We start from the raw sequence: 55,760 nt of genomic DNA, 5'->3' as shown, positions 1-55,760 counted from the left end.
GCCGGCTTTCATGATCAGATGTTCGAGCACCGCGTGCTCGCGCGGCGTCAGCGCCAGGGCCTCGCCGGCCAGAGAGAATTGCCGCGTGCCGCCATCGAATACCAGGTCGCCGACGGCGATCTCCGGAGCGGCGCGATCGTGGCCGCGGCGGACGGCCGCGCGTATGCGGGCTTCCAGCTCGGCAATCTCGAAAGGCTTGGCGAGGTAGTCGTCGGCGCCGCTGTCGAGGCCGGCGACCCGGCCGTCGAGACTGGCATTGGCTGTCAGGATGATGACCGGCACCTTGTTGCCGCTCTGGCGCAGCCGCTTGAGCAGCGTCAGCCCGTCCATTTTCGGCAGCGACAGATCGAGGATGACGATGGCATAGGCCGCCACTTTCAGCATGTGCTCGGCATCCTCGCCGTCATAGGCGATGTCGACGACATACTGTGCCTGACGCAGCGCCTTGCCGAGCCAGGACGCCAGTTCGCGGTTGTCTTCGACGATCAGGAGCCTCATGGGGCGACTATACAGCAAGCGTTGGATATGGCGAACATTTCCGGCGGTTTTCCAGCCGGTGGATCATCGGTTGGCGAGCCTTAGGCCCATCTCACGGACCTCCCTCAGATAGACCTTGCGCGCATAGGGCGGGGTCAGATTGTGGTCGGCTTCGGGAATGATGGTGAGGCGTATGTCCGGAAAATGCTTCAGACCCGCGCCGTTCTCGCCGAACTGGTCATGCAGATGATCGAGGCCGATATCATGGGCGCTGTAGATTAGGGACATGTCGACGCCGCGTTTGGCAAGCGTGCGGAAACCACCCAGCACAGGCCCCTGAGCCGCAGCGAAGATGGGGAACGCGCCGAGCAGGTGGCGAGCCGTTCGTATCGCCCGCCGTCCGAGCCCGGTCGCCATGTTGCATATGGCGCTCCTTGCATCGATCTGGCCGCCGAAGAGCCGCTTCAGCGTTTCCATCTGCAGGAGCTTGCGCCCATAAGTTTCGAGCGATCGGGGAGCGAAGCGCAGCGCTTCATCGACCGATCGGCTCTCGTCCCAATGGAAGCTGTAGGGATTGACCGTGATGAGGCCGCGGCAGCGCGCATCGCGTAACGCTGCCTGAAAGGCAAGATAGCCGCCGCTGCAACGCCCGACCACATAGGCCGGCAGCAGGCCCCGCTTCTCCAGAAAATCCAATGCCTCAATAACATCGAGATGCTGGTCGCGCGAATAGAGCACCTGCTGGGGTGCCCCGGAAAGCGGCGGGCTGTCGCCGACATTGGCGGTATCGAAACGCAGCGAGGCAATGCCGTCGCGGGCAAGCGCACGCGCCATGGTGACCGACATCCGGCCCCAGCCCGCATGTCGGTCATAGGCTGTCGTCAGGAGCAGTGCGGTCGCTCCCGTTCGGGCACCCTGCGGCTCGCAGAGAATGCCGAACAGTCGATTGTCCGCGCCGAAACGCAGCGGCGTCTCGCGGAAGCCTTCGCCGATGAGAGGTTCCGCGACCGGCGGCGTAAGGTCGGGCGATGCGATTTCAGTGGTGTTGCCGGCAATCGACCGCACCCATTCAGCTATTTTCCGGCGGGCCGCCGTCGGCATGGTGGCGATGGTCGGGTTCGAGACGAGATCGTCGTAACCGTCATAGGAGGCCTGCGTGACCCGGGGGCCGAGCGTTTCGAGATGACGCGCGAAATCGTCGTCTCCCGGGCGGCCCGGGCGTGTCAGTATCAAGCAATTCGGCGTGGCCAGTCGATCAAGCGTCATGAGGTTCAGCTTCCTGACCGCATCGGCGGCGCTATCGGGCATGCGCAGGCTGGCGACGGTGACGCCCTCGGTCTGACGCTGCGCTTCGGAAAGCCCCATGCTCTCATCGATCATCTTCGACCAGACGTTCAGTTCGCGAAGATAGGCGCGGCCCGAAATGACGGGTGCAAGAAAGGCGACGCCCTCAATGCCGTCAAGCCGTTCGGCGAGCGTGGCTGCAGTGGTTCCGCCAAGCCCCTGGCTGACGAGAATCAACCGCTCGCAGCCGGAAAGCGCCTTCAGCTTTGCCGCTGCCGCGAGAGCGGTTTCATGCCACGGCTCCAGACCTTCGCCTTCATCGGCCAAGTCAAGCGCATCACCCGTGCCGATATAATCGAAGCGGAGGCTGGCTATGCCGACATCGGCGAGATCTTCCGCCAGAATTCGCCAGAACTTGCGCACGCACATTTCCTCGAAGCCCCAGGGGCTGAGAAACAGGGCGGCGGTGTTGCATGAAGGTGCCATGGCCGATGTGAACAGGCCGACCGTTCCGGCGAAGGTTACCGGGGCTGCTGCCGATCTTGACTGCCTTCCTTTGTCTTTTTCCTCGGCGGCTCCCCAACCAGCCATGCTAATCTCCTCACATTCGGCGTGGGGCCAATAGGGCCAGAGCCTGAGTGGCAATCGGATTGATACGTGCAGGCAACCGCGTCGCGATCTTCTGCATGACCTCGATATCTTCGGCTGGAACGGCTTTCAGCATTCTGAGCGCAATGCCATAGGTCAGAGCGCCGGCGATGATGGCGCCCACGAGACCTGCGACACCGGTCAGCGCCTGAACGAAACCATAGGCTGCAACCGCGCACAGAATGGCAGCAACCGTGACTTTTGCAAGGTTGATGAGCATACTGCGCGTCGATCCTTCGAATTCCATGCGGCGTACCGTCATCAGACACAGGGCGACAAAGGCAAGCAGACGGACCAGCGCCGCACCCTCGCCTCCGAAAAAAGGTACGGCGATGACGCAGCCGATGACCATGATGACGCTGGCGATGACGCCGAGGACGGTGCGTTCGCGCACGCGATCCAGCGAATAAAGATATTGTGTGCAAATCTGCATGAAGACATAAGGCACCGCCGTCAGGGACAGCAGCGCCACCATGCCGCCGCTCGGCGCAAAGGCCGGGCCGAAGATCGTCACGACAAGCTCCGGCGAAATGGCGGCAAGTCCGAAGCTCATCGGCAGGGTGATATAGGCTATGCTGCGCGCCACGCCGGCAAAGACCTCGACCGGCAGCTTGTCCGATGCCCGGGCATGCATCTGTTCGGAATAATAGGGCAGAAGGCTGCCGCTTAACTGTACGGGCAGCTGCAGTGCGAGATTGGCGAGCGACAGGCCGACGGCATAAAAGCCGACCGCTTCGATGCCCCAGTAGCGCTGCAGGAAGACGAGTTCGATGCGATTGAGAAAAATCGAGCTGTTGATGAGTTCGATCGAGAGGATGAGCGACGAGCCGATGAGAGCGGAAAGGCCGACGCCGCAGCTGTTCTTGCGCGCGATTGCAATCCGGAGCGTCGCGATGAACATCGGCAGCTGCCCAATCGCATAGCCGGCGAGCGCGCCGCTGACGCCGAAGAAGATCGCTCCCGCAAGGACGGTAACAAGCTGCAGCGCCGAACTTATTATGGTGATGCGCAGGAACGCGCCGACTTGCTGCTCGCCGATCAGATAGTTCTTGCTGTAGGCGCCGAGCGACTGAAGAACGAAGAATACGCCAGTGATGACAACCACTTCAGATGCATCGCCCGCCCAATGCAGCCGCTCCGTATCCCAATAATAGGCGGCGTAGCCTGCAAGCAGGATCACGGTTGCGAGAATCGTCGGCTGCAGAAGATATGCGGCAAAACCAAGCCGTTCTTCGGTAGAATAGCCGTTCCCCTTCAGCTGGGGCAGAATGCGCAGCAGGGTAACGCCGGCGCCGAGCTCGGCGATCAGTGCTCCCGTCGTCGTCAGCCACAGGGAAAAGGCGATGATGCCGTTGGCCTCAGGCCCCAGCAGGCGCGCCGCTATGATCGAACATGCAAAGCCGGTCGCAAGCAGGGTCAATCCCGCCGCCGCGTTCAAAACCGAATTTGCCATTATGCTCTTCGTCATGAAGATAGACCGCTCCTCAAATTGCCGGAACCTACCGCACATGTCCGGCTTTTCGTGGGATAGCGTCAGCTCTATTTCATATGCCTTAATATTTAGGGTTTAATGCTGCGCTAAGTTCATTTTTTACTTCGGCTAATATTCTTTCTCTCTGATATTGGCCGCTCGAGGGCTTGTGCGGAGGGTTTCATTGTTCAGCCTTATCGTCTGCACGATCGATCGTTTCGATCAGCTGGAGCGGCTATTCCGTTCGCTGGTGGGGCAGAGTCATAAGGATTTCGAGGTCATCGTCGTCGATCAGAACCTCGACGACCGGCTGCACGAGCTTATCGACCGCTTTTCCCCCTCCTTCCTCATTCGTCACGTCCGTTCGCCGAAGGGACTTTCGCGGGCGCGCAACAAAGGCATGGCGGTTGCGGAGGGTGATTACGTCTGTTTTCCTGACGATGACTGCTGGTACGAGGCCGATACGCTTTCGACGGCCGCGACTTTGTTTGCCGAGCACCCCGACCTCGCGATCGTCACCGGCCGAACGCTTGATGCCCAAGGTCTTGCCTCCGTCAGCCCGACGGGTGAGACGCGGCTTGCCCTGACCCGCTGGAACTATCTGAAGTGCGGCAATTCCAACGGCATCTTCGTGCGCCGCGCGGCCCTGGTCGATATCGGAGGTTTCGACGAGGATCTCGGCGTCGGCTCGGAATCGCCGTTCCAGAGCGGCGAAGAGGCGGATTTCCTGCTGCGCGCGATTGGCGCCGGCAGACAAGCCGTGTTCTTTCCCGAGCTCATTGTCCATCACGATCAGGTCACGAGCGAATACGGGCCGCGGCAGGTGGAGCGTGCGCGCAAATATGGGCGCGGCTTCGGCGCGCTGATGCGCAAGCAGGCCTTTCCCTTGTATTATGTCAGCTATCGCCTGTTTCGTCCGGTCGCCGGCTGGCTGGCGGCGCTGGCGCGATTCAACCTTGATGCGGCCCGCTACAAGCGCGCCTGGCTGGTGGGTATTCTGGAAGGTTACGCCGCCTGGCCGCGCTGGCGCAGGAACTGAGGCGACTTGCCTTTCGGCGTCAGGGTTTCCGCATAGATATCCATATAGCGCTGGGCGACCTCGTCCCAGGCATAGGCGCGAGCATCGCGCAATAGCTCCTGTCGCAGGCTCAGGTCGTCGCCCTGTAGGCGCTCGAAGGCGGCGGTCAGCGCATCGGCGGCGGCTTCCGGATCGGAGAAATCCGAGAGCATGAGGGCCGGGTGGGTTTCGGCCATCGCCTTATAGGCCTCGTTGGCGTTCAGCACCGGCAGCAGGCCGGCGCTCATCGCTTCGATCGCCACCAGACCGAAGCCTTCGTACTCGGAGGCCGAGGCGAAGAGCGATGCGCGGGCGATGATGTTGCGAATCGAGCCTTCGTCGATCGAGACATGCAGCGCGACATTGCGCTCCAGATTGCGAACGGTAATTTCCTTTTCCAGCGTTGCCCGGTCGAGATCCGATTCGGCGCCGATAATGTCGAGATGCCAGTCCTCATGGCGGCCTGCCAGCACCTTCATGACGTCGAGCAGGTTATCGAGCCGCTTATTGACCGAGAAACGGCCTATGGTGACGATGCGGCGACGTGCTTCCAATGCGGCGCAATTGGAAAACTTGCCAACGTCGGCGCCGTTTTCGATCAAGTGGACGCGGCTGTTGGCGATCTGCGCAAAGAGCCGCGCGTCGGACTGGCTGCAGCAGATGAGAGAGGCATAACCGAGCGCGGAAAGCCGCGTTGCCGTGTTGAACCAGACCTTCTTGATGGCCGCATATTTCTGCGTGTGGAAGAAGCCGCCATGGGTGGTGGCGACCATGGGCCGTCCGTGCATCAGTTTGCCCCAGGCCAGCGCATCGAAGAAGAAATCGACGGCGTGGACATGAACGAGGTCGGCATCGGTCAGATGGCGAAAGACCTTGGGCGCCAGCGGGTATCGGCTAGAGCCGGACCAGGGAATGCGGACGATTTCGATGCCGTCGATGGTCTCGCTTTCGGCAAGTTCCCGGCCGGGATCGGAAAACAGGCTGTTGCAGGTGACGACGCGCACGCGATAGCCGCGGGAAACCAGCTGGCGGCACAGATTGGCAACGACGTCTTCAAGGCCTCCCTTGTTCGGCAGGAACTGGCGCACGACATGCACGATCAGTGGCCCGGCCTGCTTGTTTGCCTGAATATCCGCTACAGCCGATGTCATCGATCCACCCTCGACCCCTATGCCGCGCCATGCACCGGCAATCCGGCGCTGCAGGGCGCCGCCCGTTGATCAGTCGGCAAAAGCAGATCACCGGCCCGGTTAAAAAGGGTTTAATCGCTGCTGGGAAGCCAAGCGGTTTCGGACAAGAGGGTTAATGTCGGGCCGATTTGCGGAGTGGGAGGAGCTTGTCTGGTGGATGTGCGGTGGCGCGACACCATGATTGTCGGTTGCTCCTGTGACCTGCCCCTCATCCTAGCCCTCTCCCCGCAAGCGGCAGGGGTATCGCATGTGAGCGGAGATCGCCGCTGTCCTCTTTCTCCCCAGCGGGGAGAAGGAGCTTATGGTGCTCGTCCGCCTCCATATGCGATAGCCCTGCCTAAAAGGGGAGAGGGTGGGGGTGAGGGGCAATCCCGCGAATGTGACTTCAATTGCGACCCGAAATCCAAGCCTCTCAAAACGCTCGGAAGGTCAGCGTCGTCAGCGAACGGATGATGCCTGGGATGTTGGCGATGTGGTCGTTGATGAACTTGCCGATATCCTGCTCTTCGGCGATGTAGACCTTCATCAGCAGGTCGTAGTCGCCGCTGGTGGAATACAGTTCCGAAACCAGCTCCGTCTGGTAGATCGCATCGGCGACCTCATAGGTCTTGCCGGGGGCGCATTGGAGCTGAACGAAAATGGGCTTCATGAGAGTGTCCTGCTTCTGTCTGCCGCCGCCATAGCGGCCAGCTTTTCTCTATCATGGTCGAAAGCGCCTTCGCCATGCAAGTTTTTCTCCAGAGCCGATGATTTTTTGGCATCATGCCATGTCCATCGGATGTCGCTCTTGCCGCTTCCGCAATTTCGAGCATGGCGCTAGATTGGCGCCATTAGCTCTCTCGATGGATTGATTTCATGCTGAATGACCCGCGCTCCCACGGTCTTTGGGAAAAGACCGCTCCCCCACCGCCGGCAACGAAGCCGCTTTCGGGTGAAGTGTCCGCCGATGTCGTGGTGGTTGGCGGCGGCTATACCGGTCTTTCGACGGCGCTTCATCTGGCCGAGGCCGGCACCAGCGTCGTGCTGCTGGAAGCCAATGAGATCGGCTTCGGCGGCGCGGGGCGCAATGTCGGCCTCATCAATGCCGGCATGTGGGTGATGCCGGATGATCTGCCGGGTGAACTCGGCGCCGTCCATGGCGAACGGCTTCTCGATCTGCTCGGCAATGGCCCAAAGCTGGTCATGGAGCTGATCGACAAGCATGGCATCGCCTGCGAACTCGAGCGCAACGGCACGCTGCATTGCGCAGTCGGGCCGGAGGGGCTGAAGGAAATTGAGGAGCGGGCCCGGCAATGGGAAAAGCGCGGCGCGCCGGTCACGGTATTGGATGCGCGGGAGACGGAGCGCCGCGTCGGTAGTTCGGCCTACACCGGGGCGCTGCTCGACATGCGCGCCGGTACCCTGCAGCCGCTTGCCTATGCGCGCGGCCTTGCCCATGCCGTAGTGAAGGCTGGCGCTACCATTCACACCGGCAGCCGGGTGACATCAACCGAAAGAAGCGGCGCGAAATGGGTGGTTTCGACTGATGGCGGCAAGGTCAGCGCCGACTGGATCGTGGTGGCCACGGACGCCTATAGCACCGGCCCGTGGGAAAAGGTTCGGAACGAACAGGTGCATCTGCCCTATTTCAATTTCGCCACCGTCCCGCTTGGCGACAACTTGCGCAAATCCGTGCTGCCGGGGCGTGAAGGCGCCTGGGATACCAAGGAAGTGCTCTCGTCCTTCCGTATGGACCAGGCCGGACGGCTCGTATTCGGCAGCGTCGGCGCGCTGCGCAATACTGGCCTTGCCATTCACAAGAATTGGGCTCGGCGTTCGATCAGAAAACTCTTTCCGCAGTTGGGCGATATTCCTTTCGAATGCGAATGGTATGGCAAGATCGGCATGACCGACAACGCCTTGCCGCGCTTCCACAAGCTGGATCAGAATGTCGTCGGTTTCTCCGGTTATAACGGCCGTGGCATCGCGCCAGGCACCGTGTTCGGCAAGGTTCTGGCCAGCCACATTCTCGGACAGATTTCCGAGGCCGATCTGCCGCTGCCGGTGACCGATATCGTCGAGCCGAGCTTCAGGACGGCGAAGGAAATGTGGTACGAGGCTGGCGCCCAGGCCGCGCATTTCGTCGGCGCCAGAGTCTAAAAAATACTGAACCGGCATTACGGGAAGAGGAAACAAGATGACCGCGACATCAGATCTTGCTGCCGAAACCAAGGCGATACTGACGGAGCTTGGCGTCTCAGCCGATCGCTACACCGGCGGAACGCTTGCCGTTACCTCACCTGTGACCGGAGCAGAAATCGGCCGGCTGAAGGAGCATTCAACTGACGAGGCGAAGGCTGCGATCGCGGCGGCGCACGACGCGTTTCTGTCTTGGCGCAACGTGCCGGCGCCAAAGCGCGGTGAGCTGATCCGCCTGCTTGGCGAAGAGTTGCGCGCAGGCAAGGCGGCCCTTGGGCGTCTCGTCTCGATCGAAGTGGGCAAGATCACCTCCGAGGGCCTCGGCGAAGTGCAGGAGATGATCGATATTTGCGATTTCGCCGTCGGTCTTTCGCGTCAGCTTTATGGCCTCACCATCGCCACCGAGCGCTCCGAACACCGGATGATGGAAAGCTGGCATCCGCTGGGCGCGATAGGCATCATCTCGGCCTTCAATTTCCCCGTTGCTGTCTGGTCGTGGAATGCGGCGCTTGCCATCGTCTGCGGCAATTCCACCATCTGGAAACCCTCGGAGAAAACCCCGCTGACGGCGCTTGCCGTGCAGGCTCTGTTCGAAAAGGCGCTGGAGCGTTACCTCGCCGAGGGCGGCGAAGCGCCGGCCAACCTTTCGACATTACTGATCGGCGGCCGCGAGCTTGGCGAGTTGCTGGTCGATCATCCGCAGGTGCCGTTGGTCTCGGCAACCGGCTCGACGGCCATGGGCCGTGCGGTCGGCCCGCGTCTGGCTAGCCGTTTCGCCCGCGCCATCCTCGAGCTCGGCGGCAACAACGCCGCGATCGTATGCCCGACGGCCGATCTCGACCTCACCCTGCGCGGCGTCGCCTTTTCGGCGATGGGGACGGCAGGCCAGCGCTGCACGACGTTACGCCGCCTCTTCGTTCATGAAAGCGTCTATGACCAGCTCGTGCCGCGCCTGCAGAAGGCTTATGGTTCGGTCACGATAGGAAATCCGCTTGAAGCCGGTACTCTGGTTGGACCGCTGATCGATAAGCAGGCTTTCGACCGCATGCAGGCAACGCTTGAAGCTGCGAAGGCGGCCGGCGGCAAGGTGACCGGCGGTGAACGCATCGAAAGCGGCTCAGCCGATGCCTTCTATGTTCGACCGGCTCTCGTCGAAATGCCGGAACAGACGAGTCCCGTCGAGCAGGAAACCTTCGCGCCGATCCTCTATGTCATGAAGTACAGCGATTTCGACAAGGCGCTGGCGCTGCATAATGCTGTGCCGCAAGGCCTGTCTTCCTCGATCTTCACCAATGACATGAGGGAAGCCGAAACCTTCGTCTCAGCGCGCGGATCGGATTGCGGCATTGCCAACGTCAATCTTGGCCCCTCCGGTGCCGAGATTGGCGGCGCATTCGGCGGCGAGAAGGAAACGGGTGGCGGCCGCGAATCCGGTTCGGATGCCTGGAAGGCCTATATGCGCCGTACGACCAACACGATCAATTATGGCCGTACCCTGCCGCTTGCCCAGGGCGTCAGGTTCGACGTCGAGTAGCGCGAGAGCCTTGCTGCATTGCGATGGAGAGGATGAAGGCGTAGAAAGCCTTTGTCTTCCCATGTATTTTCAAGGTCTTGTCCCATGCATCTGTCGCTTGCCGAAGCCGAAACATTGGTCATGGAGGCTTTGCAGCGAAACAAGGTCAGTGCCGACAATGCCCGTTCCGTGGCTGTCGCGCTTGTCGCGGCGGAGGCTGCCGGGCAGGGTGGCCATGGTCTGCGCCGCGTCCCCGCCTATGCCGGCCAGGCCAAGGTCGGCAAGACCGACGGTTTTGCCAGGCCGCAGACGAGCCGGCCCTTTCCCGCCGTGCTGCGCATCGATGCCGGCAATGGCTATGCCTATCCCGCGCTCGATCTTGCCGTTGCCGAGCTTCCGGCCATCGCCCGCGAACAGGGGATTGCGCTTGCCGCCATCAGCCGCTCCCATCATGCCGGTGTCATGGGCCTGACGGTGGAGCGTTTTGCCGATCAGGGTCTGGTGGCGCTGATGGTCGCCAATGCGCCGGCCTCGATGGCGCCCTGGGGCGGCAAGACACCGGTTTTCGGCACCAATCCGATTGCTTTCGCTGCGCCGCTGCCCGGCGAGGAGCCTGTTGTCATCGACCTGGCACTGTCGAAGGTGGCGCGTGGCAAGGTGATGGCGGCGCGGCAACAGGGTGCCCCGATCCCGGCTGACTGGGCTTTCGACCGCGAGGGGAGGCCGACCACGGATGCCGAAGAGGCCTTGGCGGGCACCATGATCCCGGCCGGCGATGCCAAGGGTGCGGCACTTGCCCTCATGGTCGAAATTTTGGCCGCCGGCCTGACCGGTGCGAACTACGCCTTCGAGGCTTCCTCGCTCTTCGACGACAAAGGCGCTCCGCCGGCGCTCGGCCAAACGATCATCGCGATCAATCCGGCGGCGGCGAGTGCTGCCGATACGGCACAACGGCTGGCTTTGCTGGCGGGGGAGATCACCCGCGATCCGAATGTCCGCCTGCCGGGTCGGCGCGGGCAGAGTTCGCGGCGTCTTGCGCTGACGGCGGGGATTACTGTCGAGGACGAGGTGATCGCGGCGATCGAGAGGCTTTGAGGTGTCAAAGGCGTTGGTCGGGTGAGTGTGTATTTGCCGCGCTTTCAAACACGGCCCCTCACCCCAGCCCTCTCCCCGCAGGCGGGGCGAGGGAGTTATCGCGCAAAGCAGCGCGCTACACGGATGAGAGGCAAACAATTCCAGGAAAAGTGCGTAGCGGTTTTCCGTCCGGAATTGCGAGAGAACAAAGAGATGGAGCATTTCGCGATTCGAAGAAAAGCGAAACGGCTCTAGTTGGTCGGCTCCATCGTCCCCTCGCCCCGCTTGCGGGGAGAGGGCTAGGGTGAGGGGCCAGGCACATCGTCACGACATTGACGGAGACGCCTGACTGCCATCCTCGATCCGCTCTCACGCGAGGGCCGGCTTCTCGTCCAGCCAGCCGCCGGTGAAGCCGGCGCGTTCCAGGCCGGTGCGGAGGATCGGAGACCGCCGCATCAGGTTCCAGATCATGCCAGTGCGGGCGTTTTCGATCATCATGACCAGCAGGCCCTGGTCGATGGCGACGGAGCGGTCGTCCACCCATCCTTCCGGGCCGGGGCCTTTGACGCTCGGATTGAAGCCGCCGGGGAAACGGCCGTCGAGCAGGAGGTTGGGATAGGTCGAAAGCAGCGCCCGCGTGCCGTCGAGTGCGGCCTGGCGGTCGAAAGCGAGGCAGGACAGCGGTCCCCATGGGGCGATGGTGCCGTCGTCGGGACCGAGCGGGGCGCCGCGGGCGGCATAGCCGAAGACCTTCGGGGCATAGCGCAGGCTGTGCTTGGTGCCTGTCGGGTTCGGGCCGTCGCAGGCGGAAAGGCCCCAGATATCCTTCGTATAGCCGACGAAATGGCCGGGATTGCGCTCGGTATAATCGCGCTGCACCGATATCGCCGTTTGCGTATTGCGGAAATAATCGGTGTCCTTGTCGGCGACATGCTTGTCGCGGATGCCGCGAAAATCGATCCAGGCATGCGAGAAGAGGTGGATGAACAGCGGCCCGGCATAGAGGAAGGGCGTGTCCTTGAACATCATCCAGGTGTAGGTCGAGGCAAAGGCGTCGTAGCTTGATGGCGGGACGGGATGCGTGGGCGAGCCGAGCGCCAGCACATAGAGGAAGATCGCCTCGTCATAACCCTGGTAGCGCCAGCGCAGGAAACCGCTGGCCGGCTTCCAGCCCATGCTGATGGTCTGGCCCTTGTTCAAGGCCCAATGCCAGTCGCAGCGCTCATAGAGGAATTTCGCCTGCTTGCGGAGATCGCGCTCGACCTGGCTGTTTCCGGTGAAATAAGCGGCTGCGGTCAGCACGCCGAGCAGCAGCAGACCGGTGTCGATGGTCGAAAGCTCGCTGTTCCAGGCGCGGTTGCCGGTCTCCATATAGAGGAAGTGATAGTAGAAGCCGCGATGGCCGGTGGCGCCGCGTTCGGTGCCCTGCTGGCTGTCGGCGAAGAAATCGAGGGCGGCCAACACCCGTTTTGCGGCATCGGCACGGCTGATCCAGCCACGTTCGACGGCGACGGGATAGCTCGATAGCGCGAAGCCGACAGCGGCGATGCTGCAATGACTTGTTTTGATCGACGTATCCGCCACCAATCCGTTTTCCGGATTAGTATAGAGCATGAAATAGTCGAACGCCGAGCGTTGCAATCGGTCGATCAGCGCGTCGTCGGTTTCAGTTACTTGCTGCAGCATCTTCTATCCATCTCCTCGATGCTCCCATTCCCTGCTGAACATGGGAGCTTGGATAGTTGCAAATCAAACATGATTAACGATGACATACTTTTGTGGAGGATTCTTTAATATCAGTGGGTTGTTGAGGCGGTCATCCCCAACCCTGAGGGCTTGAAGATGCCTTTTCCAGGTGATTTTCGGCGATATCGCCAGCAGAAGCGCACAAATAGCGGTCGGCGCGAGCCTGTTCGACAAGGGGCGAAGCATTGGCTATGCGGTGATTCGTGTCGATCAAACGGTTTAGCCGAGCGCCGTTTCCAGCCGTCGCTTCAGCCGCGCCAAGGTTCTGCCAAACACTGCCTCATCTCCAAGAGCTCTGGCAAGGGTCAAAGCGCCCTGTATGCCGATGACGGCCTCTTCGGCGAGCATTTTCGCCTCCGTGCCTGGCGCGCCGGCCCTGAGCAAAGCGCCGGCAAGCGCTTCGATCCAGCGATGGAAATAGTCACGTATAGCGGTGGAAAAGCGATCGCGCGTTTCGTCGAGCGCGAAGGCGCCGATCAGGCAGACCCGGCGGCCGGAGCGGAAATAGCTGTCTGTCGTCGCCCACATACGGGCAATCGCTGACCGTGGCTCGCCCTCTTCCAGCGGCTTGAACATCTCCGTCACGAACCAGGCATCGATATTGGCCATGATCTCCGCCGCCATTTCTTCCTTGCCGCCCGGAAAGAAGTGATAGAGGCTGCCTTTCGACAATTTCGTGCGGGCGGTGATCTCGCTCATCGACGCACCTTCGTAGCCGAGTTCGCGGAAGACTTCGGCAACGAGGGCGATGGCATCGGATCTTTCGAAGACGGTACGCACCATCTTAAAGGCCGAGGTCGGAGAGGCCGGGATGATCGTCCGGACGGCGGCCGAGCGGCCAGTGGAATTTCCGGTCCTCTTCTCTGATCGGCATGTCGTTGATGGAGGCGAAACGGCGCTGCATCAGGCCATCGGCATCGAATTCCCAGTTCTCATTGCCGTATGAGCGGAACCAATGGCCGCTGTCATCATGCCATTCATAGGCAAAGCGCACGGCGATGCGATTGCCCTCGAAGGCCCAGAGTTCCTTGATCAGCCGATAGTCGAGTTCTTTTGCCCATTTGCGCGTCAGGAATTCAACGATCTCCTTGCGGCCGCGCGGAAATTCGGCGCGGTTCCGCCACTGGCTGTCTTCCGTATAGACCTTGGAGACGCGTTCCGGATCGCGGCTGTTCCAGCCATCCTCTGCCATGCGGACCTTGGCGATGGCGGTTTCGCGGGTGAAAGGCGGGACGAGTGGGGTCGGCATGATTGGCTCCTTCTAAACCGATTTGTCGTTAATAGACCGATCGGTTTAGAAGGTCAAGCGCCGTGATTTGCCAGGTGATGGACTCAATGGGCGAATTTTCGCGCTCCGGCGACGCAGGCGACGACGGCCAGGGTCACGACGAGCATCGACCAGCTGACGCTTTCCTTGAGGAGGGCTGCGGCAAGCGCAAAGCCGAAGAAGGGCTGCAGGAATTGCAGCTGGCCGACGGCTGCAATGCCGCCCTGGGCGAGCCCGCGATACCAGAAGATGAAACCGATCAGCATGCTGAAGAGCGAGACATAGATGAGGCCGAGCCAGGCAGGACCGCCGATGCCGTCAATGCTGTGCGGCATAGTCATGAAGCAGAGCGCGACGGTGACGGGCAGGGACAGGACCAGAGCCCAGCAGATGACCTGCCAGCCGCCCAGCCGGCGCGAGAGGACCGCACCTTCGGCATAGCCAAGGCCGCAGATGATCACGGCTGCAAGCATAAGGAGGTCGCCGACAGGCGAGGCCGATACGCCTTGCGCAAGCGCATAGCCGCAGACCAGCGTACTGCCGAGGATGGAGAATATCCAGAAGGCCGGGCGTGGCCGCTCGCCGCCGCGCATCACGCCGAAGATGGCGGTTGCCAGCGGCAGCAAGCCGATGAAGACAATGGAATGGGCTGATGTAACGTGCTTCAGCGCCAGTGCCGTCAAGAGCGGAAAGCCGACGACGCAGCCGAGGGCGACGATGACGAGCGAGGTGATATCGCCGCGGGTCGGGCGCTTTTCGCGAAAAGCGAATAGCAGGCCGAGGCCCAGGAGGCCGGCGATCGCGGCTCGGGCAACCGTCAGGAACAGAGGGTCGAAATCCATCACGGCCACCCGGGTCGCCGGCAGGGAGCCGCTGAAGATGACCACTCCCGTCAAACCATAGATCCATCCTGTCGTCGTCCTGTCCATCGCGCATGCTCCTTCTCGATCTTCGCGGTATCGACGCATTTGTCTGGCCAAGCCAGAGACGGTGCAGTACAATTGATAGGAACTGTTATGGTGTAAGGGGCAGTACGGATGGATGGCCTGTTGGTGGCAAGCGCGGGCGGCGGCACGCGCATCGAGGGGGTGATGGCTGCGATTTCCGACCGTATCGCCACTCGCAGCCTGATGCCGGGCGCGCGGCTTCCCTCTGTGCGCAGCTTCGCAAAGACGATGCAGGTGTCTGTTTCAACCGTGGTCGAGGCCTATGAGCGGCTTGCCGCAGAGGGCACGATCCGTTCACGGCCGGGTGCCGGATTTTATGTCTGCGGCCCGCTGCCGCCGCTTTCCTTGTCCGAGACCGGAGCAAGATCGGATCGCAACGTCGATCCGCTGTGGATTTCCAGGCAATCGCTGGAGGTGGGAGACGATGTCCTGAAGCCCGGCTGCGGCTGGCTTCCACCCTCCTGGCTGCCGCAGGCGGCGTTGCGCCGGGCGATGCGAACGCTGGCGCGTGGAGACATGGGAGCGCTTGCCAATTACGGGACGCCGCTAGGCCTGCCGCCGCTGCGGCAGTTGCTCGCCCGGCGCCTTGGCGAACATGGTATCACGGTGTCGCCGGATCAGATCCTGCTGACGGAATCCGGCACGCAGGCGATCGATCTTCTCTGCCGTTTCCTGATCGAGCCCGGCGATACCGTGCTCGTGGACGATCCCTGCTATTTCAATTTTCATGCGCTCCTGCGGGCGCATCGTGCCAATGTCGTCTCCGTACCCTTCACGCCCACGGGGCCGGATGTCGAGCTGTTCGGGCAGATCCTCGACCGGCACAAACCACGGCTCTACATCACCAATTCAGCCATTCACAATCCGACGGGTGCGACGCTCTCGCCCATGACGGCACACCGGCTGCTGAAGCTGGCGGATGCTGCCGGGCTGACGATCATCGAGGACGATATCTTCGCCGATTTCGAGGATGTTCCGGCGCCGCGTCTCGCTGCCTATGACGGGCTCGACCGGGTGATCCATATCGGCAGCTTTTCGAAGACGCTTTCGGCCTCGGTGCGCTGCGGCTTCATTGCGGCGCGGCGGGATTGGATCGACGGGCTCGTCGATCTCAAGGTTGCCAGCAGCTTCAGCTGCGGGCAATTATCGGCCGAGCTTGTCCATCTCGCGCTGAAGGACGGCAGCTATCGTCGGCATGTCGAGGCCCTGCGGGTACGGCTTGCCAAGACCATGGCGGAGGTGTCGACGCGGCTGGAGGCGATCGGCATCGTGCCTTGGCTGAAGCCCCGGGCCGGGATGTTTCTATGGTGCCGGCTGCCGGAAGGGCTCGATGCCGCCGATGTCGCGCGTGCCTGCCTTGCCGAAGGCATCGTCCTTGCGCCCGGAAATGTTTTCAGCCTCTCGGATACGGCCGGACGCTTCATGCGCTTCAATGTCGCGCAGTCGACCGATCCCCGGATTTTCGAGGGGCTGGAGGCCTCCATGCGCAAACTGAGATAGTATTTTCCGCCAGTGAATTGCGGAGCGTTTTCGGCCTGTTCGGAAGATGCAGGACGCCCCCGCTCTTGCCAGGCGGAAACGATCCGTCATAGCTTTGCCACATCGCCGCTCCAATTGCGGCCGATATCGGCTATGAAATATTCGGCTAAATGAGGTTGGTCGTGCGCGTTCTGCTTGTTGAAGACGACAATATCCTCGGATCATCGCTGAAGAAGGCACTGGAAAAGCACGCTTACGGCGTCGACTGGATGCGCGACGGCGAATCCGGCCTCGAGGCGGCGGCGCATTCCCATTTCGCGGCGATCGTGCTCGATATCAATCTGCCGCAGCTGAGCGGCATGGAGGTGTTGCGGCGCATCCGCCAGCGGGGAAATTCCGTGCCCGTGCTGCTGCTGACGGCGATGGATTCCGTGCGCCAGAAGGTGGAAGGCCTCGACGAAGGCGCCGACGACTATCTGGTCAAGCCCTTCGATCTCGACGAGCTGCTGGCGCGGCTGCGCGCGCTCATCCGCCGGCGCGACGGGCGGACCGAAAGCGTCATCCGCTGCGGCGACGTGGAAGTCGACCCCTCTGCCATGGTGGCGCGCAAGGGCAATGTGCAGGTCCATACCACGGCGAAGGAATTCCATCTCCTGAAGCTGCTGATGGAGCGCAGCGGCCGGTACGTGACGAAGAACGATATCGAATATGCGCTCTATGACGCGGAAAACACCGTCGAGAGCAATACGATCGAAGTGACGATCTACAATCTGCGCAAGAAGCTCGGCACGGATTTCATCAAGTCGATCCGCGGCGTCGGTTACATGATCGAGCGATGAACAATTCAACGCTTACCCGCAAGCTGTTTCTGCGCATCGCGCCTGTCGTCGTGGTGACGATCGTCGTGATCGCGGCTTTCGCCTTCAACAGCGCGACGCGGGAGATCAACAATATCTACGATGCCCAGCTCATCGACGATGCGAATGTGATCTGGAGCCTGTTGCGCCGCCCGCTGGAGAAGAATCCGGACCATGACGCCAAGCAGATCGACGATATCGACTTCAACATGGACAATCAGCTGGCCTTCAACGAAGACGCTGATGACTATGCCGATGCGCACATGTTCCGCGCCTGGGTTGATGGCAAGATCCGCTTCTACAGCAGCACCGCCTTCCTTTCTGACGTACCGCAGCAGAAGGTCGGCTTCACCACGCTGACCTATGGCGGAGACGAGTGGCGCGTCTATTCCCTGCCGATCCCGAACACGACCATCGTGATCGAGCTTGGCGAAAAGATCGCGCTTCGCGAAACGCTCGTTTCCAATATCTTGCTCAATCTGTTCTTCCCGCTGCTGATGCTGGTGCCGGTCATCGGCTTTCTCATCTGGCTCGGCATCAATAGCGGTCTGCGCACCATTCACGGGCTGGTGCGTCAGATCCGCACGCGATCGCCCGATGATCTCTCGGCTATTCCCGTCGAAGAGCTGCCGCGAGATCTGCTGCCGCTTGGCCGGTCGATCAACCAACTGCTGGAAAAGCTCGCCCAGTCGCTGACGCTGGAGCGGCGTTTCTCCGACCTTGCCGCGCATCAGCTGCGCACACCCCAGGCGAGCGTGAAGCTGCTTTTGCGAATGCTCGAAAACAGCGATAGCGATCAGGAGCGGCAGGCGATCATTTCCGATCTCGTGGCCAGCAACAACCGCACCATCCATCTGATCGAGCAGCTGCTGCGGCTCGCCAGGGTCAGCCACCATCCCCTTAATCTGACATCCGTGCCGCTCTATCACTGGATGGCTTCGCTCATTGCCGAATTCGGCAATATCATTACCAGTCGCAAACTGGACGTCGTGCTGGAAGGAGATGAAGCGATCCAGGTTAGAACCGATGAGGCCCTCCTGCGCATGCTGGTCACCAACCTGCTCGACAATGCAATCAAATACACGCCTGTCGGAGGGGAAATAAAGGTTTCCATCGCGTCGGAAGATGGGTTTGCCTGCATTTCGATCAGCGACAGCGGCCCCGGCATTCCGCCGCGTGAAAGGGAGGCGGTGTTCCAGCGCTTTTACCGCCTCCATACGCTTCACACCGAAGGGGCCGGACTTGGGCTCGCAATCGTCGCGGATACTGCCGACCGTCTTTCGGCAACCGTCAATCTCTCCAGTTCACGTCTGGGTAGCGGTCTGCAGGTCGATTTGAGATTGCCGCTCAGCTAAAAATCACCGCCTCGTCGTTTTTCATTTTCGCTTCATTTTCCGCTCATGCCCGGCTCATCTGAGGTTGTTAGACGCAACTTAAGATTAGGCGAAGGGGTATTTGATGCAGGTGTTTTGCGATTTTGATGGAACCATATCCATCGAAGACGCGACGGATATGGTGCTGACCCGATTCGCCGGTTCTGAGTGGGAAGATATCGAGCAGCTGTGGAAGCAGGGGCTGATCGGCTCCGGCGAATGCATGCGCCGGCAGATCGCTCTTATCGAGGCAAACAGGGGCGAGCTCGACCGGTTTCTCGATACGCTGGCGATCGACCCCGGTTTCGAGGCGTTCCTGTCCTTTTGCCGCCGCGACGAATTGCCTGTCACGATCGTCAGCGATGGTGTGGACTATTTCATCCGGCGCATCCTGGCGCGCCATGGCGTCGAGGGCTTGCCGATCGTCGCCAATGTGCTGACCTGCAGCGTCTCCCAAGGCCGCGAATCCTATTCGCTGTTCCCGCCATTTACGGCGACGGGCTGCGTATCCGGCGCCGGTGTCTGCAAATGCCGCGTCGTCGATAGCAACGACCTGCAGGTCTATATCGGCGACGGGCGTAGCGACTTCTGTGTTTCCGACAAGGTCGACCTCGTTTTCGCCAAGGCCAAGCTTGTCGATTACTGCGAGGAAAACGGCATTCCCTATGTCGGTTTCGCAGACTTTTCCGACCTGCTTCCAAAGATGGAAGCCGTTCTCCCGAGCGTCGAGCGACGCTCCCGTACGCTGCCGCATTTCAAGACAGCGTAAAACAGACCGAGAGGCATTGAATGAAAACGAATGTAGCCGAAGCCTTCAGCGGCGAGACCGAGTCCGTCCGCTCCGAAGAGGAATTGCGCGCTCTTGAGGAGCTCTATTGCTCCCATGGCGATACCGTTCACTACACGGACAAGCCGAAATTCTTCGAGGAATGCGAAGGCTCCTATGTCTACGATCGGACCGGCACACCGTTCCTCGATCTGCAGATGTGGTACTCCGCCGTTAATTTCGGCTATCGCAACGAGCGCCTGAACGAGGCCGCGCACCGCCAGCTCGATCGCCTCCCGCAGGTCGCCTCGCAATATCTGCACCGCGAAAAGGTGGAGCTTGCGGCGATGATCGCCCGGGACGCCGAGCGCAAGTTCGGCCATAAGGGCCGCGTCCATTTCAACGTCGGCGGCTCGCAGGCTGTTGAGGATTCCCTGAAGCTCGTGCGCAATTATACAGGCGGCAAGAGCCTGATGTTCGCCTTCGAGGGCGGCTATCACGGTCGCACGCTCGGCGCCTCGGCGATCACCTCGAGCTACCGCTATCGCCGCCGCTACGGCCATTTCGGCGATCGTGCCCAGTTCGTTGAATTCCCCTATTACTTCCGCGGCCCGAAGGGCATGTCGAAGGAGGAATACGGACATTACTGCGTCCAGAAATTCGCCCGCCTGTTCGAGAGCGAATATAACGGCGTCTGGGACCCAAAGGCCGGCAAGTCCGAATATGCGGCCTTCTATATCGAGCCGATCCAGGGCACGGGCGGCTACGTCATTCCGCCGATGAACTTCTTCGTCGAACTGAAGAAGGTGCTCGACGATCACGGCATCCTGCTCGTCGTCGACGAAATCCAGATGGGCGTCTACCGCACCGGCAAGCTCTGGTCGATCGAGCACTTCGGCGTTTCGCCTGATGCGCTGATCTTCGGCAAGGCGATCACCAACGGCCTCAATCCGCTTTCCGGCGTCTGGGCTCGCGAAGAGCTGATCAACCCGACGATCTTCCCGCCCGGCTCCACGCATTCGACCTTCGCCAGCAACCCGATGGGCACCGCCGTCGCGCTCGAAACGATGAAGATGCTGGAAGAGCAGGATTTCGGCGCTGCGATCATGGAAAAGGGCGCCCATTTCCTCGACGGGCTGAAGCAGCTGCAGAAGCGCCATGCCATCGTCGGCGAAGTCGACGGTCTCGGCCTCGCCCTGCGCATGGAAATCTGCAAGGACGACAGCTACACGCCGGACAAGGCGACGATGGACTGGATGTGCGATGAGGGCATGAAGGGCGACCTTCAGGTCGGCGGCAGGACCTACGGCCTCGTGCTTGACGTCGGCGGCTACCACAAGAACGTCATCACGTTTGCTCCCAACCTGCTGATCACCCGCGAAGAGATCGATCTGGCGCTTGCGCTTCTCGATCAGCTTCTGACGCGGGCGGCCCGGAGATAAGACGGTGCAACTGCTGCTTCTTCATCTCGATGATGCTTTGGAGTTGCAGCCTGACTTCGTGCGCGCCTGCAAATTTGCCGGCGCGTACCAGTATTTCGGCAAGAATGCCGGGCAGCAGGTTCGGCTTTGGAGCAAACAGGACGCGCTAAATGATCTCAGCCGCGAGATCGTCAAGAACAGGCCGGCGACAGGCAAGGCCCCGCAATTGTGCTTCATGGGCTCCGGTGATTTCCATCATATCACCGCTCTGCTGCTCGACGATGCGCTCGAGCGACAATCCAGCGCAGCCACGCTGATTCATTTCGACAATCATCCGGATTGGGTCAAGTTCGATGGCGGTCTGCACTGTGGCTCCTGGGTCAACAGCGCACTTGCCAATTCCAACATCCAGAAGGTCATCACGATCGGTGTCTGCAGCCATGATCTTCGCAGCCCCGAGCGCAAGGGGGCCAACCTGCATTGGCTCGCCGACGGCAAGCTGGAGCTGTATCCATACGAGCATCCGCCGAGCCGTGTACTGGCCGATTACGGCACCGGTGCCAGCTACCGGCAGGAAAGAGGTGCGCTGCACTGGAAATCGATCGTCGAAATCGGCGAGGAAAATTTCATCGATCATATGCTCAACCGCATTCGCACGGAGGCTGTCTACGTTACGATAGACAAGGATGTATTGGCCGCCGACGATGCCGTTACCAATTGGGATCAGGGCCGCATGCGATTGCCCTATCTCCTCTCCCTCATCAGCGAAATCGGCAGCCGTCACCGCGTCATCGGCGCCGATGTCATCGGGGATTATTCGACCCCGAGTTATGCTGGCAGCCTTCGGACACAGTTCATGAAGCGCGCGGAGATCTTCATCGATCAGCCGCGTATGCGGCAGAGTGCCGAAACAATGAAAAACATCAACAGCGCGGCCAATCATGCGCTGTTGGAGGTGCTGGCGGAGTATATGCAATGACTGGCAGCCTGACACTTCCCATGCTTGGGCTCATCTTGTTCTGCGTGGTCGCGGAAACGGCCCGCGAAGTCTGTTTCAAGCAATCCGCCAGTGAGAACGCCCCCTTTAAGGCGTTGGCAAAACCGGTCACCTGGCTCGGCATTCTGCTCTGGGCCGTGGAGCTTTTCGCCTGGACGGCCGTTCTGGAGCACGTGCCACTGACCATCGCTTTCCCGCTGATGGCGATGAGCTATGTCGTCATCGTGCTCGCCGGCGCCGTCATCTTCAAGGAAAACATCAACCTGCGCCACGCGACGGGCGTGTTTCTCGTCACCGCCGGTGTGGTTTGCGTGGGAGTCACAGGACTATGAAAATCTTTGCGCACACCCGATGGGATCTGGCACCGGTGCTTGCCGCCGTCGCCCATCTCGCCTTCGACGTCTATCTGATTGTCGGCTTCGAAAGCCGGCCGCTTTGGCTCTCGGCCATTCTCGGCTGCCTTTATGCCGTTTCGATCTCCTGGAACATCAACAGCATATCGCACAATTTCATCCACACACCCTATTTCAAGCCGCGCTGGATGAATTACGGCTTCAGCCTCCTGGAGTCGGTCGCGATCGGCTTTTCGCAGACCTATTATCATTGGGTGCATATGCGTCATCATTCGGGCAACAGCGACCGTCCGAACGAAAAGGGCGAGACGATCGACATGCTCTCGATCTATCGCTATGGCCGCGACGGTCAGCCCGAAAACGTCTGGTCCTATACGTTCCTGAGCTTCTTCCGGGACAGCCTTGGCGACATCCACAAGGCGATTGCCCGCAACCGCCCCTTCGATGCGGCTTGGGGGCGTTTCGAGCTCTATTTCTTCTTGGGACTTGCCGCGGCCGCGCTGATATACGATTGGAAGGCGGTGCTGTTCTTCGTGCCGTTCTACTATATCGGCAACTGCCTGTCGTCGCTGAACGGCTATTACGAGCATCTGAACGGCGATCCGGACGAGCCGATCGCCTGGGGCGTTTCGAGTCACAAGCCTTTCTACAACTGGCTCTGGTTCGGCAATGGCTATCATGCCGAGCACCATTATCGTCCCCGCACCCACTGGACGAAGCTGCAGGCGCTGCACGAGCAGATCAAGGAAGAGCAGGAAAAGAACGGGACGCATGTGATCAGCACCTGCCATGCGCTTGGCTTCATGGCCAAGGAAAACCGGCAGTCGGAGCTATCTCATGAAAGCTGATGAATTGAGCTTCTTCATGGAGGGCTCAAATGGCAAGGGCGTCCTTCTGGTCCACGGACTGACGGGCGCGCCTGCCGAAATGAAACTGGTGGCTCGGCATCTCAACCGCAGGGGCTACAGCGTCTATGCGCCGCTGCTGGCGGGCCACGGCGTCGATGCGAAGACGTTGCGCCGGACCCGCTGGGAAGACTGGCTCGCCTCGGTCGTCGAAGCATCGCAGCTGCTGGCGTCCAGAACGCAGGAGGTGTTTGCCGCCGGCATCTGCGTCGGTGGCAAGCTCGCCATGCTGGCTGCCGAACAGCAGAAGAAGACCATCGGCGCTGTGGCGATCTATTCTCCCTGCTTCAGTTATGACGGCTGGGACGTTCCCTTCTATTATCCGCTGCTGGCCTCGCAGATCGGCTGGCTGTCGCGCGTTCCGTTCCTCGATCGGCTGAGCTTCAGCGAAACGACCTCGCTCGGAATCAAGGACGAGCGCATGCGCCGGCTGATCGAAGGCATGGCGAGCGAAGGGGTTCTGGAGAAATTCCCCGGCAAGGGCCTGGTCGAGATGCATCGGCTGGGTAAGACGCTTCGCAGCCTGCTGCCGCAGATGCAGACGCCGACGCTGATCCTGCATGCCGAGGACGACGATCTCGCGAGCCCGAAGCATGCCCGCTATATTTCCGAGCATATCGGTGCTCCGCATGAGCTGAAATGGATCACGGACAGCTATCACATGATCCATGTCGACCGGCAGCATCGGCAGGTGGCCGATTTCACGGCCGACTTCTTCGAGGCGCGTCATGTCGCAGCCGCTGCTTAAAATCGTGCCGCAGCCCATGGGTGACCCGGTGGCCGAAGTTCACTTCAGCATCCGCGCCATCGGCCGCGACGCATGGAATGCATGCTTCCCGGATGACGTCGAGGATTATGATTGCCTGCTGGCGATCGAGGAAGCCGGCCTCGAAGGGTTCGAATGGCGCTATATCACCGTTGCGGAAGGTGGGCGCGTGAGCGTCGCCATGCCGGCCTTTGTCTGCCTCTACGCTCTCGATACGACACTGGATGAGGGATTCCTGCGCCGGTCCGTGCGCAGGGTGCAGCGATATTTTCCAGGTTTTCTGAAGCTGCGCCTTGCATGTTTGGGGTCGCCCTGCACCGAGATCGGTGCGATCGGCTTTCATCCCGACATCCCGCAGGAGCGTCGTCGCGTCCTGCTGACGGAGATGTTGTCCTTCTTTGAGCAGGTTGCCGTGACGGAGCGCTGTGCGCTGATCGGTCTCAAGGATATCCCGGAGCAGGCTTCGTCCGAGTTCGGCGATCTGTTTGCCGCGCGCGGCTATGCCTCGATCGGCGCTCTTCCGACGGCGTGGCTCGACATCGATTTCAAGACGATCGACGAATATCTCGCCAGGCTTTCGGCTGGCACCCGCAAAGATATGCGCCGCAAGATGAAATCCTTCGACCAGGTCAGGGTGGAAATGCGGACGGATTTCGGCGAGTTCCTGCCTCAGGTGATGGCGCTCTATCATGATACGCGCAATCGAAGCGAATGGCAGTTCGAGGAGCTGACTTCTGCCTATTTCCAGGGCATTCTCGCCCACATGCCCGGCCGCTCTTTCTGCGCCTTCTATTTCGTCGAGGACAAGCTGCTTGCCGCCAATCTGATCGTGCATAACGAGCGGGTGGCTATCGACAAGTTCTTCTGCATGGATGGGGAAAAGGGCCGGCCCTATAATCTCTATTTCATCAGCTGGTTCACCAATCTGCGTTACTGCCTGGAGAACGGGTTGGGCCGTTATCAAAGCGGGCAGGCTCATTATGCAAACAAGGTGCGCCTCGGCAGCAAGCTGAACGTCAATGCGATGTATTTTCACCATCGAAATCCCTTGCTCCAGGGTGTGCTGCGACTGGTATCGCCGCTGTTCTCGACAGACGAGGCGGATGCGTAATGCCCAATATGCGGTTTTTCTGGCTTGCCGTGCCGGTGTTGAGCACTGTGTACCAAATCCTCATCAAGCTCGGTGCCGGGCAATTGCACGATGAAGGCATGCAGGCATGGCTCTGGCAGGCTCTCTCCTCTCCATGGATATTGGCGGCTATCGCCGTCGAGATCGTCGGTTTCTTCATCTGGATGAGTGTGCTGGCCGAGCTCGATCTGAGCCGCGCCTTTCCGCTTACGGGCATCAGCTATGTGCTCATCGTCGCGACCGGCTGGTTCGTCTTCGGCGAGCGGGCGGTCGCCCTGCAGATGGTCGGCAGCGGCTTGATCCTGACCGGCGTCTGGCTGATTGCAGGCGCCGGTGTCGAGACCAAGGAGCATCATGAGGAATTGGAGCCGAAGCAGGAGGAACTGCGTACGGGGACCGGCAAGGATAGGTGATGTCCAACATGCAAGCTGACAACCGCCCCAAGGGCAAAACCCCCGCCATTTTCTCCAGCCTTGTCGACTGGTGCCTGAAGCGCGGACTTTCCTCCATCGTCACGCGGGGCGCGCTGACCGTGACGACGGCCAGCGGCCGTGCGCTGACCTTTGGCGACGGCACGGGCGCGCCGGTCCATGTCCGTTTCACCGATGATCGTGCCGAATGGGCGCTCCTCATCGACGCCGACAAGCGGCTGGGCGAACTTTACATGGATGGCCGCTTCATCGTCGAGCGAGGCACGCTTTACGATTTCGTGGCAATGATGCTGCGTGAGGGGCAGAACAGCACCCACCCCCTTATTGCCCGCATCATCGATCATGTCCGGACCAAGCTCAGGATCTTCCGCCATCGTAACCTGCCTGGGCGCTCGAAGGCCAATGTCGCCCATCATTACGATCTCGACGGCCGGCTCTACGAGCTCTTCCTCGATCCGGACCGGCAATATTCCTGCGCCTATTTCGAGCATGCCGACCAATCGCTTGACGATGCACAGCTTGCCAAGAAGCGGCATATCGCCGCCAAGCTTTTGATCGAGCCGAACAACAGCATCCTCGATATCGGCTGCGGCTGGGGCGGCCTCGCGCTGCATATGGCTGAACATGCGCCCGGCGGCTACGTGCTTGGTGTCACTCTCTCAGAGGAGCAGCACGACTATGCTTCGAAGCGGATTGCCGACAGGGCCGGCGGAACGCCGGCGGAGGTTCAGTTCGCGCTGAGGGATTACCGCAGCCTGACCGGCCGCTTCGACAGGATCGTTTCCGTCGGCATGTTCGAGCATGTCGGGCTCGCGTCCTATCGCACCTTCTTCCGCAAATGCGCCGAATTGCTGGAAGATGACGGCATCATGGTGCTGCATACCATCGGCTGTTCGGCGACGCCCGGCTTCACGACGCCGTGGCTCGACAAATATATCTTCCCCGGCGGTTACATTCCGGCCCTTTCCGAAATCGTCCCCGAAATCGAGGCGGCGGGGCTTGCCATCACCGATGTCGAGGTGCTGCTGCTGCATTATGCCAAGACGCTGGAGGCGTGGCGGGAGCGTTTCATGGCACGTTGGGACGACGCCGCCAAGCTCTACGACGAGCGCTTCTGCCGCATGTGGGAATATTATCTTTCGACGGCGGAGGCCGCCTTCCGCTACGAGGATCTCGTCGTCTTCCAGATCCAGATCGCCAAGCGAAATGACATAATTCCGCTGACGCGCAACTATATCGCCGACAATGAAGCGAAGAGCGCTTCAAAACTTGACGTTGAAGGTTCTGTTGAGCGTAAAGCCGATGATGTTCTGGTCGGGTGAGCCGAAGCGCGAAGTGATCGGGCTGTCGGCCGCATCGCCCACCAGGCGGTTATATTTCTCGTAGACCTGCACGCTCCACTCCGGCGAGATCGTATAGGTCGCCGCCACGGTGAAGCCGACCGATTTTACGCCGGCACCGGCATCGAAGGCATTGATATGGCCATGCCTCGCAGCTTCGCTCTCCGAGATGCCAAAATTGGTGCGCATATAGACCGAATTTGCCATCGACAGGCGAGGGCCAGCGGACAATAGCCATTTGTCTCCGAGCGGCTGGAACCAATCGAGGGCGAAATCGCCCACCAGTCCATCGCCACCCCAAAGCGACTGGCGTATTTCCGTGCGGAACCGAAGCCGATTGTCCATCAGCCAATATTGGGCAAAGCCGCCCGCATCGAAATTCCAGCGCACCCTGCGCTGGCTTTGCAGGTGCAGATTGTTGAGATCGAAGCGGTCATCCCGCAAGCCGACCACGGGGCCGATTTCGAGGCCTCCGAGATCGAAAAGCTGGTAATCGAAATTGTCGTCCGGGGCACTGTATTCCTGCGCCTCACCCAAACGGTGAATATCGAAGGACGGCAGGGCACCGAAGGTATAATGCTTCGATCCCTCATAGCTCGGGCCATATTCCACGGTTGCGCCAAGCGTCATGACCCAGGTATCGGATGAGGATTTGACTGCATCGTCCGCCCTGGATGAGGCGGGACACATGCCGACAATAGACGCTGCCAGCAGCCCCGTTCCGGCCAGCGCAGACAGCCGGGCGGAGAAAGATGTCCCAACATTTAACACTCTGAAAACACCTGATGCCTGATCGCCCCGCAGCACTACTAGCACAGCTCGCGGCCTGGAAAATAGCGGAAAGTTCGAAAGCAAACACGGCGTCTATCCTGTTGCCGAATTGCCTTTTGCTCGGCTCGTGGAGGCGATGCTCGCCTGGTTCATTGACGGTATCCTTTATCGCGATCCTTGAGCAGGAAACGACGCCGACCACATCCTCCCTGCACCGGCTGCAGCAAATTCGCGTCAAGATAGAGACAGTTTATTTCACGAACCTGAAGCGCCTGCGGCACCGAACATATCATCGCGGCTTTGATCGATTGGAACCCGCGCATTTTATACCTAGATAGGGTTTGTCCGGCCTTTGGTCGTGGAAGAAACGATATGAGAGCAGGCAAGGCGGGTTTTAGCGCATGAAGGATCGGCCATTCGGCACATCGGGTATTCCTGGATGGTTGAACCGCTATGAGCCCTTGCTGCTTGTAATGTTCGCCGCACTTTCGGGCGGAATTCTTCTTTTCATCTATCTCACAGGAGAGGTGCTCGAAGGCAGCACGAAGGGATTCGACGAGGCGATCCTGCTGGCCCTTCGTCAGCCCGGCGATCTCTCTGTTCCGATCGGTCCGGGTTGGCTGACCCATGCGGTCAAGGACATAACAAGCCTCGGCGGAACGACTGTGCTCGCGCTGATGACGGCGCTGGTGACGATCTATCTGCTGCTCGACCGGCAGCGCGCCATCGCCATCTTTATCGTCGCTTCGGTGCTGGGCGGATGGGCGCTGAGCACAGCCTTGAAGGTCGGTGTCGCGCGGGCGCGGCCCGATATCGTGCCGCATCTGGTCGAGGTTCACGATCTGAGTTTTCCGAGCGGCCATGCGATGGTGTCCGCCGTGACCTATCTGACCCTTGCCGCGCTGATCTCAGGCACGCGAACCTATCGCTCGACGCGGGTCTTCACCGTTGCGGCCGGCATCCTGCTGACATTGATGATCGGTGCGAGCCGGATCTATCTCGGCGTCCATTATCCGACCGACGTCCTCGGTGGCTGGTGTGCCGGCGCGACCTGGGCGCTCGCCTGCTGGATCATCGCCCGCCGCTACATATCGCCTGCCGCAAGCGGCAAGAGGCCTGCCGAAGACGACGGTCCGCCTTTCAAATGAGGGAAGGTGTCCTTGGCAGGATCAGCACTGGACTTCGAGCCGCGTGGCCACCAGCAGCGAGTAGTCCGTGCCCTTCGGGTCGCTGAAGAACATGCTTGTCAGCGCGGCTTGGTTTTCCGCCATGACTTCCTTAGGATTGGGTCTGATGACCTTGCGCTTGCAGCGGCCGAAGGCCGGTCCCGATGTGCTCAAATCGTTGTCGGTGGCGAAATCCACCGCCGTATAGAGCGTCTTGTCGTAGATGCCGAAAATGGTGGTTCCCTTGAGGAAGGTCTTCTGCTCCGGCTTCAGCGAAAAGGTCAGCGTCAGCGAACCATCCTTGTAGTCCGCCTGGATCGCATCCGGCTTGGCCATGGGCACTGCTTTGCCGTTGCTGGTGACGTTCGTATAGTAATCATACTGTGCCAGCGAATCCCTGACCGTCTTTCCCACCGCCTTGAGCTCGCTCGCGCTCAAAGCCTTGTCGCCACTCTTGCCGTAATCCATGAGGACGGAAGAAGTGAACACCTCGTCGAAGCTCCAGACGTTGCGCAGCTCGCTGATGGAGCCATCGGGCGCCGAGACGACCTCGAACTTGGCGTCGATGAAGATATGCGGATGGGCAAGCGCGGGAACGGGCAGAAGCGAAAGCATCGCCATCAGCAGGGAAATCTTTGTTTTCATGCGAGCAATACCACGTTCCGTCCGGTCTATCCGATGCGCAGACCTGAACGTCAAATGAGACTGATTTGAGACCCTGCGCGTGTGGGCAAGGCATAGATGCAAGGGAAGGAAACAGGAATACGCAAACTTGCCTTTTCGGCAAAATACCAGCCTCGGCCTGAGCCGTGACTTCTTCTCTTCGACAAAGATCTTGGAAAACTGGAGCGGGCGAAGGGATTCGAACCCTCGACCCCAACCTTGGCAAGGTTGTGCTCTACCCCTGAGCTACACCCGCTCATTCCCGTCGCGATCCGGGGTAGTGTGCTGGACCGCTGGGCGTCGTCTTGCGGCGACGGGCGCTATATGGCCTAACCATTTTTCAAATGCAACAGGGAAATGACGAGTTCGCGAAGAAAAATTGCATCTTCTTTTCGCGAGCCATCGGAAAGCCCGGAAACGCCGGGCTTTGTCGTCTCGAAGATTGCAATGAAATTGTGGGCGACGTATCAGGGGCGAACCATTTTCGATTGCGAGACGCCATGACCGAAACCACTCCGAAAAGCCGCGACGATCTTTTCCGATTCCTGGATGGGCTCGGTATCAGCCATACGACCAAGGATCATGCTCCGGTCTTCACCGTCGCCGAATCGGTATCGCTGCGCGACGAAATTCCGGGCGGCCATACGAAAAACCTCTTCGTGAAGGACAAGAAGGACAATTTCTTCCTGCTGACCGTCGAGGAAAACGCGACGGTCGACCTGAAGACCGTGCACACGCTGATCGGTGCGGCCAGCAAGGTGTCCTTCGGCAAGCCGGAAAAGCTGATGGAATATCTTGGCGTCATCCCGGGCTCTGTCACGGCCTTCGGCGCGATCAACGACATCGCCAACAATGTCACCTTCGTCCTCGATGCCGAGCTGATGGCGCATGACATCGTCAATTGCCATCCCCTGTCGAACGATGCGACCACGTCGATTGCCAGCGCCGATCTCATTCGCTTCATGGAGGCGACGGGTCATACGCCGCTAGTCTTGAAAGTGACGAGCTAACGTACGATTTTAGCGCTAAGATTATAGCGGTCGGCTTCTCTTCGGATTGTTCGGTCGCTTTGGCCACTTCATGGAGCGTGCTGGCAGGCGAACCTCGTCGTCTCGTCTGGAGATCATGCTTCTCACAAAATCAAGGATGCCGGCAGGCGGGAGACACTCATGAGCGGTTCGAACAATCCCTATAACGCTTCTTTCGGCGGCCAGATGTCGGCCTCGGCATCCTACGGCGCCACGCCAGCCGCTGGCGGCGCTTCGCCGATCAAGGATACGACGACAGCGACCTTCGCCAAGGACGTTATCGAGGAATCGCGCAACCAGCCGGTGCTGGTCGATTTCTGGGCGCCTTGGTGCGGCCCGTGCAAGCAGCTGACGCCGGTGCTCGAAAAGGTCGTCACCGAGGCGAAGGGCCGCGTCAAGCTGGTCAAGATGAATATCGACGATCATCCCTCGATCGCCGGCCAGCTCGGCATCCAGTCGATCCCGGCCGTCATCGCCTTCGTCAACGGCCGTCCGGCCGATGGCTTCATGGGTGCGGTGCCGGAAAGTCAGGTTCGCCAGTTCATCGATCGCCTCGGCGGTCCCGCTGGCGGCGACGATCCGGCAGCGGAGATCGCTGCCGTTCTGGAAGAGGCAAGCGGCCTGCTTGCCGCCGGCGACGTCAATGGCGCGGCAGAGCTTTTCGGCGCAGTGCTGCAGGCGGACCCGGAAAATGCCAAGGCGCTCGCCGGCATGGCGGAATGCATGATCGCCGCCGGCCAGAGCCAGCGCGCCCGCGAGGCGCTTGCCGACCTGCCGGAGACGCTCGCCAACGATGCCGGCATCCAGGCCGTGGTCAAGAAGCTCGACCAGATCGACGAGGCCCGCAAGCTCGGCGATCCCGTTGCGATCGAGCATGAGCTTGCCCTCAATCCCGACAATCACGAGCAGCGCATCAAGCTCGCCAAAATCCGCAATGTCGAAGGCAAGCGCGAGGAGGCGGCCGAGCATCTTCTGACCGTCATGCGCAAGGACCGCAGCTACGACGATGACGGCGCCCGCCGCCAGCTGCTGGAGTTCTTCGAGGTATGGGGTGTCAAGGATCCCGCCACGATCGCGGCGCGGCGCAAGCTTTCCTCCATTTTGTTTTCTTAACGGGTCAGTTGTCCTACGGGCATGGCGATCGCGCGGAACCTTCCGGGCGATCGCTTGTTAGACGGCCGTCCTATGTATCCGGCAAACGGCTCCCTTCGGCGTTTTCATTGAAAATGCTCTTGTGTTTTCGGCAGACGGGCTCACATTGTCGGTGACGCGGCGCGAAAAGAGGCGATGACCGCGAATGTGTGTCGTTCCTGCGCGGCTCACTGCGGCGCGCAGCGCGTCGGGACGATCTAGCGGGATGGAAAAGATGCAAGTCGGCAATGCGAGATATCTGAAGCCGGGCGATCTGCCCGAATCGGTGGTCGTCTTTCCCTTATCCGGCGCGCTGCTGCTGCCCGGGGCGCAACTGCCGCTCAATATCTTCGAGCCGCGCTATCTCGCCATGTTCGATGCGGCCATCGCCGGAAATCGTTTGATCGGCATGATCCAGCCGGCGCTGGGAGAGCCGCCGGAATCGTCCAATCTGGCGCATGTCGGCTGCCTCGGGCGCATCACCTCCCTCTCGGAGACCGGCGATGGGCGTTATATCGCCGCACTGACGGGCATATGCCGTTTCCGGCTGATGGATGAAATCACTGCCCACCAGCCCTATCGCACATTCCGCATTACTCCCTTCATTTCCGACCTGAAATCCCATCATGAGGAAGGCACGGTCGATCGCCCGGCACTGCTTTCGGCTTTCCGTGCCTATCTGGAGGCCAACAAGCTTGAGGCGGATTGGGAAAGCGTCGAGCGGGCCGACAATATGATGCTGGTCAATTCGCTGTCGATGATGGCGCCTTTCGATCCCGCCGAGAAACAGGCCCTTCTCGAAGCGCCCGACCTGAAGACCCGGGCAGAAACCTTCATCGCCATCGTCAAGATCGTGCTCGCCGGCTCCGGCGACACCGATTCCCTGCTGCAGTAGGAGTTTCAGATGGATGTCACCGTCAGCAAGGTCGACCCGAAATTGCTCGATCTGCTCGTCTGCCCGCTGACCAAGGGGCGGCTGAGCTACGACCGGGAAAAGAACGAGCTGATCTCGGAAAAAGGGCGCCTTGCCTATCCGATCCGCGACGGCATTCCGATCATGCTGATTTCGGAAGCAAGGCGTATCGAGGATTGAGGATCGCTCCCCTCGGTATTGTGTAGAGTTGAGGCCGGCCGCCCCACTCAGGAATCAATGGAATGGCGACTTTGCGTCTCAAGGCGGTCAGACAAAGTGGCGCGCGCCAAGTGCCTTAGCTGCCGTTGAGGCGAATTAGGCATATTGGCGCGCGATCCCTGCGCCGCCACTGCGGTGGCGGCCGTACTACAATTTAATTGAGGGAGACAGACGTCGGGGCATGCGCGGTAACGAGACACGCAATCAGCACTTTGTGTCGCAGGTTGAGCAGAGGCTCAACGCGAGCAACCCGAACAGCACCGGCGGTAGTTTCCGGATCTACTCGTTTCGCATCGCGGATCGAGAGGCTTCCAGGATTGAGCTGGAGAACCCCCGCGGGCGTGCGATCGTATCGACCTTGTCGATGCTTGACCTCTTCAGCTTCGACGTGCCGGGAGGCGGACCGCTGCGCATGAACCTCGAGGCGCTGTTCCACAAGTACGAAGCGAAGGTCGAGATTCATACCAAAGGCCTGCTCGAAAAGCTGGCAGTGGGCAGCACGGACATCAAGACTGAGCTTATTGACTTGTTCACCGCAAAGCTGCTGAACTTCATCCGCAATCCCTTCTGCATCCAGAAGGTGTTGAACAGCTTTCCCGGCGTTGGACAGTACGAACCGACCGATCCGGAACTGTTCGCCGTCTATCGACGGATCGTCAACGGACAGAAGCCGCACCAGGCTCACCTGTGCCGGCAACTCGACGTATCGCACGAGACCTATGTCGAGTGGCTCCGGCTGATCTTCGTTCTGTTGATGCAGATCGGGGATGACCGGCCGAACCTGTTCGAAGGCATGATTAAGGCGCTGTTTGAGGCGCGCGACACGCAGGCCGCAGCCTTTGTCTGGATCTACGACCAAGACGTCTGCCTGCTTTCGGATCGAAGCTACTGCCAGCCCATTCCAGACGGCGCGCACATGGCGATGTCCTTCAATCTGTGTTCCACCGTCTTCGCGGACTACGTTTTCGCCGACGCTGCGACCTTGGTCGAAGGTCGCGCTGCGCCTGCATTTGGGGCGAGTGCCTTAGCCGCTTGGCGGCAGCGGTCCCAGGCCACAATCAACGTGACGGTGACGAAGAACAATCGTCCAATGCTGGCCCGCTACAATCGGCAAATCATCGAGCAAGCGCGCGAACGGGTCTACTGTGCGGAGAAGGCTGGCATCGTGCTGGCGTAGCCAGCCTAACGCAGATTAATGGCGGCTTTCCAAAACATTTGACGATTTGACGCCCGAAACCTTCCGGTCCTCTCCCGGCCCTTTCGCAGACATCTGCGGCGACCTACACTCCTTCCAATTTTCTGCGCTCAAATCGCCTCGCCAGCCAGCAGCCGCGGATTGTCCTTGGCCGTGGTGCCCGCCGCCTGGCCGATGAAGAAGGATTTGAGGCTGGGCAGGCGGTCGACGATCCCCAGTCCGAAGTCGCGGGCGATGCGCAGCGGCGTGTTGTCGTTGGAGAACAGCCGGTTGAGCACATCGGTCGTCACCCCCATGCGGAAGGTGTCGAAGCGGCGCCAGGTCTGGTAGCGTTCGAGGATATTGATCGAGCCGATGTCGAGGCCCAGGCGGTCGGCCTCGACGATGGTCTCGGCAAGGGCGGCCACATCCTTGAAGCCGAGATTGAGGCCCTGGCCGGAGATCGGATGGATGCCGTGGGCGGCGTCGCCGGCCAATGCGAAGCGCGGCGCGACGAAGGCGCGGGCCAGCGTCAGGCCGAGCGGGAAAGCGCGGCGCTCGCCGATCGTGCGCAGTGCGCCGAGCTTATGGCCGAAGCGGCGCTCCAGTTCCTCTTCGAAAACGAGATCGTCCGAGGCGACCAGCCGTTCGGCGTCGGGGGTGCGCTCCGTCCAGACGAGCGAGGAGCGATTGTTCTTCAAGGGCAGGATGGCGAAGGGGCCGGAGGGCAGAAAATGCTCCTCGGCACAGCCGCCATGCGGCCGCTCGTGCTCGACGGTAACGACGATGCCGGACTGGCCGTAATCCCAATTGACCGTCTTGATCCCAGCCATGTCGCGCAGCTTGGAGCGCACGCCGTCGCAGGCGACCAGAAGCCGCGTTTCCAGCGTGCTGCCATCCGATAGGGTGAGGGTGGTCTTGTTGTCTTCGGTTGTGAAGCCGGTGGCGCTGAGGCCATGCTTGATCGGTATGCCCAAGCGCTCGCAGGCGCCACGGAGCGCGCCGACCATGGTGAGGTTCGGCACCATATGGGCGAAGGGCTGGCCGTCGGCCACTTCGCCGTCGAAGGTGAGAAAGACCGGGCGGACGGGATCGCCTGTGCGCGAATCGGTGACGATCATGCGGGTGATCGGCTCGGCCTCCGGCGCGATCTCGTTCCAGACACCCAGAACTTCAAGCATCTTGGAGGCGGCGGCGATGATCGCCGATGCGCGCATATCCTTCTTCCAGGCGGATTCCGGTGCGGCTTCCACGATCATGACATCGAGGTGGGGGGCTGCCTGCTTGACTGCGACCGCTGCGGCAAGACCCACATATCCGCCACCCACTACCAGCATGTCCAACATAGCGCTTCCCTGTGTCTTACTGTCACGTCCTGCTCTATATAGAGCATCCTGTTGACGGTTCCTACCATGGGAGTTCAAGCAAAATGTCGCGAGAGACCGGGAAGCTCACCCCGATGGAAACCGTACTGGCGACACTGGATCTCGAAACGATCGAGATGAACCTGTTTCGCGGCAATAGCCCGCAGGTCGGCTGGCAGCGCGTCTTCGGCGGGCAGGTCATCGGCCAGGCGCTGATGGCGGCGCAGCGAACGGTGGATGGCGATCGCTTCGCGCATTCGCTGCACGCCTATTTCATGCTGCCCGGTGATCCCTCGGTTCCGATCCTCTATCAGGTCGATCGCCTGCGTGACGGCTCGAGCTTCAATACGCGGCGTGTACTGGCCATTCAGCACGGCAAGGCGATCTTTGCGCTGACGGCGTCCTTCCAGGTCGACGAGCCAGGCTTCGATCATCAGGGCGACATGCCCGACGTGCCGATGCCGGAAGAGCTGATGGACGAGGAGCAGGTCAAACAGCGCTATCTCGCCCATGCGCCGGAGAATGTCCGCCGCTATTGGGAGCGCAAGCGGGCAATCGAGATCCGGCCCGTTTCGATCGAGAGCTATTTCTCGCGCGCCCAGCCGAGCCAGCGGCAGAATATCTGGGTTCGCGTCACGGGGCCGGTGCCGGACGACCGGCTCTACCAGAATGCCGTGCTCGCCTATCTCTCCGACATGACGCTGCTCGATGTTTCCCTGAATGCGCATGGCACATCGGTACTGGATCCGACCGTCCAGGTGGCGAGCCTCGACCATGCCATGTGGTTCCATCGTCCCTTCAAACTCGACGACTGGCTGCTCTACAGCCAGGAGAGTCCGAGTGCCTCCGGCGCCCGGGGATTTACCCGCGGCAGCCTGTTTACGCGATCCGGTATCCTGATTGCGTCGGTGGCGCAGGAAGGCCTGATTCGTAAAAAGGCAAATGCTTAAATAAGTGGCAAATTTATAAATTTGCACTTTATTTGTGCGGCTCTCGCGACGAGAAATGCCGCTTTATTGGGTCTGTGCAATAAATCTGTTTTATTTCAACATGTTATAAATGTGTCACGAATCTGGCACGTCCTTTGAATGTATATGGCCAGTCGCTGCAGAAACACTCGTCGGCGGCAAGGAGAGTCGGCTCCGTGCCGAGGCTAACAAAGGATGGGAAACCAGATGAAAATTGTGATGGCCATTATCAAGCCGTTCAAGCTCGATGAGGTCCGTGAGGCCCTCACGGCTGTCGGCATCCAGGGCCTGACTGTGACCGAAGTGAAGGGTTACGGGCGCCAGAAGGGGCATACCGAGATTTATCGCGGCACCGAATATGCCGTCAGCTTCCTGCCGAAGCTGAAGATCGAGGTCGCAGTCGCATCCGAAACCGTTGACAAGGCCGTCGAGGCCATCGCGTCGGCCGCCAAGACCGGCCAGATCGGCGACGGCAAGATCTTTGTCTATTCCATTGACCATGCCGTACGCATCCGTACGGGCGAAACCGATTCAGAAGCGCTGTAAGACACGGCGGATCAGGGAGTTATTTGCATGTCATTTTCTAAGCTTTCCTCCGCCTTGACACGGGTGGGTGCGCTTTCTGCGGCCTTGCTTGCGCCGGCGATCGCCTTTGCGCAGGAGACCGCTCCGGCTGCAGCCGCTGCGACCGCCGCCGCGCCGGTTCCGGACAAGGGCGACACCGCTTTCATGTTCATCTCCACCATCCTCGTGCTCTTCATGCTCGTGCCGGGTCTGGCGCTGTTTTACGGCGGTCTCGTCCGCGCCAAGAACATGCTCTCGGTTCTGATGCAGTGCACGATGATCGGCGCGGTCGTGATGATCCTCTGGGTTCTCTACGGCTATTCCTTCGCCTTCGGCGGCGGCACCAGCCCTTATTGGGGCGGCACGGCCAAGATGTTCCTCTCAGGCGTCTCGACCTCGACCACGGCTGCAACCTTCTCCAAGGGCGTGGTCATCCCTGAATTCATCTTCATGCTGTTCCAGATGACCTTTGCCGCCATTACGCCGGCGCTCATCATCGGCGCCTTTGCCGAGCGCATCAAGTTCGGCGCAGCCGTGCTATTCTGCGCGCTGTGGGCGACCTTCGTCTACTTCCCGATCGCTCACATGGTCTGGGATTCCAACGGCATGCTCTTCAAGATGGGCGCACTCGACTTCGCCGGCGGCACGGTCGTTCACATCAATGCCGGTATTGCAGGCATCGTCGGCGCCATTCTCGTCGGCAAGCGCGTCGGTTTCGGCAAGGATATGATGGCTCCGCACTCCATGACGCTGACCATGGTCGGCGCATCGATGCTCTGGGTCGGCTGGTTCGGCTTCAACGCCGGCTCCAACCTCGAAGCTTCCGGCGGCGCGATGCTCGCAACCGTCAATACCTTCATTGCAACGGCAGCCGCCATCATCTCCTGGTCGCTGGTCGAAACCTTCACCCGCGGCAAGGCCTCCATGCTCGGTGGCGCTTCGGGCATGGTTGCCGGCCTCGTCGCCATCACGCCTGCAGCCGGTATTGCCGGTCCGATGGGCGCGATCGTCATGGGCCTGATCGTCTCGCCGCTCTGCTACTTCTTCGTCTCGGTCGTGAAGAACAAGTTCGGCTATGACGACACGGCTGACGTCTTCGGCGTACACTGCATCGGCGGTATCTTCGGCGCCATCGCAACCGGCATCTTCGCCAGCGCCTCGCTCGGCGGCGTCGGCTATGCCGAAGGTGTCACGATGAGCAGCCAGGTCGTCGTCCAGTTGACCGCCGTCGTCACGACAATCCTGTGGTGCGGCATCGGCTCGGCTATCCTCTATAAGGTCGTCGACGTCATCATCGGCCTGCGCGTCGCTCCGGAAGCAGAACGCGAAGGCCTCGACCTCGCCTCGCACGGCGAAGCCGCCTACCACAATTCCTGATTGGAGCTTGCGAAACCGGAGCAAACTCTCCGGTTTCGCTCAACATCCCGTCGCGTCCTATTTCATCGCAAATAGGCGCCCTTGGCCCGGACCTTGGTTCGGGCCCTTTTCGTTCGTGCACAGCCTTTTTCTTCGGACGACAGGTGATTCATGAGGTTGGCGTGCATGGTTAACATGCCATTAACCCTCCTCTGATTAGGTATGGCTAACCTGCCGGCGAGTGGGCATAGACCGATTCGTTTGCGCTTTGGACAGGAACGGGGCTGGATATCATGGGCAGAAGCAATTCGGCGGCGTTGAGCGGTCGCCCCGACCGTTTATCGCTATCGAGCGTGGTTTGGCGTCAGGTCAAGGGCCTGACAGGTTTCGCGATATTGTTCCTGCTCGCGCTCGCCGTTGCGGCGCTGGCGACCTGGAACGTCATGGACCCCAGCTATTCCTACGCAACTGCCAATGCGCCGACCAACCTGCTCGGCTTTCCCGGCGCCGCCTTTGCCGACATCATGATGCAGTCGTTCGGCCTTGCCTCGATCTTGGCAATGCTACCCGTCGTCGCCTGGGCCTTCGCGCTGATTGCCAACCGCAAGCTTCATCGTGTGCCTTCGCGCCTCGGCGCCTGGTTCGGCGGGTGCATCGTCGCGGCCGGCTCCATCGCCTGCTTCCCGGCGCCACCCACCTGGCCCATCCCGAACGGCATCGGCGGGGTCGTCGGCGATCTTCTTCTGCGTCTTCCAGCCCTCTTCATCGGCACCTATCCGAGCGGCGTCGTCGCCATCATCATCGGTTCGGTCCTCGCCGTTCCGGCCATTTGGCTCATGCTCTTCGCTTCCGGCGTCATCGGCGAAAACCTCGTGGAAGACGAAAGCGATGAGGACGATTACGAGGAAACCCGCAGCCGTGCCCGCCGGGTCGGCGATGAGGACGAGGATGACGACCGTGGCGGTTTCCTCGCCAATTTCATGGCCTATGGTGCGGTTATGCATGCCTGGTACAACACGCAGGCCCGCCTTCGCCGGCTGTTCGGCATGGGGCCGCGCAAGCGCCGCGACCATGCCTTCGATGCGCCTTATGATTTCAACGACGACGAATTCGGTACGCTGAACGAGCCTGTGCGCGCCAAGGCACCCATGGCTCGGGGCGACCGTCTGGAGCCGTCCATGGATGGTCCGGCGCGCCGCGTCGTTTCCGCGCCGTCGATCAGTCTCGGTGACGATGAGGATGAGGACGAGGATTCGATCTATGATCGCGATCCGCGCCGTCCCGCCGATATCCTGCCTGACGATGAGGATGACGAGTGGCCGTTGGCCCCGGCTGCTCCAAAGGGAGCCGCTGCCGGCCATCGCGTCACTCCGGCCGCGCCGCGTCCAAAACCCGGCGCGCGGGCGGAACGCGAGGCGCAGACCTCCTTTATCCGTCCCTATGGCTTCCAGCTCCCCGCCGTCCATCTGCTTGCCGAGCCGAAGGCCGTCGCCCGCGATGCGACGCTCTCGGCCGACGCGCTGGAGCAGAATGCCCGCATGCTCGAAGGCGTGCTCGAGGATTTCGGCGTCAAGGGCGAGATCATCCATGTCCGCCCCGGCCCGGTCGTCACGCTCTACGAGCTGGAGCCGGCGCCCGGCATCAAATCGTCGCGCGTCATCGGCCTTGCCGATGATATCGCCCGTTCGATGAGCGCGATCGCCGCGCGCGTCGCCGTGGTGCCCGGCCGCAACGCCATCGGCATCGAGCTGCCGAACTCGACGCGCGAAACGGTCTATCTGCGCGAGCTCGTCGCCAGCCGCGATTTCGAGACGTCCAAGGCGAAGCTTGCCATGTCGCTCGGCAAGACGATCGGCGGCGAACCCGTGATTGCCGATCTCGCCAAGATGCCGCATCTGCTCGTGGCCGGCACCACCGGCTCGGGTAAATCCGTTGCGATCAACACCATGATCCTGTCGCTGCTCTATCGCATGACGCCGGAGCAGTGCCGCCTGATCATGATCGATCCGAAGATGCTCGAACTCTCCGTCTATGACGGCATTCCGCATCTGCTCTCGCCCGTCGTCACGGATCCGAAGAAAGCCGTCGTTGCGCTCAAATGGACCGTCCGTGAGATGGAAGAGCGCTACAAGAAGATGTCGAAGATCGGCGTGCGCAACATCGACGGCTTCAATACGCGCGTCGAGCAGGCCGTCGCAAAGGGCGAGGCGATCAGCCGGACCGTGCAGACCGGCTTCGATCGCCAGACCGGCGAGGCGATCTACGAGACGGAAGAATTCGACCTGAAGCCGATGCCCTATATCGTCGTCATCATCGACGAAATGGCCGATCTGATGATGGTCGCCGGCAAGGATATCGAAGGCGCCGTGCAGCGTCTGGCGCAGATGGCGCGTGCCGCCGGCATCCATGTCATCATGGCAACGCAGCGTCCATCGGTCGACGTCATCACCGGCACGATCAAGGCGAACTTTCCGACCCGCATCTCCTTCCAGGTGACGTCGAAGATCGACAGCCGCACCATCCTTGGTGAACAGGGTGCCGAACAGCTGCTCGGCATGGGCGACATGCTTTATATGGCCGGCGGCGGGCGTATTCAGCGCGTTCACGGCCCCTTCGTTTCCGATGGCGAGGTGGAGGATATCGTCGCCTATCTGAAGACACAGGGCGCACCGCAATATCTCGATGCCATCACTGCCGATGACGACGAGGATGATGACGGCCACGGTCCGGTCGGCACGTCCAATCTGTCGGATTCAGAAGATCCCTACGATCAGGCGGTTGCGATCGTGCTGCGCGACGGCAAGGCTTCGACCTCCTACATTCAGCGGAGACTGGGCATCGGCTACAATCGCGCGGCGTCGCTGATCGAGCGCATGGAGCAGGAAGGTGTGATCGGCCCGGCCAACCACGCCGGCAAGCGCGAAATTCTCGTTCCGACCGAAGCCGATATTCTCGATCGCTGAGGCAATAAGCCTTTCCGTGTCGCATATCCCGTCTATGTTCAGGGAAATTTGATCGCCGCCCCTTACCGGCCTTGGGTCGTTGCGCCATGAAGACGCCGATTTTGCGCGCCATGGACGAAGCATGAAGGAGAATTCGATGACAAAGTTTGATGCGCAGCCGTCCAGCCGACTGTCCCTGACCCGCCGGCATTTCCTCGGCGCTGCGGTTGCGGTCGGTGCGGCAGGCGCTCTGCCGGTTTTGGCTTTCGCGCAGGCCCAGGCACAGACGCAAACAGCTGCAGCGACCCTCAATCCCGGTATCGCCCAGGCCATTGCCGATCATTTCTCGTCCATCAAGTCGATGAAAGGCGGTTTCCTGCAGATCGGGCCGCGCGGCGATCAGATGAGCGGCGCATTCTTCATCCAGCGGCCCGGCAAGATGCGTTTCAACTACGATCCGCCGTCGCGCATGCGCGTGATCTGTGACGGTAACAACGTACAGGTCATCAACGACCAGACGCAGACGCGAAACATGTATCAGCTGTCGAAGACGCCGCTGAGCCTGCTGCTCGCCAACAAGATCGACCTTTCCGCCGACATGGTGCGCAATGTCGATTCGCAGCCGGATCTGACCAAGATCACGCTTGGCAACCGCACCGTATTCGGCGATTCGACGATCACGATGATCTTCGATTCGAAGAGCTACGACCTGCGCCAATGGACCGTTATCGATCCGCAGGGCAAGACGACCGATGTTATCATCAACAACGTGAAGACGAACGTCGCCTTCGACGACAGCGTTTTCCGCATCGACTATACACGCTGATGGTCGACTCCATCCCGAGCCATAGGTAAGCGGCGAATGGCGCTTTTCTTTCCGCCACAGCCGGTCTAAAGCCTTACGCTGACCGGAGAGACCGGCGATTCATCGAATCGCCGAGTCGCTCCGGCTGTCTGTTTTGACGCAATTCCGGACGGAAAACCGCTGCGCACTTTTCCTCGAATTGCTCCAAGGAAAAGGCTCGGGCATGGGATTTTCGATTGCGACCTGGAACATCAATTCGGTGCGGCTGCGTATGCCGATCGTCGAGCAATTCGTCATGCAGGCCCGGCCCGATATTCTCTGCCTGCAGGAGACCAAGGTTCCGAACGAGCTTTTCCCTCACGCGCCGCTCCGCGCGCTTGGCTATGAGCACATCATCATTCATGGCCAGAAAGGCTATCATGGGGTGGCCATCGCATCGCGTTTCCCGCTCACCGAGGACCATCGCCAGGACTATTGCAATGTCGGCGACAGCAGGCATATCTCGGCCATCTTCGAGCGCGGCGGCCGGCGCATCCGCCTTCATAATTTCTATGTTCCCGCCGGTGGCGACGAGCCGGATCGCGCCATCAATCCGAAATTCGGTCACAAGCTCGATTTCATCGAGGAGATGAAGAAGCTGCATGCCAATGCCGAGCAGAACACCTCTGCGATCCTCGTCGGCGATCTCAATATCGCTCCGCTGGAGCACGACGTCTGGTCGCACAAACAGCTTCTGAAGATCGTCAGCCATACACCTGTGGAAACCGAAGGGCTGCTCGAGGTGATGAAGCGCGGCGCCTGGCTCGACCTGATGCGCCAGCAGGTGCCGGAAAACGAAAAGCTCTATACGTGGTGGAGCTATCGCGCCAAGGATTGGGAGGCTGCCGACCGCGGCCGCCGTCTCGACCATATCTGGTCCTCCTCCGATCTCGGTCCGCATCTGCAGCGCATCGAGATCCTGAAAGCGGCGCGCGGCTGGGACCGCCCGTCCGACCACGTGCCGGTCATAGCGCATTTCAATCTCTGAAGCGGGCTTGAACTTGCTAGAGCGTTTGCGCTTTTCTTTGAATCGCGAAAACGCTCTATCCTTTTGTATTTACGCAATTCCGGACGGAAAGCCGCTTCGCACTTTCCTGGAATTGCTTCAGGAAAAGCGGCCGAGCATTGCGGCCGCCTGCCTGGCAAGGGCGGCGAAGTTTTCGCGGATACGGTTCTGGATCAGCAGGCCGGCGTCTGGGTATTCTTCGATCAGCCGATGAAAGAGGGCGCGGGTGATGCGGATCACGTCGGATTCTTCGGCGGCAACAGCCGTGTATTTCCGCTCCACTAGGGTCACCATCGCCAGTTCCGAAAGCATGGTGCCTGCCTGTACCACCGCTTCCACCTGTTTCTGGCCGTCGGCATCGATGGTGCTGAGCTCGAAACTGCCGCGCGTAATGACATAGGCGCATTCGGCCGGCGATTTTTCCCGGAACAGCGTCTGGCCCTCGTTCACATGGCGGCGATCGGCGCCGAAGGCGATCAGCCGCAGTGGCTCATCGCCCATGCCGTGAAACAGCGGCAGTTGCGACAGCAGTCGGATATCGTCGTTCAGCGCCATCGATCGCCTATGGAATGATCTTGTAGCCGCCGTTTTCCGTGACCAGGATTTCGGCGTTGGAGGGATCGCGCTCGATCTTCTGGCGAAGGCGGTAGACGTGGGTTTCGAGCGTATGAGTGGTCACGCCGGAATTGTAGCCCCAGACCTCTTCAAGAAGGATATCACGGGTGACGACCTTCTGGTCGGCGCGATAGAGATAGCGGATGATGGCGGCTTCCTTTTCCGTCAGGCGGATCTTCTGGCCGTCTTCCGTGGTGAGCAGTTTCTGGCTCGGCTTGAAAAGGTAGCGTCCCACCGTGAAGGTTGCATCCTCGCTCTGCTCGTGCTGGCGCAATTGTGCGCGGATGCGGGCAAGCAGCACGGCGAAGCGGAAGGGCTTCGTCACATAGTCGTTGGCGCCGGCTTCGAGGCCGAGGATAGTGTCGGAATCCGTGTCATGCCCCGTCAGCATGATGATCGGCGGCTTGAAGCCGTTCTTGCGCAACAGCTTCACGGCTTCGCGGCCATCCATATCGGGCAGGCCGACATCCATGATGAGGAGATCGACGGGTACGGTGCGCGCGGTCTGCACGCCTTTTCCGGCGGTCGCCTCCTGCAGGACGTTGAATTCCTCGTAAAGCGATAATTGCTCGACCAACATCTCACGCAGGTCGTTATCATCGTCCACCAGGAGAATGGTGCGTGCGGTCATGCCGTTCGGGTCCTCGTTCTAATCCCACTTAAGTCCTACGCCAAATTGCATTTTTAGCAAGTCGCGACGCGGCTCAGGCTTGGTCGTTTGGTTGAAACTGCTATGATTTCAAATGAAATCACGCGCAAAGCAAAAACATGTGAGGAAAATGCAAAAGACAAGGGCGAGGGCCAGGCGGACCGCTTCGACAATCGTCGTGCGTCCTGCGCCAGGTAAGAAAACGCAGGCGCTGGTACAGGTAGGGAGCGTGACGGTACCGGCAGCGATCGGCCGATCCGGACGCAGCATATTGAAGCACGAAGGAGACGGCGCGACGCCCATCGCGGATATGAAGTTGCTTCACGGTTTCACGCGCGGCGATCGGGTCCGTTTTCTGCGAACGGCCTTGCCGATGCGGCGCATCCGTCATGATATGCTCTGGTGCGACCAACCTGACGATCCCAACTACAACAGGCTGGTGAAGGCTCCTTTCGGGCCTAGCCACGAGGAATTGCGTCGAGGCGACGGCCTCTACGACGTCTGCCTGGTACTCGACTGGAATGTGAGCTCTCGCAGGCGCAACCGCGGCTCAGCGATCTTCTTTCACCTGATCAGGCCGGGATATGAGCCGACGGCCGGGTGCGTTGCCGTGAGCCTGCGCGACATGAAGCGCATCCTGCCATCATTGCGAAGAGGTACGACAGTCCGGGTTGTCTGAAAGGTCGCCCGGGGTTAACATCCCGATATTCACCACTATATGGGATTTCGACCGGTGCGCTTGTGCGGACCAGACTAACCCTTTCCTTTCAGAATTTAAATCACGCCTTCACTCCACCCGCTTCTCATCCTTTGGAGACTTATCGTGACCACGCAACCGACAATCACGTTCAATGACGGCAATTCCATTCCGCAGATTGGCCTCGGCGTCTGGCAGACGCCGGAGGATGTCGCGCCGATGGCCGTCAGCACGGCTTTAAAAGCCGGCTATCGCCATGTCGACACCGCAGCCATCTATGCCAACGAGGATGGCGTCGGCGAAGGCATGCGCCAGTCCGGCGTCGCCCGTGAGGATATCTATCTCACAACCAAGCTCTGGAACGAGGCACAGGGCTTCGATTCCACGCTGAAGGCCTTCGACGAGAGCCTGAAGCGGCTCGGCACTGATTATGTCGATCTTTACCTGATCCATTGGCCGTCGCCGCACCGCAACCGCTACCTCGACACCTGGAAGGCTTTCGTGCGCCTGAAGGAAGAAGGCCGCGCCCGTTCGATCGGCGTTTCCAATTTTGCCGCCGCGCATCTCGAACGTATCATCGGCGAGACCGGCGTGACGCCCGTGCTGAACCAGATCGAGCTGCATCCCACCTTCCAGCAGAAGGAACTGCGTGCCGTTCACGACAAGCTCGGCATCAAGACAGAATCCTGGAGCCCGCTAGGCCAGGGCAAGCTTCTCACCAACGCCGCCATCGGCAAGGTCGCCGCCAAACACAGCCGCACGCCGGCACAGGTCATCATCCGTTGGCATATCGACAACGGCCTGATCGTCATCCCGAAATCGGTGACGCCGAGCCGCATCGAGGAAAACCTCAAGGTTTTCGACTTCAAGCTCGACAGCGAAGACCTGGCCGAGATGGCCAAGCTAGATTCGGCGGGCGGCCGCATCGGGCCGGACCCGCTGACGGCGAGCTTTTGATTTCAGTGATTGCGCTTTTACAAGGCCGGGAGCATTTGCTTCCGGCCTTTTCGCTATGAAGCGATCATAGCGCCTCTTCTGACAGGGATGCCTGCTTAGCATAAGCAAAGCCGGCAAGTGCTATCGCCAAAGTTCCGACGATCAGCAAAGCGGCCACAGCAAAGGTGATTTGCATTCCGCCCGCCACCGCTTGCGGCGCAGCGGTGGTAATGTCCGTGGTTCCCAAGGCCAGCGTGAAGACTGCGCCCATGACGGATGCGCCGGTGATCAGGCCGAGATTTCGCGACAGGTTCAGCATGCCCGATATGACGCCGCGCTGCTCGGGCTGGATATCAGTCATGATCATGGTGTTATTGGCCGCCTGAAACAGCGCGTAGTTTGCCGTGAGGATGGCGATCGGCCCGATATAGCCGGCGGCTCCGAACTTGCCTTGCATGGCCGAGAGCAGGAAGAGGCCGGCTATCATGCCGGCGAGGCCTGCGATCGTCATGCGGTGAGTGCCGAAACGGTCTACGATACGTCCTGCCGGCACGCCCATCAGTGCGGCCACCAGTGGACCCGCCGACATGATGGCGCCGACTTCAGCTGCATCGAAGCCGAGTGCGGAAGAAAGGTAGAAGGGGCCGACCACCAGCGTCGCCATCATCACGGTCGAGACCAATGTGCTCATGGCAAGGCCTGCCGTCAGCGCCGAATCGCGGAACATGGAAAGGCGCAGCAGCGGCGATTTCACCTTGGCTTGCGCAAGCAGAAACAGCGCCGTTCCGATTGCTGTGGCCAGCAGCAGGCCGATATTTACTCTGCCGAAGCTGCCGCGCCCCATGGTCATTGCCAGCGCATAGGCGGCAAGCGTCAGCGCCAGCAGCAGGGTGCCGATCGCATCCGGCCGTCCCTGGGTGGTTTTTGCATTCGGACGATCCGCCGGCAGGAAGCGAGCGGCGAGTAGGACATTCGCAATGCCGAGCGGCACGTTGATCAGGAAGATGGCTTTCCAGCCGAAGCCGGCGATCAAAATGCCGCCGAGCGACGGGCCGAGCGTGGTGCCGATGGCAGACATGGTGCCGAGCAGGCCCATGGCGCTGCCGGTCTTCTCCTTGGGAACGGTTTCGCCAACCATCGCAACAGCGAGTGCCATCATCATCGCTGCGCCCAGGCCCTGAAAAGCTCTGGCGGCAAGCAGGAGCGAAAGCGTCGGCGCTATGCCGCAGAAGAGCGAGGCGAGGGTGAAGAGGCTTGTGCCAGTTAGCAGCAGGCGCCGCCGACCAAAGATATCGCCCAGGCGTCCCACGCTGACGATCAGCGTGGTGATGGCGAGCAGATAGGCAAGCACGATCCATTGCGCCTGCTGGAAAGAGGCGCCGAATGCCTGGGCGAGCGTCGGCAGAGCGATATTGGCAATGCTGATGCCGAGCGACGGCATCAGCATGGAAAGCGAGAGGCTGGCAAGCGCCCAGCGGGTCGAGGAGGGTGTCCGCGCATGTCCGGCTTTGTCCGGTTCTTTGACGATTGGCTTCAACATGAGCTCCTTTTCTGGTGACATCTTAAAAAGTCTCGACGGAAAAGTAGCTGCCGAAGCGGCATGGCGGAATGCGCAGCATTTGCACTTCATTCGTGCGTTTGGCGCTATATGTTATACAAACCGTGCTATGCTCCCCTCATGTCCACGCCTGATCTCAACCTGCTCGTCATTCTCAATGTCCTGCTTGCCGAGGGCAGCGTCGCGCGCGCCGCCCGGCGATTGCGGCTGAGCCCATCGGCGATGAGCCGGCAGCTGGCACGCCTGCGCGAGACGACGGGCGATCCATTGTTGGTCAGGGCCGGGCGAGGGCTGGTGCCGACGCCGCGGGCGCTGGAGCTACGCGAGCGCGTCGGTCATCTGGTTCAGGAGGCGGGAGCGGCCTTGCGGCCCGCCGAAAGCCTCGATCTGAAGCAGCTTGCTCGAATCTTCACGTTGCGCACCCGCGAAGGCTTCGTGGAGAATTTCGGCGCCGAGCTGATCGCACGCATTGCCGAGCAGGCGCCTGGCGTTCGGCTCTACTTCACTCAGAAGCTGGACAAGGACAGCATGCCTCTGCGCGACGGCACGATCGATTTCGAGACCGGCGTGGTGGGAGACGATACTGGTCCAGAACTCAGGACGCAGGCGCTGTTCCGCGACCGCTTCATCGGAGTAGTCCGACACGGGCATCCGTTGAGCGAAGGGGAGATCACCCCGGAGCGTTATGCCGCTGGCCGGCATATTCTCGTTTCGCGGCGTGGCCTGCAGAAGGGGCAGATCGACGAGGCGCTGGAGAAACTAGGGTTGGCGCGGCAGATCGTGACGCTTGTGGGCAGTTTTTCCGCGGCGCTGGCGCTGGCGCGAGCGTCCGACATGATCGTCAGTGTTCCCAGACGGTATACGGGCAATCTGCGTGTCGGCATGCATAGTTTCGCGCTGCCGGTGCCGAAATCCGATGTGACGATCTCGCTGCTCTGGCATCCCCGCATGGATGCGGACCCGGCGCACCGCTGGCTGAGGAGCTGTATTCGCGATGTCTGCGCCGGATCCCGTTGGGAGTAATCAACCGGATTCGAAGTCGGCTAAATAATTGCGCAGCAGGCGGTCAAGAGCCATGCGTTCGCCTTCAGAAAGGGTGGAGATCAGGCGTTTCTGCGTTTCGACATGCGCCGTCACCGCCGCATCGATAAGCTCGAAACCTTTCGGCGTCAGAGATATCAGGAAGCTGCGGCCATCATCCGGGTTCTGGCTACGAGCGACGAGGCCGGCCCTCTCCAACTGATCGATGCGATTGGTCATCGTGCCCGAAGAGACCATCATCGTCTCCGTAAGGTCGCTGGGGGAGAGCGTATAGGGCTCGCCCGAGCGGCGCAGGGTCGCCAGCATATCGAAGTTTGCCGCGTTCAGACCGAATCGGCCGAAGGTCTTCTCCATCTCGCGCGAGAGATGGAGCGCGAGATTGCGCAGGCGCCCAAACAGGCCCATGGCCGTGGTATCGAGATCCGGTCGTTCGCGGCGCCATTGGGTGAGAATTTTGTCGATGCGATCCATGCCGGAACTTCGCCATGAATTTATCTTGACGTCAAGATATTTCAGATTATCTTGAGGTCAAGATAAATTCGAGTCCAAGATCATGAACCGCAATCTCGACCTGTTGCTGACCGCCATCGCGCCGGCGATCTGGGGCAGCACCTATCTGGTAACGACGCAACTGCTGCCAGCGGGCTATCCCCTCACGGTCGCCATGCTGCGCGCCCTGCCGGCCGGGCTGCTGCTGCTTGTGATCGTGCGGCGGCTGCCACGCGGGATCTGGTGGTTGAAAACGCTGGTCCTCGGCGCACTGAACTTCTCCGTCTTCTGGTGGCTGCTGTTCATTTCGGCGTATCGCCTGCCCGGTGGCGTGGCCGCGACGGTCGGTGCCGTCCAGCCGCTGATCGTCATCGTGCTGGCGCGCTTGCTGCTGGGATCGCCGATCCGCGGCCTTTCGATTGTTGCCGCCATTGCCGGCATCGGCGGTGTTGCGCTGCTGATTCTGACGCCGAATGCGACGCTCGATCCGATCGGCATCGCTGCGGGCATCGGCGGTGCTTTTTCCATGGCGGCGGGCACCGTGCTCAGCCGCCGCTGGCGGCCCGATGTCTCGCCGCTGACCTTTACGGCATGGCAGCTGACGGCCGGCGGCATGCTGTTGCTGCCGGTGGCGCTGCTGCTGGAGCCGCCACTACCGCATCTGACCGGCGCAAACATCCTTGGCTTCGCCTATCTCGGCCTGATCGGCGCAGCACTCACCTATATTCTCTGGTTTCGGGGTCTGTCGCGGCTCGAGCCCTCGATGGTCTCGCCGCTCGGCTTCCTCAGCCCGGCGACGGCGGTGATCCTGGGGTGGGCCGTGCTCGGCCAGCAGCTGAGCCCGATGCAGATCTTCGGTATTGTCGTCGTGCTCGGCAGCGTCTGGCTCAGCCAGCGGGCGCAGCAGGCGCCTACGGCTCAAACTCCTTCTCCCCTCGGGGAGAAGGTGGCCCGAAGGGTCGGATGAGGGGGTGACGGGTTGCATTCAGGGGCTTTCGTGCTCTTGGCAAGCACCCCTCATCCGCCTGACGGCACGTCTCCCCCTGGGGAGAAGGAGTGCGCGGCACCGACTCACCTCATATGCGACTGCCTATAAGTGAAAAGGGCGGCCACCTGGCCGCCCTTTCCTATTCACGCCTTCGAGCAGATCATTTCCACTCGCGGATATCGACGAAGTGGCCGGCGATCGCGGCGGCGGCGGCCATAGCCGGCGAAACCAGATGCGTGCGGCCCTTGAAGCCCTGGCGGCCTTCGAAGTTGCGGTTCGAGGTTGAAGCGCAGCGCTCGCCCGGCTTCAGGCGGTCGTCGTTCATGGCGAGGCACATGGAACAGCCAGGCTCGCGCCAATCGAAACCGGCAGCCTTGAAGATCTTGTCGAGACCTTCAGCTTCCGCCTGTTCCTTCACGAGGCCGGAGCCCGGAACGATCATGGCGTCGACGGTCGAAGCCACCGTCTTGCCTTCGACAACCTTGGCGACGGCGCGCAGGTCTTCGATGCGGCCGTTGGTGCAGGAGCCGATGAAGACGCGATCGATGTTGATCTCGGTCATCGGCGTGCCCGGCTTCAGGCCCATATAGTCGAGCGCACGCCACTTGGAAGCGCGCTTGGTTTCGTCCTGGATCTCATCCGGGTTCGGAACGATACCCTGAATGGAGATGACGTCCTCCGGCGAGGAGCCCCAGGAAACGATCGGCGGCAGGTTGGCGGCATCAAGCTTGACGATGCGGTCGTAATGTGCGCCCTCATCCGACTTCAGCGTCTTCCAGTAGGCGATTGCCTGCTCCAGCGCCTCGCCCTTCGGCGCGCGCGGCTTGCCCTTGATATATTCGAAGGTGACCTCGTCCGGAGCGATCAGGCCGGCGCGGGCGCCGCCTTCGATCGACATGTTGCAGATGGTCATGCGGCCTTCCATCGACAGCGAGCGGATGGCTTCGCCGGCATATTCGATGACGTAGCCGGTGCCGCCTGCGGTGCCGATTTCACCGATGATGGCGAGGATGATGTCCTTGGCGGTGACGCCGGGCGGCAGCTGGCCGTCGACCTGCACCAGCATGTTCTTGGCCTTCTTCTGGATCAGCGTCTGCGTGGCGAGCACATGCTCGACCTCGGAGGTGCCGATACCATGGGCGAGCGAGCCGAAGGCGCCGTGGGTCGAGGTGTGGCTGTCACCGCAGACGATGGTCATGCCGGGCAAGGTGAAGCCCTGCTCGGGGCCAATGATGTGGACGATGCCCTGACGCTTGTCGTTCTCTGAGTAGTATTCCACGCCGAATTCGGCGGCATTCTTGGCAAGCTGCTCGACCTGGATGCGGCTTTCCTCGTTCTTGATGCCGAGGTGGCGATCCGGCGAGGTCGGCACGTTATGGTCGACGACGGCCAGCGTCTTCTGCGGCGCGTGAACCTTGCGGCCGGACATGCGCAGACCTTCGAAAGCCTGCGGCGACGTCACCTCGTGAACGAGATGACGGTCGATATAGAGAAGACAGGTGCCGTCGTCTTGGGCGTCGACCAGATGGTCATCCCAGATTTTGTCGTACAGTGTGCGTGGAGCGCTCATGGCTACAAATCCATATTGGCATTATCGAAGATGGGGGGTGACGGATCAGGACCGCCGGCCTCGGGTGTGATCAGCGAAGTCGGCTGTTGAGCGCGCCCGAAATCATCGCAAAGAAACGTGCCGGCAGGCGCTTGTGGTCCTGCAGCACGAAAGCCGTGACGCAACGTCCGTCTTTGCTCATGATCTTACTCATGGCCATGCTCATATCAATTTTCAAAACCTTCGGCAATGGCGACGATAGGCAGTATCGGTACGGTCGCCTTTGGCCATCACACCTGCGCGCCGGGTGGCTGGCCCGCCGCCAGACGGGGGAAGGCGGAGCGGTCGCTGCCGGAGCGGCGGCGCATCCAGGCTTCGAGTTGCCTGAGCAGCAGCGAGAGACCGATCGTCAGCAGCAGATAGATGAAGGCGAGGATCGACAGCGTTTCGAAGTAGCGGAAATTTGCCGAGTAATAGAGCTTGGCGAGCTGGCTGATATCGGCGACGCCGAGCACGGACACGAGCGAACTGTCCTTCACCATGGCGATGAAATCGTTCGACAGCGGCGGCAGGATGACGCGGATCGCCTGGGGGAAGACGACAAGCCGGAAGCGCTGGAAGCGGCTGAGGCCCAAGGCCTTTGCCGCTTCGATCTGGCCCTGGTCGACCGCCTGGATGCCGGCGCGGAAGATCTCGGCGATGAAGGAGGAATAGGCGATGGTCAGCGCGATGATCGTGCGCCAGACGAAGGGCACGTCGCGGGTGATGAGCGGGCTTGTCCAGCCGGCGGAGGCCAGCGGCGACGTGACGAAGTTATAGACGGCGACGAAGGCCGGCGTGCCGACGAATGCGATGTAGGAAAGCAGCACCAGTATCGGGATGCCGCGCACGATCTCGATATAGAAGCGCGCCACCTGCCGCAGCACGAGGAAATCCGACAGGCCGAGCAGCGCCAGCGCCAGGCCGAGCAGCATGGCCAGCGTAAAGGCGACCAGCGTCACGAAGACCGTGACGCCGATGCCATTCAGCAGAAGAGAGAAAATCTGGGCATAGAGGCCGTTCGCCGCAATTGCGAATGAGGCGGCGATGCCGAGGATAGCGAGGGCGACCAGCCACCAGGGAAAGTCATCCTTGCCGCGGTGCCCGCCCGGACCTGCCAAAGGTGCCATCAGAGCGGGCTTCCAATATATCGATCTTCAGAGCTCATTGGCCCATCTTGTAGTCGAGGAACCACTTCTTGTTCAGCGCGTCGAGCGTGCCGTCGGCCTTGAGGCTGGCGATGGCGGCATTGATCGGGGCGACGAGATCGGAACCCTTCTGGAAGATAAAGCCGAAATCCTCGGTGCCGAGCGGGCCGCCGACCAGCTTCAGGTCGCCATTGGAGGCATCGACATAGCCCTTGCCGGCGGTGCCATCGGTCAGCACCATGTCGACGTCTCCCGTCTTCAGTGCCTGCACTGTCGCACCGAAGGTTTCGAAGGTCTTGATGCGCGGGTTCTGCTCGTTGCCGTCGAGGACTTCATAGACGGCGGTGTAGAAGGGGGTCGTGCCCGGCTGCGCGCCGATCAGGGCCTCCTTGACCGCGGCGAAGCTCTTGGCATCGGTGAAGCGCTTCTCGTCGCCACGCACGAGCATGAACTGCTGCGAGCGCATATAGGGATCAGAGAAATCGACCTTCTGCTTGCGGTCTTCCTTGATGGTGATGCCGGTCATGCCGATGTTGTATTGGCCTTCGGAAACGGCCTGGATCATCGCGTCCCAGCTGGTGTTCTGGTACTCGACCTTGAAGTTCAGACGCTTGGCGATCTCGTTCATCGCGTCATATTCCCAGCCGATCGCCTTGTTCGTTTTAGGATCGATGAACTGCAGCGGCGGATAGGCATTTTCGGTGACGACGACGACGGTCCTGCCGTTCAGGTTCGGCAGATCGGCGGCGAAGGCAGCGAAAGGTGCAAGCACGAGGGCGCCAAGGCCCAAAAGGAACGAACGACGGAATGCCATGAAAATCTCCCCGATTAGAGCATGATGCCGAAAAGTGTCAGCGGTTTTCGGACGACATCATGCTCTCCCTATTTGATTCTGGCGCGCGCGGATTCAGATTTCAGGTCGATTCGACCTGAAATCATCCGACGCCAGGCTGGCGGAAAACTGTCATATTTGGAAAGCTGCTGGCAAGGCCGTTGCCGTGGCTGCAATCAGAAAAATGGAAAAGCAACTCTAAAACAGGCGGCTGACGGAGAAATTTCCGTTTGTCGGACGCCGACGGCTGGAAGCAAAAAGGCGACCCGAGGGCCGCCTTCAAGCTTTGCGATCCGTATGGAGCGAAACTTATTCTGCTGCCGGTTCGGCTGCAGCAGCAGCTTCTGCAGCTGCCTTTGCTTCTGCGGCTTCGGCTGCTGCCTTCTCGGCTGCGAGCGCCTGGGCAGCTGCAACCTTCTCGGCTTCGATGCGTGCCTTCTCATCGGCCAGAGCCTGACGCTCGGCATCGTTGAGCTTGCGGGCGCGGGTGCCGGTGTTTTCGACGATACGGGCAGCCTTACCGCGCAGGTCGCGCAGGTAGTAGAGCTTGGCGCGACGGACCTTACCGCGGCGAACGACTTCGACGCTTTCGATCATCGGCGAGTAAACCGGGAACACGCGCTCGACGCCTTCGCCGTAGGAGATCTTGCGAACCGTGAAGTTTTCCTGCAGACCGCCGCCGGAGCGAGCGATGCAAACGCCTTCATAGGCCTGAACGCGGGTACGGTTGCCTTCCGTGACCTTCACGTTGACGCGAACGGTGTCGCCAGCGGAAAATTCGGGAAGCGTGCGCTTGGCTTCGATCTTGGCAGCCTGTTCGGCTTCCAACTGCTGAATGATGTTCATAGTATCAACCTCGTTGTTGCTTCAACAGCCAGAGCGCTCATCATTCTATCTTTGGTCGGACCCGGAGATCACGCCTCGGATATATGCCCGTTCAGGCAGGAGCGAATACGTCTGCTTTTCTTTACTGGTTGATGGGAAATTTCCCATGCCGGGCGCGCACATACCCTATTGTCACGCCTTTGTCACCCCTTGCGGCTGAATTAAGTGGCGATTGGCGCCAGTTTTGCGGCGCGCTTGAACCAATGTCGCTCATCCAGCCGGTGTTGTCGTTACTTTTTCCGCAATTCCTCCAGCAAATCCGGCCGCCGCTCTTTCGTCAGCTTCTCAGCCTGCTCCCTCTGCCATTTGGCGATCGCCGCGTGGTTGCCAGAGGTGAGGATGGCGGGGATCTCGCGGCCTTCCCAGATTTGCGGGCGGGTATAATGCGGGTGCTCCAGCAAGCCGCCTTCGAAGCTTTCGTGCAGGCCGGAGAGGTCGTTGCCCATGACGCCAGGCAGGATGCGGACGATCGCATCGAGCAGGATGAGGGCAGCCGGTTCGCCGCCGGAGAGGATATAGTCGCCGATCGAGACCTCCTCGAGGCTACGACCTTCGATGACGCGCTGGTCGACGCCTTCGAAGCGGCCGCAGATGATGATGACGCCATCGCCGCCTGCAAGCTCGCGCACGCGCTCTTGCGTCAGCGGCTTGCCGCGCGGGCTCATCAGCAGGCGGGGGCGGCTGTCGTTTTCGCTGGCATGGTCGATTGCGCGGGCAAGCACGTCAGGCTTCAGCACCATGCCGGCGCCGCCGCCGGCCGGCGTGTCGTCGACGGTGCGGTGCTTGTCGGTGGCGAAATCACGGATCTGCACGGTGTCCAGCGACCATTGCCCGCGTTCCATCGCCTTGCCGGCAAGCGACGTGCCGAGATGGCCGGGAAACATCTCGGGATAGAGCGTCAGGATAGTCGCCCGAAAACTCATGGCGCGGTCACTTCCCAATAAGGATCACTTCTTCGGCTTGCCTTGGGGCTTCTCCGGCTTTGCCGGCTTGCCGATAAGATCGTCGGGGTTGTCGATCAAGCCGGCGGCCAGCGGGTCGATTAAAATCTTGCCGCCTTCGAGATCGATTTCGAGCACGGCGGCTTCGGAAAAGGGGATCAGAACGGGCCGCTTGCCCGGCCCCTTCAGCTCCAGCAGGTCGCCCGCACCGAAATCATAGATGCCGCTGACGGTGCCGTAGCCGGTGCCCTGGTCGTCGACGGCTTCCAGCCCTTCGAGATCGGTGTAGAAGAATTCGTCGTCGTCGAGCTCGTCATCCGGTAGGTTGTCGCGCTCGATATAGAGTTCCAGCCCGTTTAGCGCTTCGGCGGCATTGCGGTCGTTGATGCCGCGGAAACGCACGATGACGACATTCTTGGCCTCGCGGATTTCCAGAACTTCGAAGCTGCGGCCATCCATGCTGTGCAGGTGGCCGTAATCGCCAAGCGCGGTCGGATCGGATGTATAGGCGCGGGCACGCACCTCGCCCCTCAGGCCCTGTGCGGCGCCGATGGTGGCCATCAATACCGGATTTTGCAGTTTCGTCATGGTCTCTTCGCCGATTGCCGGGATCAA

At 60.8% G+C, this 55,760-nt stretch carries 54 protein-coding genes and 1 tRNA gene (1 of these 55 running past the window's edge); 32 read left to right on the top strand and 23 right to left on the bottom strand.

Going from position 1 to position 55,760, the window contains the following annotated elements; translation table 11 throughout:
• The 3 genes from I8E17_RS15500 to I8E17_RS15490 all read right to left on the bottom strand — a co-directional run.
• A protein-coding gene (locus tag I8E17_RS15500; protein ID WP_069611659.1) for a response regulator crosses the window boundary here: on the bottom strand, window positions 1-498 show its 5' portion. The gene continues 171 nt to the left of window position 1, outside the view; the window shows 498 of its 669 coding nt (coding positions 1-498); its start codon is at window positions 496-498; the stop codon falls past the left edge of the window.
• A 63-nt stretch (window positions 499-561) separates the two neighbouring features.
• Window positions 562-2,352, bottom strand: a complete 1,791-nt coding sequence (locus I8E17_RS15495) for an alpha/beta fold hydrolase (protein ID WP_069611624.1) — start codon at window positions 2,350-2,352, stop codon at window positions 562-564.
• 10 nt (window positions 2,353-2,362) lie between these two features.
• Window positions 2,363-3,877, bottom strand: a complete 1,515-nt coding sequence (locus I8E17_RS15490) for a polysaccharide biosynthesis C-terminal domain-containing protein (protein WP_069611625.1) — start codon at window positions 3,875-3,877, stop codon at window positions 2,363-2,365.
• Window positions 3,878-4,064: 187 nt separating this feature from the next.
• Here I8E17_RS15490 and I8E17_RS15485 point away from each other — a divergent pair, with 187 nt between their 5' ends.
• Window positions 4,065-4,919 (top strand): glycosyltransferase family A protein, encoded by an 855-nt coding sequence (locus I8E17_RS15485; protein WP_069611626.1) that lies wholly within the window; start codon window positions 4,065-4,067, stop codon window positions 4,917-4,919.
• On the opposite strand, the gene I8E17_RS15480 is transcribed toward I8E17_RS15485, so the two are convergent.
• Window positions 4,886-6,088, bottom strand: a complete 1,203-nt coding sequence (locus I8E17_RS15480; protein WP_069611627.1) for a glycosyltransferase family 4 protein — start codon at window positions 6,086-6,088, stop codon at window positions 4,886-4,888. The two genes, I8E17_RS15485 and I8E17_RS15480, sit on opposite strands and share 34 nt — an antisense overlap.
• A gap of 451 nt (window positions 6,089-6,539) precedes the next feature.
• Entirely contained in the window at window positions 6,540-6,776 is a 237-nt protein-coding gene (locus tag I8E17_RS15475; RefSeq protein ID WP_069614817.1) for an Lrp/AsnC ligand binding domain-containing protein, read from the bottom strand.
• A 206-nt stretch (window positions 6,777-6,982) separates the two neighbouring features.
• Here I8E17_RS15475 and I8E17_RS15470 point away from each other — a divergent pair, with 206 nt between their 5' ends.
• The 3 genes from I8E17_RS15470 (at window position 6,983) to I8E17_RS15460 (ending at window position 10,913) form a co-directional block, all read left to right on the top strand.
• Complete coding sequence (locus I8E17_RS15470; protein ID WP_069614816.1) at window positions 6,983-8,266, top strand: FAD-binding oxidoreductase; 1,284 nt, start codon at window positions 6,983-6,985, stop codon at window positions 8,264-8,266.
• A 37-nt stretch (window positions 8,267-8,303) separates the two neighbouring features.
• Window positions 8,304-9,839 carry an aldehyde dehydrogenase family protein gene (locus tag I8E17_RS15465; protein WP_069614815.1) on the top strand — a complete coding sequence of 512 codons (1,536 nt, stop codon included), beginning with the start codon at window positions 8,304-8,306 and terminating at the stop codon, window positions 9,837-9,839.
• Between the two features lie 84 nt (window positions 9,840-9,923).
• Entirely contained in the window at window positions 9,924-10,913 is a 990-nt protein-coding gene (locus tag I8E17_RS15460) for an Ldh family oxidoreductase (RefSeq protein ID WP_069614814.1), read from the top strand.
• A gap of 348 nt (window positions 10,914-11,261) precedes the next feature.
• Here I8E17_RS15460 and I8E17_RS15455 read toward each other — a convergent pair whose 3' ends face one another.
• The 4 genes from I8E17_RS15455 to I8E17_RS15440 all read right to left on the bottom strand — a co-directional run bounded on the left by I8E17_RS15455 (window position 11,262) and on the right by I8E17_RS15440 (window position 14,834).
• On the bottom strand, window positions 11,262-12,578 hold the full coding sequence (locus I8E17_RS15455) for a glucoamylase family protein (RefSeq protein ID WP_069614813.1): 1,317 nt from the start codon (window positions 12,576-12,578) through the stop codon (window positions 11,262-11,264).
• A gap of 279 nt (window positions 12,579-12,857) precedes the next feature.
• On the bottom strand, window positions 12,858-13,421 hold the full coding sequence (locus tag I8E17_RS15450) for a TetR/AcrR family transcriptional regulator (protein ID WP_083258283.1): 564 nt from the start codon (window positions 13,419-13,421) through the stop codon (window positions 12,858-12,860).
• Window position 13,422: 1 nt separating this feature from the next.
• Complete coding sequence (locus tag I8E17_RS15445) at window positions 13,423-13,887, bottom strand: nuclear transport factor 2 family protein (RefSeq protein ID WP_069614812.1); 465 nt, start codon at window positions 13,885-13,887, stop codon at window positions 13,423-13,425.
• An 83-nt stretch (window positions 13,888-13,970) separates the two neighbouring features.
• Complete coding sequence (locus tag I8E17_RS15440) at window positions 13,971-14,834, bottom strand: DMT family transporter (protein WP_069614811.1); 864 nt, start codon at window positions 14,832-14,834, stop codon at window positions 13,971-13,973.
• A gap of 108 nt (window positions 14,835-14,942) precedes the next feature.
• Between I8E17_RS15440 and I8E17_RS15435 the strand changes: the two genes are divergently transcribed.
• The 12 genes from I8E17_RS15435 (at window position 14,943) to I8E17_RS15380 (ending at window position 26,651) form a co-directional block, all read left to right on the top strand.
• Window positions 14,943-16,352, top strand: a complete 1,410-nt coding sequence (locus I8E17_RS15435) for a PLP-dependent aminotransferase family protein (RefSeq protein ID WP_069614810.1) — start codon at window positions 14,943-14,945, stop codon at window positions 16,350-16,352.
• Window positions 16,353-16,513: 161 nt separating this feature from the next.
• Window positions 16,514-17,170: a response regulator transcription factor gene (locus tag I8E17_RS15430; protein WP_069614823.1), complete on the top strand. Its 657-nt coding sequence runs from the start codon at window positions 16,514-16,516 to the stop codon at window positions 17,168-17,170.
• A complete protein-coding gene (locus tag I8E17_RS15425) occupies window positions 17,167-18,543 on the top strand; it encodes a HAMP domain-containing sensor histidine kinase (RefSeq protein ID WP_069614809.1) in 1,377 nt (458 codons plus the stop codon). Before I8E17_RS15430 ends, I8E17_RS15425 begins: the two co-directional genes overlap by 4 nt.
• Before the next feature lie 103 nt (window positions 18,544-18,646).
• Window positions 18,647-19,330 (top strand): MtnX-like HAD-IB family phosphatase, encoded by a 684-nt coding sequence (locus I8E17_RS15420; protein WP_069614808.1) that lies wholly within the window; start codon window positions 18,647-18,649, stop codon window positions 19,328-19,330.
• Window positions 19,331-19,350: 20 nt separating this feature from the next.
• A complete protein-coding gene (locus I8E17_RS15415; protein ID WP_069614807.1) occupies window positions 19,351-20,769 on the top strand; it encodes an aminotransferase class III-fold pyridoxal phosphate-dependent enzyme in 1,419 nt (472 codons plus the stop codon).
• 4 nt (window positions 20,770-20,773) lie between these two features.
• Window positions 20,774-21,727: an arginase gene (locus I8E17_RS15410; protein ID WP_069614806.1), complete on the top strand. Its 954-nt coding sequence runs from the start codon at window positions 20,774-20,776 to the stop codon at window positions 21,725-21,727.
• Window positions 21,724-22,077, top strand: a complete 354-nt coding sequence (locus tag I8E17_RS15405) for an EamA family transporter (RefSeq protein WP_069614805.1) — start codon at window positions 21,724-21,726, stop codon at window positions 22,075-22,077. Before I8E17_RS15410 ends, I8E17_RS15405 begins: the two co-directional genes overlap by 4 nt.
• A complete protein-coding gene (locus I8E17_RS15400; RefSeq protein ID WP_069614804.1) occupies window positions 22,074-22,946 on the top strand; it encodes a fatty acid desaturase in 873 nt (290 codons plus the stop codon). The genes I8E17_RS15405 and I8E17_RS15400 overlap by 4 nt, the downstream gene beginning before the upstream one ends.
• Window positions 22,936-23,751 (top strand): alpha/beta fold hydrolase, encoded by an 816-nt coding sequence (locus I8E17_RS15395; RefSeq protein ID WP_069614803.1) that lies wholly within the window; start codon window positions 22,936-22,938, stop codon window positions 23,749-23,751. The genes I8E17_RS15400 and I8E17_RS15395 overlap by 11 nt, the downstream gene beginning before the upstream one ends.
• Window positions 23,732-24,880 (top strand): peptidogalycan biosysnthesis protein, encoded by a 1,149-nt coding sequence (locus tag I8E17_RS15390; protein WP_069614802.1) that lies wholly within the window; start codon window positions 23,732-23,734, stop codon window positions 24,878-24,880. The genes I8E17_RS15395 and I8E17_RS15390 overlap by 20 nt, the downstream gene beginning before the upstream one ends.
• The gene (locus I8E17_RS15385) at window positions 24,880-25,311 is read left to right on the top strand and encodes an EamA family transporter (protein WP_069614801.1); all 432 of its coding nucleotides are present in this window, start codon (window positions 24,880-24,882) and stop codon (window positions 25,309-25,311) included. Before I8E17_RS15390 ends, I8E17_RS15385 begins: the two co-directional genes overlap by 1 nt.
• Window positions 25,311-26,651: a cyclopropane-fatty-acyl-phospholipid synthase family protein gene (locus I8E17_RS15380; RefSeq protein ID WP_069614800.1), complete on the top strand. Its 1,341-nt coding sequence runs from the start codon at window positions 25,311-25,313 to the stop codon at window positions 26,649-26,651. The genes I8E17_RS15385 and I8E17_RS15380 overlap by 1 nt, the downstream gene beginning before the upstream one ends.
• Here I8E17_RS15380 and I8E17_RS15375 read toward each other — a convergent pair.
• Window positions 26,592-27,440, bottom strand: coding sequence for a MipA/OmpV family protein (locus I8E17_RS15375; protein ID WP_069614822.1), 849 nt, complete (start codon window positions 27,438-27,440; stop codon window positions 26,592-26,594). The two genes, I8E17_RS15380 and I8E17_RS15375, sit on opposite strands and share 60 nt — an antisense overlap.
• Window positions 27,441-27,841: 401 nt before the next feature.
• Between I8E17_RS15375 and I8E17_RS15370 the strand changes: the two genes are divergently transcribed.
• Entirely contained in the window at window positions 27,842-28,588 is a 747-nt protein-coding gene (locus tag I8E17_RS15370) for a phosphatase PAP2 family protein (protein ID WP_069614799.1), read from the top strand.
• Window positions 28,589-28,609: 21 nt separating this feature from the next.
• On the opposite strand, the gene I8E17_RS15365 is transcribed toward I8E17_RS15370, so the two are convergent.
• Both I8E17_RS15365 and I8E17_RS15360 read right to left on the bottom strand, forming a co-directional pair.
• Window positions 28,610-29,251: a DUF1007 family protein gene (locus I8E17_RS15365; RefSeq protein ID WP_069614798.1), complete on the bottom strand. Its 642-nt coding sequence runs from the start codon at window positions 29,249-29,251 to the stop codon at window positions 28,610-28,612.
• 199 nt (window positions 29,252-29,450) lie between these two features.
• A tRNA-Gly gene (locus tag I8E17_RS15360) sits at window positions 29,451-29,525 on the bottom strand.
• Window positions 29,526-29,769: 244 nt separating this feature from the next.
• Between I8E17_RS15360 and I8E17_RS15355 the strand changes: the two genes are divergently transcribed.
• The 5 genes from I8E17_RS15355 (at window position 29,770) to I8E17_RS15335 (ending at window position 33,737) form a co-directional block, all read left to right on the top strand.
• Complete coding sequence (locus I8E17_RS15355) at window positions 29,770-30,279, top strand: prolyl-tRNA synthetase associated domain-containing protein (RefSeq protein ID WP_069614821.1); 510 nt, start codon at window positions 29,770-29,772, stop codon at window positions 30,277-30,279.
• 159 nt (window positions 30,280-30,438) lie between these two features.
• Window positions 30,439-31,410 carry a thioredoxin gene (gene trxA / locus I8E17_RS15350; RefSeq protein ID WP_069614797.1) on the top strand — a complete coding sequence of 324 codons (972 nt, stop codon included), beginning with the start codon at window positions 30,439-30,441 and terminating at the stop codon, window positions 31,408-31,410.
• A gap of 253 nt (window positions 31,411-31,663) precedes the next feature.
• Window positions 31,664-32,323: an LON peptidase substrate-binding domain-containing protein gene (locus tag I8E17_RS15345; protein ID WP_069614796.1), complete on the top strand. Its 660-nt coding sequence runs from the start codon at window positions 31,664-31,666 to the stop codon at window positions 32,321-32,323.
• Between the two features lie 9 nt (window positions 32,324-32,332).
• On the top strand, window positions 32,333-32,521 hold the full coding sequence (locus I8E17_RS15340) for a Trm112 family protein (RefSeq protein WP_069614795.1): 189 nt from the start codon (window positions 32,333-32,335) through the stop codon (window positions 32,519-32,521).
• 220 nt (window positions 32,522-32,741) lie between these two features.
• A complete protein-coding gene (locus tag I8E17_RS15335; protein ID WP_069614794.1) occupies window positions 32,742-33,737 on the top strand; it encodes a hypothetical protein in 996 nt (331 codons plus the stop codon).
• A 128-nt stretch (window positions 33,738-33,865) separates the two neighbouring features.
• Here the strand turns inward: I8E17_RS15335 and I8E17_RS15330 are convergent, their stop codons facing one another.
• Complete coding sequence (locus I8E17_RS15330; RefSeq protein ID WP_069614793.1) at window positions 33,866-35,080, bottom strand: ubiquinone biosynthesis hydroxylase; 1,215 nt, start codon at window positions 35,078-35,080, stop codon at window positions 33,866-33,868.
• Between the two features lie 83 nt (window positions 35,081-35,163).
• Here I8E17_RS15330 and tesB point away from each other — a divergent pair, with 83 nt between their 5' ends.
• The 6 genes from tesB to I8E17_RS15300 all read left to right on the top strand — a co-directional run bounded on the left by tesB (window position 35,164) and on the right by I8E17_RS15300 (window position 42,760).
• On the top strand, window positions 35,164-36,048 hold the full coding sequence (gene tesB / locus I8E17_RS15325; protein ID WP_069614792.1) for an acyl-CoA thioesterase II: 885 nt from the start codon (window positions 35,164-35,166) through the stop codon (window positions 36,046-36,048).
• A gap of 213 nt (window positions 36,049-36,261) precedes the next feature.
• Window positions 36,262-36,612, top strand: a complete 351-nt coding sequence (locus I8E17_RS15320) for a P-II family nitrogen regulator (protein ID WP_015341499.1) — start codon at window positions 36,262-36,264, stop codon at window positions 36,610-36,612.
• Between the two features lie 27 nt (window positions 36,613-36,639).
• Window positions 36,640-38,007, top strand: coding sequence for an ammonium transporter (locus I8E17_RS15315; RefSeq protein ID WP_069614791.1), 1,368 nt, complete (start codon window positions 36,640-36,642; stop codon window positions 38,005-38,007).
• 272 nt (window positions 38,008-38,279) lie between these two features.
• The gene (locus I8E17_RS15310) at window positions 38,280-40,949 is read left to right on the top strand and encodes a DNA translocase FtsK (RefSeq protein WP_069614790.1); all 2,670 of its coding nucleotides are present in this window, start codon (window positions 38,280-38,282) and stop codon (window positions 40,947-40,949) included.
• 136 nt (window positions 40,950-41,085) lie between these two features.
• Window positions 41,086-41,754, top strand: a complete 669-nt coding sequence (locus tag I8E17_RS15305) for an outer membrane lipoprotein carrier protein LolA (protein WP_069614820.1) — start codon at window positions 41,086-41,088, stop codon at window positions 41,752-41,754.
• A 202-nt stretch (window positions 41,755-41,956) separates the two neighbouring features.
• Window positions 41,957-42,760 carry an exodeoxyribonuclease III gene (locus tag I8E17_RS15300; RefSeq protein ID WP_069614789.1) on the top strand — a complete coding sequence of 268 codons (804 nt, stop codon included), beginning with the start codon at window positions 41,957-41,959 and terminating at the stop codon, window positions 42,758-42,760.
• Window positions 42,761-42,877: 117 nt separating this feature from the next.
• Here I8E17_RS15300 and I8E17_RS15295 read toward each other — a convergent pair whose 3' ends face one another.
• Both I8E17_RS15295 and I8E17_RS15290 read right to left on the bottom strand, forming a co-directional pair.
• Complete coding sequence (locus I8E17_RS15295; RefSeq protein WP_069614788.1) at window positions 42,878-43,333, bottom strand: cyclic nucleotide-binding domain-containing protein; 456 nt, start codon at window positions 43,331-43,333, stop codon at window positions 42,878-42,880.
• Between the two features lie 7 nt (window positions 43,334-43,340).
• A complete protein-coding gene (locus I8E17_RS15290) occupies window positions 43,341-44,024 on the bottom strand; it encodes a response regulator transcription factor (protein WP_069614787.1) in 684 nt (227 codons plus the stop codon).
• 148 nt (window positions 44,025-44,172) lie between these two features.
• Between I8E17_RS15290 and I8E17_RS15285 the strand changes: the two genes are divergently transcribed.
• Window positions 44,173-44,721: a L,D-transpeptidase gene (locus I8E17_RS15285; protein ID WP_069614786.1), complete on the top strand. Its 549-nt coding sequence runs from the start codon at window positions 44,173-44,175 to the stop codon at window positions 44,719-44,721.
• 144 nt (window positions 44,722-44,865) lie between these two features.
• Window positions 44,866-45,696, top strand: coding sequence for an aldo/keto reductase (locus I8E17_RS15280; protein WP_069614785.1), 831 nt, complete (start codon window positions 44,866-44,868; stop codon window positions 45,694-45,696).
• Window positions 45,697-45,760: 64 nt separating this feature from the next.
• Here the strand turns inward: I8E17_RS15280 and I8E17_RS15275 are convergent, their stop codons facing one another.
• Window positions 45,761-47,215 (bottom strand): MFS transporter, encoded by a 1,455-nt coding sequence (locus I8E17_RS15275; protein WP_069614784.1) that lies wholly within the window; start codon window positions 47,213-47,215, stop codon window positions 45,761-45,763.
• A 138-nt stretch (window positions 47,216-47,353) separates the two neighbouring features.
• Here I8E17_RS15275 and I8E17_RS15270 point away from each other — a divergent pair, with 138 nt between their 5' ends.
• Window positions 47,354-48,256: a LysR family transcriptional regulator gene (locus I8E17_RS15270; RefSeq protein ID WP_113366671.1), complete on the top strand. Its 903-nt coding sequence runs from the start codon at window positions 47,354-47,356 to the stop codon at window positions 48,254-48,256.
• Here the strand turns inward: I8E17_RS15270 and I8E17_RS15265 are convergent, their stop codons facing one another.
• Window positions 48,257-48,745 (bottom strand): MarR family transcriptional regulator, encoded by a 489-nt coding sequence (locus I8E17_RS15265; protein ID WP_069614783.1) that lies wholly within the window; start codon window positions 48,743-48,745, stop codon window positions 48,257-48,259. It abuts the gene before it with no gap.
• Window positions 48,746-48,827: 82 nt separating this feature from the next.
• Here I8E17_RS15265 and I8E17_RS15260 point away from each other — a divergent pair, with 82 nt between their 5' ends.
• Window positions 48,828-49,730, top strand: a complete 903-nt coding sequence (locus I8E17_RS15260) for an EamA family transporter (protein WP_069614782.1) — start codon at window positions 48,828-48,830, stop codon at window positions 49,728-49,730.
• Between the two features lie 181 nt (window positions 49,731-49,911).
• Here I8E17_RS15260 and leuC read toward each other — a convergent pair whose 3' ends face one another.
• From leuC to rimM, 6 genes are all read right to left on the bottom strand, one after another.
• Window positions 49,912-51,321, bottom strand: a complete 1,410-nt coding sequence (gene leuC / locus I8E17_RS15255) for a 3-isopropylmalate dehydratase large subunit (protein ID WP_069614781.1) — start codon at window positions 51,319-51,321, stop codon at window positions 49,912-49,914.
• A gap of 269 nt (window positions 51,322-51,590) precedes the next feature.
• On the bottom strand, window positions 51,591-52,469 hold the full coding sequence (locus I8E17_RS15250; protein ID WP_069614780.1) for an amino acid ABC transporter permease: 879 nt from the start codon (window positions 52,467-52,469) through the stop codon (window positions 51,591-51,593).
• 34 nt (window positions 52,470-52,503) lie between these two features.
• Entirely contained in the window at window positions 52,504-53,301 is a 798-nt protein-coding gene (locus tag I8E17_RS15245; protein WP_069614779.1) for a transporter substrate-binding domain-containing protein, read from the bottom strand.
• A gap of 327 nt (window positions 53,302-53,628) precedes the next feature.
• Window positions 53,629-54,165: a 50S ribosomal protein L19 gene (gene rplS / locus I8E17_RS15240; RefSeq protein WP_069614778.1), complete on the bottom strand. Its 537-nt coding sequence runs from the start codon at window positions 54,163-54,165 to the stop codon at window positions 53,629-53,631.
• Window positions 54,166-54,434: 269 nt separating this feature from the next.
• On the bottom strand, window positions 54,435-55,127 hold the full coding sequence (gene trmD / locus I8E17_RS15235; RefSeq protein ID WP_069614777.1) for a tRNA (guanosine(37)-N1)-methyltransferase TrmD: 693 nt from the start codon (window positions 55,125-55,127) through the stop codon (window positions 54,435-54,437).
• Between the two features lie 24 nt (window positions 55,128-55,151).
• Entirely contained in the window at window positions 55,152-55,733 is a 582-nt protein-coding gene (gene rimM / locus I8E17_RS15230; protein WP_069614818.1) for a ribosome maturation factor RimM, read from the bottom strand.
• Between the last annotated feature and the right edge of the window lie 27 nt (window positions 55,734-55,760).

Source organism: Rhizobium sp. AB2/73 (genome assembly GCF_020871915.1).
In the GTDB taxonomy this organism is placed as follows: domain Bacteria; phylum Pseudomonadota; class Alphaproteobacteria; order Rhizobiales; family Rhizobiaceae; genus Rhizobium; species Rhizobium dioscoreae.
Note: the sequence above shows the minus strand (reverse complement) of the source record. Positions and strands in the feature narration are given on the sequence as shown.

What these genes read in the sequence shown, in the direction of transcription:
- I8E17_RS15455 (WP_069614813.1), bottom strand. Translation starts at nt 12,578, where the DNA reads ATGCTGCAGCAAGTAACTGAAACCGACGACGCGCTGATCGACCGATTG.
- I8E17_RS15300 (WP_069614789.1), top strand. Translation starts at nt 41,957, where the DNA reads ATGGGATTTTCGATTGCGACCTGGAACATCAATTCGGTGCGGCTGCGT.
- I8E17_RS15315 (WP_069614791.1), top strand. Translation starts at nt 36,640, where the DNA reads ATGTCATTTTCTAAGCTTTCCTCCGCCTTGACACGGGTGGGTGCGCTT.
- rplS (WP_069614778.1), bottom strand. Translation starts at nt 54,165, where the DNA reads ATGAACATCATTCAGCAGTTGGAAGCCGAACAGGCTGCCAAGATCGAA.
- I8E17_RS15465 (WP_069614815.1), top strand. Translation starts at nt 8,304, where the DNA reads ATGACCGCGACATCAGATCTTGCTGCCGAAACCAAGGCGATACTGACG.
- I8E17_RS15355 (WP_069614821.1), top strand. Translation starts at nt 29,770, where the DNA reads ATGACCGAAACCACTCCGAAAAGCCGCGACGATCTTTTCCGATTCCTG.
- I8E17_RS15275 (WP_069614784.1), bottom strand. Translation starts at nt 47,215, where the DNA reads ATGTTGAAGCCAATCGTCAAAGAACCGGACAAAGCCGGACATGCGCGG.
- rimM (WP_069614818.1), bottom strand. Translation starts at nt 55,733, where the DNA reads ATGACGAAACTGCAAAATCCGGTATTGATGGCCACCATCGGCGCCGCA.
- I8E17_RS15345 (WP_069614796.1), top strand. Translation starts at nt 31,664, where the DNA reads ATGCAAGTCGGCAATGCGAGATATCTGAAGCCGGGCGATCTGCCCGAA.
- I8E17_RS15260 (WP_069614782.1), top strand. Translation starts at nt 48,828, where the DNA reads ATGAACCGCAATCTCGACCTGTTGCTGACCGCCATCGCGCCGGCGATC.
- I8E17_RS15420 (WP_069614808.1), top strand. Translation starts at nt 18,647, where the DNA reads ATGCAGGTGTTTTGCGATTTTGATGGAACCATATCCATCGAAGACGCG.
- I8E17_RS15450 (WP_083258283.1), bottom strand. Translation starts at nt 13,421, where the DNA reads ATGGTGCGTACCGTCTTCGAAAGATCCGATGCCATCGCCCTCGTTGCC.
- trmD (WP_069614777.1), bottom strand. Translation starts at nt 55,127, where the DNA reads ATGAGTTTTCGGGCGACTATCCTGACGCTCTATCCCGAGATGTTTCCC.
- I8E17_RS15440 (WP_069614811.1), bottom strand. Translation starts at nt 14,834, where the DNA reads ATGGACAGGACGACGACAGGATGGATCTATGGTTTGACGGGAGTGGTC.
- tesB (WP_069614792.1), top strand. Translation starts at nt 35,164, where the DNA reads ATGTCGCGAGAGACCGGGAAGCTCACCCCGATGGAAACCGTACTGGCG.
- I8E17_RS15285 (WP_069614786.1), top strand. Translation starts at nt 44,173, where the DNA reads ATGCAAAAGACAAGGGCGAGGGCCAGGCGGACCGCTTCGACAATCGTC.
- I8E17_RS15445 (WP_069614812.1), bottom strand. Translation starts at nt 13,887, where the DNA reads ATGCCGACCCCACTCGTCCCGCCTTTCACCCGCGAAACCGCCATCGCC.
- I8E17_RS15250 (WP_069614780.1), bottom strand. Translation starts at nt 52,469, where the DNA reads ATGGCACCTTTGGCAGGTCCGGGCGGGCACCGCGGCAAGGATGACTTT.
- I8E17_RS15405 (WP_069614805.1), top strand. Translation starts at nt 21,724, where the DNA reads ATGACTGGCAGCCTGACACTTCCCATGCTTGGGCTCATCTTGTTCTGC.
- I8E17_RS15390 (WP_069614802.1), top strand. Translation starts at nt 23,732, where the DNA reads ATGTCGCAGCCGCTGCTTAAAATCGTGCCGCAGCCCATGGGTGACCCG.
- I8E17_RS15490 (WP_069611625.1), bottom strand. Translation starts at nt 3,877, where the DNA reads ATGACGAAGAGCATAATGGCAAATTCGGTTTTGAACGCGGCGGCGGGA.
- I8E17_RS15480 (WP_069611627.1), bottom strand. Translation starts at nt 6,088, where the DNA reads ATGACATCGGCTGTAGCGGATATTCAGGCAAACAAGCAGGCCGGGCCA.
- I8E17_RS15320 (WP_015341499.1), top strand. Translation starts at nt 36,262, where the DNA reads ATGGGAAACCAGATGAAAATTGTGATGGCCATTATCAAGCCGTTCAAG.
- leuC (WP_069614781.1), bottom strand. Translation starts at nt 51,321, where the DNA reads ATGAGCGCTCCACGCACACTGTACGACAAAATCTGGGATGACCATCTG.
- I8E17_RS15335 (WP_069614794.1), top strand. Translation starts at nt 32,742, where the DNA reads ATGCGCGGTAACGAGACACGCAATCAGCACTTTGTGTCGCAGGTTGAG.
- I8E17_RS15245 (WP_069614779.1), bottom strand. Translation starts at nt 53,301, where the DNA reads ATGGCATTCCGTCGTTCGTTCCTTTTGGGCCTTGGCGCCCTCGTGCTT.
- I8E17_RS15295 (WP_069614788.1), bottom strand. Translation starts at nt 43,333, where the DNA reads ATGGCGCTGAACGACGATATCCGACTGCTGTCGCAACTGCCGCTGTTT.
- I8E17_RS15340 (WP_069614795.1), top strand. Translation starts at nt 32,333, where the DNA reads ATGGATGTCACCGTCAGCAAGGTCGACCCGAAATTGCTCGATCTGCTC.
- I8E17_RS15400 (WP_069614804.1), top strand. Translation starts at nt 22,074, where the DNA reads ATGAAAATCTTTGCGCACACCCGATGGGATCTGGCACCGGTGCTTGCC.
- I8E17_RS15305 (WP_069614820.1), top strand. Translation starts at nt 41,086, where the DNA reads ATGACAAAGTTTGATGCGCAGCCGTCCAGCCGACTGTCCCTGACCCGC.
- I8E17_RS15495 (WP_069611624.1), bottom strand. Translation starts at nt 2,352, where the DNA reads ATGGCTGGTTGGGGAGCCGCCGAGGAAAAAGACAAAGGAAGGCAGTCA.
- I8E17_RS15365 (WP_069614798.1), bottom strand. Translation starts at nt 29,251, where the DNA reads ATGAAAACAAAGATTTCCCTGCTGATGGCGATGCTTTCGCTTCTGCCC.
- I8E17_RS15475 (WP_069614817.1), bottom strand. Translation starts at nt 6,776, where the DNA reads ATGAAGCCCATTTTCGTTCAGCTCCAATGCGCCCCCGGCAAGACCTAT.
- I8E17_RS15470 (WP_069614816.1), top strand. Translation starts at nt 6,983, where the DNA reads ATGCTGAATGACCCGCGCTCCCACGGTCTTTGGGAAAAGACCGCTCCC.
- I8E17_RS15415 (WP_069614807.1), top strand. Translation starts at nt 19,351, where the DNA reads ATGAAAACGAATGTAGCCGAAGCCTTCAGCGGCGAGACCGAGTCCGTC.
- I8E17_RS15425 (WP_069614809.1), top strand. Translation starts at nt 17,167, where the DNA reads ATGAACAATTCAACGCTTACCCGCAAGCTGTTTCTGCGCATCGCGCCT.
- trxA (WP_069614797.1), top strand. Translation starts at nt 30,439, where the DNA reads ATGAGCGGTTCGAACAATCCCTATAACGCTTCTTTCGGCGGCCAGATG.
- I8E17_RS15370 (WP_069614799.1), top strand. Translation starts at nt 27,842, where the DNA reads ATGAAGGATCGGCCATTCGGCACATCGGGTATTCCTGGATGGTTGAAC.
- I8E17_RS15330 (WP_069614793.1), bottom strand. Translation starts at nt 35,080, where the DNA reads ATGTTGGACATGCTGGTAGTGGGTGGCGGATATGTGGGTCTTGCCGCA.
- I8E17_RS15380 (WP_069614800.1), top strand. Translation starts at nt 25,311, where the DNA reads ATGTCCAACATGCAAGCTGACAACCGCCCCAAGGGCAAAACCCCCGCC.
- I8E17_RS15290 (WP_069614787.1), bottom strand. Translation starts at nt 44,024, where the DNA reads ATGACCGCACGCACCATTCTCCTGGTGGACGATGATAACGACCTGCGT.
- I8E17_RS15435 (WP_069614810.1), top strand. Translation starts at nt 14,943, where the DNA reads ATGGATGGCCTGTTGGTGGCAAGCGCGGGCGGCGGCACGCGCATCGAG.
- I8E17_RS15270 (WP_113366671.1), top strand. Translation starts at nt 47,354, where the DNA reads ATGTCCACGCCTGATCTCAACCTGCTCGTCATTCTCAATGTCCTGCTT.
- I8E17_RS15385 (WP_069614801.1), top strand. Translation starts at nt 24,880, where the DNA reads ATGCCCAATATGCGGTTTTTCTGGCTTGCCGTGCCGGTGTTGAGCACT.
- I8E17_RS15310 (WP_069614790.1), top strand. Translation starts at nt 38,280, where the DNA reads ATGGGCAGAAGCAATTCGGCGGCGTTGAGCGGTCGCCCCGACCGTTTA.
- I8E17_RS15395 (WP_069614803.1), top strand. Translation starts at nt 22,936, where the DNA reads ATGAAAGCTGATGAATTGAGCTTCTTCATGGAGGGCTCAAATGGCAAG.
- I8E17_RS15265 (WP_069614783.1), bottom strand. Translation starts at nt 48,745, where the DNA reads ATGGATCGCATCGACAAAATTCTCACCCAATGGCGCCGCGAACGACCG.
- I8E17_RS15460 (WP_069614814.1), top strand. Translation starts at nt 9,924, where the DNA reads ATGCATCTGTCGCTTGCCGAAGCCGAAACATTGGTCATGGAGGCTTTG.